Raw genomic sequence first — 57,458 nt, forward strand, 5'->3', positions numbered from 1 at the left:
AGGGAACCGCGTGGTAGCAATGCGCCCGCCCAAAACGCTGAGGTAAGGCTGGCGTAAATACGGCCGTAATGATCGCGGTAATCTGTCTTAATTTTGTGCTAAACCGCGCTTTTAATGGTTGTGCAGTCTGTATCCGCTATAGGGCGTCTGGTATGATGAGTCCCCATTACGATCCAGAAAGCAATGAGAACACACAGTTATGGTTATTAAGGCGCAGAGTCCAGCCGGATTTGCTGAAGAGTATATAATTGAAAGCATCTGGAACAGCCGTTTTCCGCCTGGATCCATTCTTCCTGCTGAACGTGAGCTTTCTGAACTGATTGGTGTAACACGTACAACATTGCGCGAAGTGCTGCAGCGTCTGGCGCGTGACGGCTGGCTGACGATTCAGCACGGCAAACCTACTCGCGTGAATAATTTTTGGGAAACCTCGGGTCTCAATATTCTTGAAACCCTGGCGCGTCTCGATCATGACAGCGTACCCGCCCTGATCGATAACCTGTTATCTGTCCGAACCAATATTTCTTCGATCTTTATCAGTCGCGCCTTACGCCATTATCCAGAGAAGGCACGCGAGGTGCTGGAAGCCGTAAACAGTGCTGAAGACCAGGTAGACAGCTATACCGAACTGGATTACCGGGTGTTTCGCGGGCTGGCGTTCGCATCAGGCAACCCAATTTATGGCCTGATCCTGAATGGGCTTAAAGGGCTTTACACCCGCGTTGGACGCCACTACTTTTCCAACCCGGAAGCGCGTAAGGTGGCACGCGATTTTTATCAAACGCTGCTCAACCTGTGTGACAAAGAGCCTACCCAGGACGAAATCGTTGAATGTGTCCGTCGCTATGGTCGTCAGAGTGGCGATATCTGGCATTCGATGCAAAAAACGTTGCCGGACGATTTAGGCAGCAAACGTTAATAAAAAACCGGACATGGCGTCCGGTTTTTTTTATTCCGCTTAAAGCGGGGCGTTACGCGGTGGATTACGGTCCAGTAGCTCAACGCTCCCGTCTTCGTTTTGCTGTTCCAGAATAACGTCAAATCCCCATAGTCGTTGCACGTGTTTAAGCACTTCCCGGCGGCTTTTGTCCAGCGGCGCACGGCTCTGCGGGACATAGCGCAGCGTCAGGGAACGATCGCCACGCAGGTCAACGTTGTAAACCTGAATGTTGGGCTCCAGGTTACTCAGGTTGTACTGAGCGGAGAGCTGCTGACGAATCGCACGGTAGCCCGCCTCATCGTGGATAGCAGCGATCTCCAGAAAGTTATTACGATCGTCATCCAGTACGGTAAACAGGCGGAAATCGCGCATAACCTTTGGCGACAGGAACTGACTGATAAAACTTTCATCCTTGAATTCCCGCATCGCGAAATGCAGGGTTTTTAGCCAGTCAGAACCGGCAATATCCGGGAACCAGTAACGATCTTCTTCGGTTGGCGACTGGCAAATGCGCTTGATGTCCTGGAACATCGCAAAACCTAATGCATAGGGGTTAATCCCGCTATACCACTGGCTGTTATACGGTGGCTGATAGATGACGTTGGTATGGCTGTGGAGAAACTCCATCATGAAGCGCTCGGACACTTTGCCTTCATCGTAAAGGTGGTTCAGGATGGTATAGTGCCAGAAGGTGGCCCAGCCTTCATTCATGACCTGGGTTTGTTTCTGGGGATAGAAATACTGGCTCACCTTACGCACTATGCGCAGAATCTCCCGCTGCCAGGATTCGAGCAGGGGCGCGTTCTTTTCCATAAAGTAGAGCAGGTTTTCCTGCGGCTCTGAAGGGTAACGCGCGGCCTCAACCAGCGTGGCTTCTTTCTCTTTGCGCGGCAGCGTACGCCAGAGCGTGTTCACCTGACTCTGCAGATACTCTTCACGGCTTTTTTGCCGCGCTTTCTCTTCCTGCAACGAAATTTTCTGGGGACGCTTGTAGCGATCAACACCGTAGTTCATCAACGCGTGGCAGGAATCAAGCAGGCGTTCCACTTCTTCAACCCCGTAACGCTCCTCGCAGTCAGAAATATAATTCTTTGCAAACAACAGATAATCCACGATGGAGCTGGCATCGGTCCAGCTACGAAACAGGTAGTTATTCTTGAAGAAGGAGTTGTGCCCGTAGCAGGCGTGCGCCATCACCAGCGCCTGCATGGTCATCGTGTTCTCTTCCATCAGATAAGCGATGCAGGGATTGGAATTGATCACGATTTCGTAAGCCAGGCCCTGCTGGCCGTGCTTGTAGCGCTGCTCGGTCTCAATAAATTTTTTGCCAAAAGACCAGTGCGAGTAGTTGATGGGCATTCCTACGCTTGAGTAGGCGTCCATCATTTGCTCTGAGGTGATCACTTCGATTTGGTGCGGGTAGGTATCCAGACCGTAGTGTTTGGCTACGCGGTCGATTTCAGCGAGATAGACATCAAGCAGGTCGAAGGTCCAGTCGGGTCCATCGCTGATGCGTTTGCTGTCCATGAGTGAATCGTCAAAGATTGTTGTCATAGCGCACCTCTGTTTTGGCGAACGGGCTCACGCGGTGGGGTTGCCCGTTGCGATTTATTTAAGGCTCTTCCTGAGAAAGGGAACCCAAAAAAACTGAGTGAACATATCAATGATAGTTCACTGTCGCTTATCCGAACCGGGAACTCAAACGAATTCTTTGGCAGAAAAATCATTTCAGGTTTAAGGGGTTGGGATTAAATAGCTCTACCGACTACATTGCAGGTATTTATTAGCATAATATACTGGAATTGAGCTAAAAGGCGCGCTTTGAATGATTCTCCTGAAAGTGGTGGAATTAACTATAGACAATGTCATTTATGCCTGCTTTTTTCACTATTGGCGCATAACTCTCTGAATTTAAGTGGGTGAAATGATTTTAGTTACCTGCGGATGAAAAAAGAGGTGAAATAGTTGAATTGTTTAGAGGATGTTTCCACTTTGTGATCACACTGAATGTAAACCATTGCACAGTGGATTATGCTTTTTAATTTCGCGGGGGACTTATGCACGTAGTGATTCTTGGGAGTGGCGTAGTAGGGGTAACGAGCGCATGGTATCTGGCGCGTGCCGGACACCAGGTCACCGTGATCGATCGTCAGCCTCAGCCTGCGATGGAAACCAGTGCCGCTAACGCCGGGCAAATCTCCCCCGGTTATGCTGCACCCTGGGCGGCGCCGGGCGTGCCGCTTAAAGCGATGAAGTGGATGTTTCAGCGCCATGCGCCGCTGGCTATCCGGCTGGACGGCAGTCGCTTCCAGCTCGAATGGATGTGGAACATGCTGCGCAATTGCGATATGCGTCACTACCAGCAAAACAAAAGCCGTATGGTCCGCCTGGCCGAATACAGCCGTGACTGTCTTAAAGCGTTGCGTGCGGAAACCGGCATCGCCTATGAAGGTCGTCAGGGCGGCACGCTGCAGCTGTTTCGAACCCAGCAGCAGTTCGAGAGCGCCAGCAAAGATATTGCGGTGCTACGTGAGGCCGGTGTGCCCTATGAATTGCTGGAGGCGCACCAGCTGGCCAGCGTGGAACCGGCTCTGGCAGCAACACAGCATAAACTCACTGGCGGCTTGCGCCTGCCTAACGATGAAACCGGCGATTGCCAGCTTTTTACGCAGCGTCTGGCCAAAATGGCTGAAGAGGCTGGCGTTGTCTTCCGGTTTAATACGCCGATCGATCAGCTCCTGCGTGATGGTAATCGTATTTATGGGGTGAAGTGCGGTGAGGAAGTGATCAAAGGTGACAGCTATGTGGTCGCGCTGGGATCCTACTCAACCTCGTTGATGAAAAACATCGTCGATATTCCTGTTTACCCGCTCAAAGGCTATTCCCTGACCATACCGGTGACCAATCCCGATGCCGCCCCGGTTTCAACGATCCTCGATGAAACCTATAAAGTGGCGGTGACACGCTTCGATAACCGTATTCGCGTCGGCGGTATGGCGGAGATTGTGGGTTTTAACACCAAACTGCTTGAGGCGCGTCGCGAAACGCTGGAGATGGTGGTCACAGATCTTTATCCTGAGGGAGGAGATGTCAGTCAGGCCAGCTTCTGGACCGGTCTGCGTCCCATGACGCCAGACGGGACGCCGGTAGTCGGTGCCACGCCGCTTTCGAATCTTTTCCTGAATACCGGCCACGGCACGTTGGGATGGACAATGGCGTGCGGCTCCGGTCAGTTACTGGCTGACGTCATATCCGGTACCTCATCCGCGATAGCCGCGGACGATCTTACCGTCTTTCGTTATTTACCCGGTTTTGCGGCGACCCGATCGCCGCTTCATAACGTTAACGCAGTACGTTAAGCCTTCAGGGAGAGGAATATGTCACGTCCAATTGTCGCGACCATCGATCAACAGGCGTTGCGACATAATCTGGCGATTGTGCGCCGGGCGGCCCCGACGTCACGCGTCTGGTCAGTGGTAAAAGCCAACGCTTACGGTCACGGCATCGCCCGCGTATGGGAAAGCCTGTCCGCCACGGATGGTTTCGCGCTACTCAACATGGAAGAGGCCATTTTGCTGCGCGAGCAGGGTTGGAAGAAGCCGATATTGCTGCTTGAAGGCTTTTTTCACCCTGACGATCTGGCATTGATTGATCGCTACCGGCTGACGACCAGCGTGCACAGCAACTGGCAAATTCACGCCCTGGCAAACGCCACGCTCTCTGCGCCCGTTGATCTCTATCTCAAGATCAACAGCGGCATGAACCGGCTGGGGTTTCGTCCTGAACAGGTCAACGGAATCTGGCATAAGCTGCGTGCGCTCGAAAATGTCGGAGACATTACCCTGATGGCGCACTTTGCCGATGCGGAAAATCCAGACGGCATCGTCGAGCCGCTTAAACGCATCGCACAGGCTACGGAAGGGCTGGACAGTCCGGTGTCATTATCCAATTCGGCCTGCACGTTGTGGCATCCTGAAGCGCATTACGACTGGGTACGTCCGGGCATCATCTTGTATGGCGCTTCGCCAAGCGGGAACTGGCAGGATATCGCCAGCAGCGGGCTAAAACCGGTCATGACGCTGAGCAGCGAGATTATCGGCGTACAGCAGCTGCAGGCCGGTGATGGCGTCGGCTATGGCTATCGCTATCATGCAACCCAGCCGCAGCGTATCGGCGTGGTTGCCTGCGGTTATGCGGACGGCTATCCACGTCATGCGCCGACAGGAACACCTGTTGCCGTTGACGGGATAATGACGCAGGTTGTCGGCGCGGTTTCGATGGATATGATAACGGTGGATCTCACTCCGTGCCCGCAGGCTGGCATTGGCTCGTCCGTGGAGTTATGGGGGGAAAATGTCAAAATCGATCAGGTGGCGAAAGCAGCCGGAACGGTGGGCTATGAGCTGATGTGCGCGCTGGCCCCACGCGTTCCGGTTAAAATCAGTTAACGGCGGTAATCCGGCTTTGCATTTTCTTACTGCAGCGCCAGGCCAGGAAGGCCAGCGCTGCGCCCAGCAGCATCATCAGCGTTAATGACAGTTTCTCCGCTACCGGCAGAGCCACCACGATCAGGCTGCCTGCTGCGCCTCCCGCCATCTGGATAAATCCCTGCAGCGCCGAGGCCACGCCTGCCTGCTGCTGATAGGGTTCCAGCGCATAGCTGGTGGCTGGCCCAACGGTGAAAGCCAGCCCGGCTACGGCGACCGCCACCGGGAACATATACAGCGCCCAATGGAACTGCAGGCTGTCAGGCAACAAGGTCATTCCCGCCACGAGCAGAACGGCACCCGTCAACATGGTGATAAAACCGATGGCAAGGCAAAACGGTCGGCCCGCTTTGCGAATCGCTTTATTCACCACCACGCTGACCAGCATGATCCAAAAACCATTTGCACCAAAGGCAAACGAGAAGGCCAGAGGCGAAAGTCCCCCTTCGGTCATTAATACCTGCGGGGCCAGCGAGACATAGGTCAGCACCATCCCCAGCGCGCCGGCATTGGCAAAGGCAAACGCCAAAAAGCGCGGCTGGCGAAGAATCGCGGCGTACTGGTTTACCGGAAGGCCCTTCACGCGCAGCGTATCCGCCGGACGCGTTTCAGGCAGCCAGATGATGACCATTAGCATCACGACTGCCGCATAGGCACACAGGAACCAGAACGGCGCGCGCCAGTCGAAGGCGCTGGCCAGAATGCCACCCAGCAACGGCGCCAGAGCAGGCACAATATTCAGTGCCCCGTTCAGGAAGCCGTAAGCCCGGGCGGCGTCATCACCACTGAGTCGGTCACGCACGCCGCTAAAAGCCACCACCGCGCTGCAGCAGACCGCGCAGCCCTGAACCAGTCGGGCAATTAAAAATAGCGGGAAAGTGGTCGCCGTCGCGGCAATGACGCTGCCGGCGATGTACAGTGCCAGGCCCAGTAAGGCGATGGGCTTACGGCCATAGTTGTCCACCAGCGGGCCACTGACCAACTGTCCCAGCCCCATAATCAGTAAGAAAAGCGGGATCGTGGTTTGTACCAGGGCGACGGGCGTCGATAAGCCTTCAGCAATCTGCGGCAGCGTGGGTAAATAGAGATCAATGCCTAAAGGTGCCAGCAGCACCAGGCTCAAAAGCAATAAGGTATATTTTTGCATAGCAACCAGAGGGTAAACGTTCGATAAAGCGAGGAAAGAGGGTAATGATTAACAGCGAAAAAGGAAAGCAAATTACCGGGAGAAATGGCGATGCCTGCTGAAACAGGCATCGCATGCTAAATCAGTAGGCGCCGTCGCGGCGGAAAACCACACCGGCCGTTTTAAACAGGATGGCGATGTCTGTCCATAACGCCCAGTTTTTAACATACCAGGAGTCGAAATAGACGCGGGTGTCGTAATCGATATCGTTACGTCCGCTGACCTGCCATAGCCCAGTCATACCCGGTTTCGCCATCAGGTAGTAATCCACATCGCCGGCGTAGCGCTCAAGCTCAGCCTCAATTACCGGACGCGGCCCCACCAGGCTCATCTCCCCGCGGATCACGTTCCACAGCTGCGGCAGCTCATCCAGGCTGGTTTTACGCAGGAAGCCGCCGATGCGGGTAATACGCGGATCCTTCTTGAGCTTAAAGTCTTTGTCCCATTCCCGACGCGCTTCTTCACTGGTTGCCAGCAAGCTTTCCAGCACCTCTTTGGAATTGGTCACCATTGAGCGGAACTTCAGACACTTGAACTTTCTGCCATCCTGCCCGATACGTTCGTGACCATAGATGGCATTGCCCCCATCACGCTTGACCATATAGCAGAGCAGGGCAAAGACCGGCGCCAGGAACAGCAGCAGTAACGACGCCACAACAATATCGAAACTGCGCTTCAGGAAACGTGACGAATGCTTTGCCAGGTTATTACTGACGCGCAAAATCATCACTTCATGGCTAAAGATAAACGACATGTCGGTGCCGTAAAGCGGGACGCCACGCAGGGTTGGGATCACCGACACTGACCGGCAGTTCATTTTTGACAGAAACTTCAACCAGCGATCGCGCTCCGGCTGCTGCTCGTACTCCATCGCGACAATAAACTGCACGTTGTCTCGATCGATGGTGCTCCAGTTAATATCGTTGGCAGAAATGACCGGTACGCCATTCACGCTCTGCTGCAGCGGCGCATCTTCTACGGAAATAAATGCCTGAACGTTATATCCCAGGATTTCTTCACTTTGTAAGGCTGCATAGGCTTCGGTAGCGTTACGGCCAGAGCCAATAATGATGGTTTCTTTTTGCCACTGACCGGCTTTATTAATGGCACTTTTAACGCCTGCACGCAGCAGCGGCAGCAGCAGCAGGGCATAGCTCCAGCTGAACACCCACACCATGCGGGAGAAGTCCCATTTAGAAAACGCGATTAATGCCAGATCGAGCAGGGAGAAAACAACCAGTGTTTTCACAATTTCTTTCAGTTCGAACCAAAAGGGTTTGCGGTAGGTGTAGTGACGCAGGCGCATCCAAAACCAGCCGGTACATAATACCGACATAATAAACTGCGCAATAAAACGGTTTTCAATTTGATGCGGCGGAATAAACGCATCCAAATCTCCCCAAATACCCTGCACGGTAGCGGCAGAGAGAAACAGCGCCAGGTTCAGCGCAATAAGGTCTGAAAAACTCAGTGCAAACTTTACCAGAATATTCTTACGAAGACCGCTCCATGAGCGACTCGCATTGTTTATTACCATTGTACTTGCCATAAAACCTGCTCTCTTAATTAAGTAAAAGATGGCCTGACCAGAATCAAGTACGCGTTCAGGGGTTAACGACTGAAAACCCGAAACCGGGATGTTTTCAGTTTGTTACAGTCATTAGAGCCATTGATGCTACAAATAAACCGTTACTAAGCGTGATTTGAGTCACGTAAAATTGCAGCACTGAAAGAGAGTATGCAGGAGATATTTGACGGAGTTAATACGGAAGAATTCTTAAAAAACCAGGTGAAAATTGCGCAGAATTGGCTTAAATGGCTGATTTGGAAAATAATATTTTAAAATTATAACCTATAAGCCGTGCGGCCAGGGCCACTTTTTAGGAATTACCGCCAAATCAACTGACTGGCGGTAATACTCAGGCTCAGGCCGGTTCTTTTAATACCCACCGGTCTTGCTGCTTATCGTAGTGAGCGATATGTAAAATGACCTCTTTATCGTCGATCCATGCCGGAACGCTGGTGTCGTGATCCCAGCCGTCGAGCTGATAGCTCAGTCCGGGGTTGGTGTGGCAGGGAATACTCACTGTCAGCGGTTTTTCGCTGCTGAATTCTGCATCGACAATTTCGTAGCGACCAATTTTAACCACGTGACCCATGGATAACTCCCGTTTTCACTGAATGTTATAAAAGCGTAGTGCAATTCAGCCCATTTAACGCGCCAGCGAAGTAAGATTATTCTTTGTCTTCACTTGGGCGCACACCAATTTTCACAATCTGATTATCTTCTTTTTCCGCCACGGTCCAGGTCAGTTGATTCCATTCAACCTGATCGCCCACGACGGGCGTGCCACCCAGCATGCCAAGCATCAGCTGCCCGAGCGATTGTTGAGCATTGGTCTGTTCGTCCAGTTCAAGGCCGTAGATTTGCGCCACGTCGTTCAGGCGCGCGTCGGCATCCAGAATAAAGTCACCAAAGAAACGCTGATCCAGCGCGACGGGCGGCGACTGACTGAACATTTTTCCTAGCGCAGGCAGGTCACGCTCACGTCCAATCACGCAGATAACGTCGTTTTCTTTTAATCGTGTCGCCCCGTTGGGATGCATCAGCACATTATCCCGAAACAGGGCAGCAATGCGGGTTTCACGCGGCATCTGTAAATCACGCAGCGCAGCGCCCACGCACCATTTGTCGGCACTGAGCTGATAAACAAACTGCTCCCAGGGATTTTCCGGGTGGATATCTAACCCAATTCGGCTGACAGGCGATGCCGTGGGCGGTACCACCACTTTGGCTTTTTTTGCCGCATAGCCCAGAGAGGTGCCCTGCAGCATCAGGGAGACCAGCACGACAAAGAAGGCGATGTTGAAATAGAGTGATGCGTTTTCAAGTCCGGCCATCATCGGGAATACCGCCAGGATGATCGGAACCGCGCCCCGCAGCCCGACCCAACTGATAAAAATCCGTTCACGGCCTGTAAAACCGCGGAAGGGCAACAGGCCGATAAACACGGAGAGGGGGCGCGCAACCAAAATCAACCACAGGGAGAGGATCATTGCCGGAACCGCAATATGCCAGAGATCGGAAGGTGTGACCAACAGGCCCAGCACGATAAACATCCCTATCTGACTGAGCCAGGCCATACCGTCAAAGGTTTGCAGAATGCCAAATCGGTTACGGATGGGGCTGTTACCCAGTAAAAAGCCGCACAGATACACGGCCAGAATGCCGCTGCCTTCCAGCACCGTTGTCAGGGCGAACACCAGAATCCCGCCGCTGAGTGCCAACAAGGGATACAGGCCGGGTGCCAGGTTGATGCGGTTTACGAGCTGCTGCAGGGCCCAGCCGCCGCCCAGTCCAAGTACGATGCCCAGGCCGAACTGTTGGATGAGATGCACGAGAAACATCCAGTCAAGACCGGTTTTGCCCTGCTCGATCATTTCAATCAGCGTGATAGTGAGAAACACAGCCATGGGATCGTTGCTGCCTGACTCAATTTCCAGCGTTGAGCTGACGCGTTCGTTCAGGCCTTTATCCCCAAGCAGTGAAAAAACGGCTGCCGCATCGGTAGAGCCAATAATGGCACCGATCAGAAAGCCCTGCATCATATCCAGCCTGAAGAGCCAGGCCGCGACCACGCCGGTCAGGCCAGCCGTAATCATTACGCCTACCGTTGCCAGTGACAGGGCCGGCCCCAGCGCCACCTTGAAGGAGCTGGCTTTGGTACGCATCCCACCGTCCAGCAGGATAATCGCCAGGGCAAGGTTAGAGATAAGGTAAGCGGCGGGATAGTTATCGAAGGCGATGCCGCCAATGCCATCCACGCCGGCCAGCATGCCCAGTGCCAGAAATATCACCAGAATAGGAATGCCAAGACGGGATGAAAAAGAGCTGAGTAAGATACTCGACGCAACCAGCACGGAGCCAATAATAAAAAGACTATAAACAATAGTGTGGTTCAAACGCGGTCTCCTGAGATTCGGCAGTCAATGTCAGCTAATGTGTAGAAACATCCATGCTATCTCTGCAAGATAATGTTTTATCAATGAGTTGTCATGGTCATTTTGCAATTTATATCAATTGCTAATGCCTTGGTTAATCCGGTTAAACGATATTAATAGAGGAGTTGGAGGAGTTGTTGCAGGAAAGGCCATGTTTTAACAGGTTATTACGCAAAAAAAAGCCGACAGAGCGTCGGCTTGATGTGTTAGGCTTCCATCGCCTGCTTGTGAAACAGTTCACGGAAGACCGGATAGATATCCTCCGGCTCGCGAATGTGCTGGATCGCAAAGTTATCAAATACAGACTGCAGATGTTCATATTCGCGCCACAGTGTCTGATGCGCGCGACGCGTGATTTCAATGTAGGTGTAGTAACGGACGACCGGTAAAATGTTCTTTGCCAGAATCTCATGGCACAGGGGGGAATCGTCGGCCCAGTTGTCACCATCGGAGGCCTGCGCGGCATAGATATTCCACTGTGCCGGATCGTAACGCTCTTTCACCACGTCATCCATGAGCTTAAGGGCACTCGACACGATAGTGCCGCCGGTTTCCTGTGAGTAGAAAAACTCCTGCTCATCAACTTCTTTCGCCTGAGTATGGTGGCGAATGTAGACCACCTCGACATTTTTATAGGTTCGACTCAGGAACAGATAGAGCAAAATATAAAAACGTTTTGCCATGTCCTTGGTGGCCTGGTCCATTGAACCCGAAACGTCCATCAGACAGAACATCACGGCCTGGCTTGACGGCTCAGGGCGTTTTTCAAAATTTTTATAGCGTAAATCAAACGTATCAATGAAGGGCACCCGATCGATACGTGCTCGCAGCTCGGCAATTTCTTTGCGTAAGCGCTCCTCTTCGAGCAACTGAGCCGGTTCAGATTTTTCAACCGTCGTCAGCGCATCCTCAAGCTCATGCAGCTGGCGGCGCTTACCTGCGGTCATCGCCGTACGGCGCGCCAGCGAGTTCTGTAGCGAGCGTACCACGCTGATGTTGGCCGGTACGCCATTAGACGTAAAACCGGCGCGGTGGGTTTTATACTCATTCAGCTGGCGATGCTGGTTTTTACGCAGGTTGGGCAGGGCCAGGTCTTCAAACAGCAGGTCCAGATATTCGTCTTTAGAAATCTGAAAAACAAACTCATCCTGACCTTCACCGTCCTGACCGGCGTTGCCCTGGCCTGAACCGCTGCCACCGCCGCCCTGCGGCCGCTCCACGCGGTCATTTTGCACAAAGTGATCGTTGCCGGGATGGACGCGATGGCGCTGCCCGCCGCGTCCCTGATGGAAAATCGGTTCGTTGATGTCATCAATCGGAATAGAAACGGATTCGCCACTGCTGACGTCGGTGACCGAGCGTTTGTTAATGGCCTCGGAGATCGACTGCTTAATCTGAGACTTGTAACGACGCAAGAAGCGCTGGCGGTTGACCGCACTCTTGTTTTTACCGTTTAGTCGGCGATCGATAAAATAGGCCATGATGTTCCCCCAAACTACATTGCAAGCAGGCCGGGTTGTCCCGACCTTAAGAGACCGGTGCTATCCCGCACCGGTTTGCTTACAGACTCTGATCAGGACGATTTACGCACGCGCAGATACCATTCACACAGCAGGCGAACCTGTTTGCGGGTATAGCCTTTTTCCATCATGCGATCGACAAAATCATCGTGTTTCTTCTGCTCATCCGTAGAGGTTTTCGTGTTAAACGAAATAACCGGCAACAGCTCCTCGGTATTCGAGAACATTTTTTTCTCAATCACCGTACGCAGTTTCTCATAACTGGTCCAGTTTGGATTGCGACCGTTATTGTGCGCACGCGCACGCAGCACAAAATTGACAATTTCATTACGGAAGTCTTTAGGATTACTAATCCCGGCAGGCTTCTCGATTTTCTCCAGTTCCGCATTGAGCGACTCACGGTCAAAAAGCTGTCCGGTGTCAGGGTCGCGATATTCCTGATCCTGGATCCAGAAGTCGGCATAGGTAACATAGCGATCGAAAATATTCTGACCATATTCGGAATAGGATTCCAGATAAGCCGTCTGAATCTCTTTGCCAATAAACTCAGCGTATTTCGGAATTAAATAACCTTTTAGGTGTTCAAGGTATTTTTCCGCCTGCTCCTGTGGGAACTGCTCGCGTTCAATTTGCTGCTCCAGCACATAAAACAGGTGAACAGGGTTGGCTGCCACTTCAGTGTGATCGAAGTTGAAGACGCGGGACAGAATCTTAAAGGCGAAACGCGTTGACAGCCCGTTCATCCCTTCGTCGACGCCGGCGTAATCATGATACTCCTGCCAGGACTTCGCCTTAGGATCGGTATCTTTCAGACTTTCACCGTCATACACACGCATTTTTGAGTAGATACTGGAGTTATCCGGGTCTTTAAGTCGCGAAAGGATGGAGAATCTCGCCAGCGTTTCCAGGGTGCCGGGTGCGCAAGGCGCGGTAGACAGCTCACTGTGGTTCAGCAGCTTCTCATAAATCTTAATCTCTTCGGACACGCGCAGGCAGTAAGGCACCTTAACAATATACACACGGTCAAGGAACGCCTCGTTGTTTTTGTTGTTGCGGAACGTTACCCACTCAGATTCGTTCGAGTGGGCCAGAATTATACCGTTAAACGGCAGGGCGGAAATGCCTTCTGTACCGTTGTAGTTACCTTCCTGGGTTGCGGTCAACAGAGGATGCAGCACTTTAATCGGTGCTTTAAACATCTCCACAAATTCCATGATGCCCTGGTTAGCCCGGCACAGCGCGCCCGAGTAGCCGTAAGCATCGGGATCGTTCTGCGCATGGTTTTCCAGTTTACGAATGTCCACCTTACCGACCAGCGCGGAGATATCCTGGTTGTTTTCGTCGCCCGGCTCTGTTTTAGCAATAGCTAACTGCTCCAGAATCGACGGCCACACTTTCACCACTTTAAAGCGGGTGATATCCCCGCCGAAATCATGGAGGCGTTTAGCCGCCCATGGCGACATAATGGTGCCAAGGTAGCGGCGCGGCACGCCGTACTCTTTCTCCAGAATATTGGCGTCTTCCTGAGGATTGAACAGGCACAGTGGATGATCGTTAACCGGGCTCCGTTCGCCATCGGCGCTCAACACATAGATAGGAACGCGTTGCATCAGGGATTTGAGACGTTCCGCCAGCGAGGATTTACCGCCCCCGACCGGACCCAGCAGATAGAGAATTTGTTTCTTCTCTTCAAGGCCTTGTGCCGCGTGTTTCAAATAAGAGACGATCTGTTCAATCGCTTCTTCCATACCGTAAAACTCTTCGAACGCCGGGTAACGGCCCATTACCCGGTTAGAAAAGATTCTGGAAAGACGTGGCTCCTGAGCGGTGTCCACCATCACGGGTTCACCGATTGCCATTAACAGTCGCTCTGCGGCGTTGGCGTATGCACTGCGATCCTGTTTACAGATTGTCAGAAATTCCTGCAGTGTGAACTCTTCGTCCTTGGCAGCTTCATAACGCTGACGATAATGATCGAATATATTCATAGCGATGCCCGTCCTTTCGTTTTTAGCACAGGTAAAGGAGCAATAATCAGTGCTCGTACAGCTCCCGGAAGATATTATCTGTTAGTACAGCAACCCTTATGCCAACCTGATCATTGTTATCGGGATGCACAACATTTATGACGACACTCTTGCAACAAAACCTCGGGTATTAAGTTTAACTGTAGAAGGCATTCAGAAAATTTCATCATAGATTTTTGATTAGTGAGCCACATATCAATAACAAAATCATTTTGTTGCGAAACCTTTTTGACAGGGTAATGGCGAATTTGTGATGCCTCCAACCCGGTTATGCCACATTCCGCCATAAATGCGGTAGATGATTTTCATATAAGGTTAATTCAGTCTGTAAAAAGCGTTAGACTGTATGAGTGATTGTTATATTTATGGAATGAATAAATTGTGAACCAATTCAAACTTAACACGCTTATCGCGCTTATCGCGCTTATCCCTTGTTATTTTCTGGGGCATTCAGTACAGGCCGCACCTTTATCGCTTGGCGCATCAGTGATTTATGCCCAGTCGCCTTACCGGGGTGGGCAGGACCGCTATTTGCCGGTGCCCATCATCAATTATGAAGGAGAAAACTTCTGGTTTAACACGCTGCAGGGCGGCTATTACCTGTGGAAAGACCCGCAGGATCAGCTGTCTCTGACCCTGCTCGGCTCGCCCCAGGAGTATGACCCCGGTGATAACGATCTGGGGGATATGAAAGGGCTGGATAAGCGCCGTATGACGCTGATGGGCGGGGCAACCTACCGACATACTGCAGACTGGGGGATTATCCGTACCTCACTGCTGGGCGACCTGCTCAACAACAGCAACGGGATCATCTGGGACCTCACCTATCTCTACCGCTTCAACTTCGGTGACTTTACCCTGACACCGGGCATCGGGGCGATGTGGAATAGCGCGAACCAAAACCGCTACTACTATGGTGTTTCCGGCAATGAGAGCGATCGCACCGGCATCAACCGCTACCATCCTGATGACAGCTGGTCGCCCTATGCTGAGGTGAACGCCAGCTACAGTATTACGCCGCAGTGGAATGCCAACCTGTCCGGCCGCTATACGCGTTTTGCCAGTGAAATCAAAGACAGCCCTATGGTCGATAAAAGTGGGCAGTTCACAATCTGGACCGGTGTCAGTTACAGCTTCTGATTTGCACCCTAAGAGGGCAGGTGTTGCCCTCTGATCGTTTGTCTGCTCTACAACAGTGCAGGAGAGTCAAATGGCACAACGTCTCGATGTTGCGGGTCACCAGGGCATCCCGGCTATTGGCCTCGGAACCTGGTACATGGGCGAGGACAGCGCTCGCCGTCAGCAGGAAGTCACAGCGCTTCAGGCGGGTCTGGATGCAGGCCTGAAAATTATCGATACGGCAGAAATGTATGCCGATGGCAGAGCGGAAGAGGTGGTCGGCGAGGCATTAAAAGGGCGCCGCGATAGCGCGCTGCTGGTATCGAAAGTCTACCCATGGAATGCCGGTGAAGATGATGCGATAGCGGCCTGCGAAGCCAGCCTGCGCCGTTTGCAAACCGACCGTATTGATCTCTATCTGCTGCACTGGCGCGGCAGCGTCCCGTTGGAAGAGACGATTCGCGCCATGCAAAGGCTTCAACAGCAGGGGAAGATTGTTCACTGGGGCGTTTCAAATTTTGACAGCGATGATATGGACGAGCTCTGGGCCGAACCCGGGGGCGAAGCATGTGCGACGAATCAGGTCCTTTACCATCTCGCCTCTCGCGGTATTGAGTACGACCTGTTACCGCAGTGTCAGCAGCGTGCTGTGCCGATCATGGCATACTGTCCGTTGGCACAGGCAGGGCGGCTGCGCAGCCATTTGTTTTCTGAGCCCACGCTGGTCGCTTTGGCTCAGCAGAAAGGCGTGACGGTTGCACAGCTGCTTCTGGCGTGGGTAATCCGCGCTCCCGGCGTGATGGCTATTCCTAAAGCCAGTTCCCTTGAGCACGTCCGGGAAAATGCCGCGGCACTGGATATCACCCTGAGTGATGAGGCGTGTTTCCTGATCGACAAGGCTTTCCCGCCACCGCGGCATAAAATGCCCCTGGACGTGGTGTGAATTAAGCGTTAATTCACTTTCCCTTTCAGACGGATCGTGGTGGCCAGCCGGGCCGGTTTTTCGCCCGCGCTGCGTAACGGTTTGCTGATTCGCGCCGTTTCCACGCACACCATGGTTTTATACCCTTCGTTGGGCATGTCCGTCATACTGCAGGAGAGTTCGACGCCGGGGTTCCACGTGACAACGTCACTATGATGGTGGTGATAGACTTCAATCTGGCGCTTTCCAGCCTGATCGTTAATCACCGAACAGTCATTGGCCGAGGTGAAAATACGGTCAACCCGGGTGGTAAAGCGCTGTTTGCCGTCGCCCGTGCCTGGCTGATTGTCGTTAACCTTGTCGATATAGTGCTCACCCAGACCCGACACCTCTACGCCGTTGATATCCGCCACGTTAAAATAGCTGTGCAGGGCGGCGGTGGACGTGTAGTCGCCATAGGCTTCCAGTTCGATCTCACAGTGCTGCCCCAGGCGGAAACGGGCGATTAGCGTGAATTCATGTGGCCACAGCTTTAAGGTTTGCGAGTTACTTTCCAGCACCAGCGTCAAGATAACGCCATCTTCGTTTTCGTCATGGGCGGACAGCGTCCACGACTGGTTACGGGCAAAACCGTGTGCGGGTTCACCTGCGGGGCCAAACCAGGGCCAGCAAATGGGAATGCCGCCTCGAATCGCTTTGCCTGGTGAGAAGGGGCTTTTGTCACTTAGCCACAGGACAGGTTTCTCCCCGCTGGGCTGCCAGGCGATGAGATGCGCGCCCTGTAACGTGATAGCTGCGCGCACGCGGGGATGACTGACGACGATAGTCGGAAGTTCGCCCACCTGACGCTGTGACAGGTAAGGCGTAATCTGTTTAATGACGGGAAGAGAAAAAAGTTTGTCTTGCATGCCCGACTCCTTACGAAAGGGATCAAAAAAAGGGTGACCGAAGTCACCCTTATTCTCTAGTGTCTGGCTGCCTTATTTAGCAGAAACCAGCGCAATCAGGTCGAGAACTTTGTTTGAATAACCGGTTTCGTTATCGTACCAGGAAACCAGTTTAACGAAGTTGTCATTCAGCGCGATACCCGCTTTCGCATCAAATACTGAAGTCAGCACTTCGCCGTTGAAGTCGGTAGAAACCACGTCGTCTTCAACGTAGCCCAGCACGTCTTTCATTTCGCCTTCTGCTGCTGCTTTGATCGCTGCACAGATTTCTTTGTAAGATGCGGCTTTTTCCAGACGAACGGTCAGGTCAACAACAGAAACGTTTGGCGTCGGAACGCGGAACGCCATACCTGTCAGCTTGCCATTCAGTTCTGGCAGCACTTTACCTACGGCTTTGGCCGCACCGGTAGAGGAAGGGATGATGTTCTGAGACGCGCCACGACCGCCACGCCAGTCTTTGTGAGACGGGCCATCAACGGTTTTCTGCGTTGCAGTCGTTGCGTGAACGGTGGTCATCAGACCTTCCACGATACCGAACTTGTCATTGATCACTTTAGCCAGTGGTGCCAGGCAGTTAGTGGTACAAGAGGCGTTAGACACGATGTCCTGGCCCTGGTACTTGTCGAAGTTTGCACCACGAACAAACATTGGGGTGTCATCTTTAGACGGACCGGTCAGAACGACTTTCTTAGCACCCGCAGTGATGTGCTTACGTGCCGTTTCGTCGGTCAGGAAGATACCGGTTGCTTCAGCAACAACGTCAACGCCGACTTCATCCCACTTCAGGTTAGCCGGATCTCTCTCAGCGGTAACGCGGATTTTCTTACCGTTAACAACCAGAGCGCCGTCCTGTACTTCAACGGTGCCGTCGAAGCGGCCGTGAGTAGAGTCGTACTTCAGCATGTACGCCATGTAATCAGCGTCCAGCAGGTCGTTGATAGCAACGATTTCGATGTCAGAGCGCTGTTGAGCAGCACGGAAAACGATGCGACCGATACGGCCAAAACCGTTGATACCTACTTTGATAGTCATATATTCCACCAGCTAGTTGTTAGTGAATAAAAGGTTGGCTGTAAAATTACAAAAACCTTACCAGGCGTCAAGCGGAATCGTGTCAATTGTTGCGACAGGTCAATCCACCAGACAGGAATTATTGGGGCCGCAACCGCTTGCGCTCAGCGGTAAACCGCGTGCTCTGTTGAATCCTTCGCCGAATATATAGGGATATGCCAGAGAAAAGGTGATCGAGTTCACAAATCCACCTAGTGAGATACTGACTGAAGGGTTGAGCACAAAATAAGACCCGATTAATGTTGATCGTTTGTTAGAATACTAGTCGATTTTTACAGAATGACATCCCGGAATTGCTCAAATGCCTAAAGAAACCGCACCCGAAGCAAAAATTGCCCAACTGACTGAGATGCAACGCTATGTGACTCAACAGCGAGGAACGGAGCCGCCTTACAGCGGTGCCCTGCTGCATAACAAGCAGGAAGGGATTTATCACTGCCTGGTCTGCAATGCGCCGTTGTTTTTGTCTGATACCAAGTACGATTCAGGTTGTGGCTGGCCGAGTTTTTATCAGCCGGTAAGCGATGAGGCCATTCGCTATCTGGAAGATAATTCCCATGGTATGCAGCGCATCGAAATCCGCTGTGGCAGCTGTGATGCGCACCTGGGGCATGTTTTCCCGGATGGCCCCCAGCCGACAGGCGAGCGTTACTGCGTCAATTCTGCCTCGCTGAACTTTACAGATCAGCAAGGTGAGGAGACCCAAGGATAATCATGAAACAGCAACTTGAAGCCATGCTTGAAGCCCTGACGCCTGAAATTTATGAGCGTCTGGTTGTGGCCGTTGAAACCGGAAAATGGCCGGACGGTGTAGCGCTTACCCAGCAGCAGCGTGATAACAGCCTGCAACTGGTGATGATGTGGCAGGCACGTCATAACGATGCACCTCAGCATATGACCATCGGAAAAGACGGTGAGATGGTCACCAAATCGAAAAGGCAGCTGAAAGAAGAGTTTGGTATCGAACCAGACGTCACGCGTATCAACCTGCATTAAGTCTGATAAGGTGCTTCTGTCAGGGTGCTGACAGAAGCGTTTAGCGTGGATGACGGGCTGGCACGCTGCCAGCCCGGAGCACATCAGACAATGACCGCACCCTGGGCGGCCATCTGGGCCAGTGCGATGTCGCTGTCTTCAGGATTCAAATTCACCCCGCGGCAGCCTTCGGCGACCACGTCCACCTGATAGCCCAGTTCCAGTGCATCCAGAACGCTGTATTTCACACAGTAATCGGTTGCCAGCCCCAGCATAACCAGATGGCTGATGCCGCGTTCACGTAACCAGCTGTCCAGCTCCGTTTTACGGCGATGGCCGTTATCAAAAAAAGCGCTGTAGCTGTCGACATCCTGATCCTGGCCCTTGTGAAAAACAGCATCGAACAGGCTGCGATCGAGACCAGGATGAAAATCAGCGCCCGCCGAATGCTGAACACCATGATCGGGCCACCAGATTTGAGGCAAACCGTTGAGCTCACCCAGGGTATAAACCGGCTCGCCCGAGACAGAAGCAAAGCTGCCATGATTGGCCGGGTGCCAGTCCTGCAAGGCCACTACGCATTCGCCTCTCTCATGAAAGGCACGGGCATAGCGATTTGCTACCGCGACGGTGTGATCGCCTTCTCTCACGGCCATTGGGCCGCCGGGGCAGAAGTCGTTCTGAATATCGATAATGATCAGTGCCCGTTTCATTCCCGTTTGCTCCGTTTTAGTCTTCTGTCAGTTCGCCACGCAGGTTTTTCTGCATTTTGGCACGGATTTGCTCGCTTGAAAGATCCTGACTTAACAGATAGTGAAGTTTGGTCAGGGCCGCTTCTACCGTCAGATCAAAACCGCTGATCACGCCTGCATGCTCCAGCGCATTGCCCGTCGCGTAGCCACCCATGTTAACTTTGCCGGAAATACACTGCGTCAGGTTAACGACCACAATGCCGCGCTCGCTGGCCTGCTGCAGTTCAGAGAGAAACTCAGCGTTCTGCGGCGCATTACCCACGCCATAAGAGCGCAGAATAAGGGCTTTAACCGGCTGGCGCAGGAAGTTGCGCACCACATCGGCGGAAATGCCGGGGTAAATGGTAACCACGCCAATAGGCTGTGGCGTAATGGTATGAACGATGAGTTCACCTTTCCCCTGTGGCGCGGGTGGCGTGTTCAAACGACGAATGTGGATGCCGGCTTCCAGCAGCGCAGAAAGGTTGGGTGAGGCAAAGGCATTAAACCCGTCAGCATGCGCTTTTGTGGTGCGGTTACCGCGATAGAGCGTGTTATTGAAAAACAGCGTCACTTCATTAACCGGATAGTTAGCGGCGACATAGAGTGAATTCAGCAGGTTTTGCTGACCGTCCGAGCGCAGTTCCGCCAGGGGGATTTGCGAGCCGGTTACGATGACAGGCTTGGCCAGGTTCTCCAGCATAAACGACAGGGCGGAGGCGGTAAAAGCCATGGTATCTGTACCATGCAGAATCACAAAACCATCGTAGCGATCGTAATTACGCCGGATATCTTCGGCAATTGACTGCCAGTCCTGAGGCGTCATATCGGACGAGTCGATCAGGGGCTGATATTCGTGAATCGTAAAGTCAGGCATTTCCGGGCGATGGAATTCCGGCATTTTTGCCAGCTCTTGCTGGAGGTGACCTGAAACCGGAATATAACCTTGAGCGGAACGTTGCATACCGATAGTACCGCCCGTATAGGCAACGTAAATGTTTTTCTTTTGCATAGGTGTACTCAGACTTGCCGTAAAACGCGCAGTATAAGGGCAATGGCAGGGAAAAGCAGCCCGACCAGCGGTCGGGCTGAGAGGTTTATCGCACTTCGCCGCAGGTCAGGCAGAAGGCGTAGCGGTTTTGTGGATCGTTAAGATGGTCGAACAGGCCAGGCTGACGTCGCATCGCACTCATTACGTCGAACATCGGCGCAGGCAGCCAGGCTTTGATCGGGTCAGGCAGAACAGCCTGCACGGAGGCATTCATTTGATTTAGCATCAAATCAATAAAGCCGGGATCTTCCTGGTACCAGTCAAGCTGCGGCTGGGAAACCTTCGCCAGTTCAGCGGCTTTTTTCACTGCGTCATCAAAATCCCCCAGCGCATCGACCAGGCCATTAGCTTTCGCATCACTGCCGGTCCACACATGTCCCTGGGCGATGGCGTCAATTTGCTCCGGCGTTTTGTGACGCGAGGCGGCAACCAGACCAACAAAGTTGTGATAGCCGTTTTCGATGGTCAACTGCATGAGCTGTTGAACCTCGGGGGGCAGCGCCTTAGTGCTGGCGACGTCCGCCAGTGGCGATGTCGCCACGCCGTCCGTGTGCACACCAATGCTGGCCAGACTGTTCTCCAGGGTATTAATTACGCCGAAGATGCCAATAGAGCCGGTCAGGGTACTCGGGCTGGCGATGATGTAGCTGGCTGGCGTTGAAATCCAGTATCCACCGGATGCCGCCATGCCGCCCATTGACACCACTATCGGTTTCCCGGCCGCTTTCGCCGCAGCCAGTTCGGCACGGATGGCCTCCGAAGCCGTCACGCTACCGCCCGGGCTGTTGACCCGAAGAATGATCGCTTTGATTTTCGGATCCAGGCGTGCATCACGAATCTGCGCCGCCGTGGTATCGCCACCGACGTTGCCCGGCGTTTCATCGCCATCCATGATGGCGCCGCTGGCCATGATCACGGCAATATTGCCTTTCTGCTGAGTGGCGTCCGGTTTCACGTTGTAGTCATAAATACTGACGCTGCGATAATCGCTACTCTGCTTATCGAAACCAAAGGTCTTGATTAACATCTGATCGGCATCAGCCCGTGAACCCAGAACGTCGACCAGTTTGTTATCCAGCGCGTATTGACCCGTATCACCTTTAACGGCCTGCAGGCCGGCGATAATGGCCGTTGCACCAGGGAACAGCTGCTCAGGCGTAATCTGACGGTTAGCCGATACGGTGTTCAGGTAATTTTGCCAGAGTTGGCCAACCCAACGGGTATCCGCATCGCGCGCTGCAGGTGACATATCGTCGCGCAGGAAAGGCTCAACGGCAGACTTATAGGTTCCAACACGGAAGACGTGTGAATTGACTTTCAGCTTTTCAAGCAGCGTTTTGTAGTACAACCCGTTGGTGGCGTAACCATGCAGGTCAACCGTACCCTGAGGCGAGAGGTAGATTTTAGTTGCATAGCTTGCAAGGTAGTACTGAGCCTGGCTGTAGCTGTCGCCCAACGCATAAATCGGCTTACCACTTTCCCTGAATTCGCGCAGCGCTTTGCCCACATACTGCAGCGAGGGCTGATCGCCACCGGCAAAGTCACGCAGGTCCAGCACCATGCCTTTGATATTACTGTCATCCTTTGCCTGACGAATCGCATCGACCACGTCAAACAGGGAGTTTTCCTGCAGTCGGTCGCTGCTGGTGCCTAACAGCTGACGGCCAATTTTGCTCAGGCGATTACTGACGGAAGGCTTATCGACCAGCACACCGGTCAGGTCAACTTTTAACGCACCTTGCTGTATGGGAGCAGAATGACTGCCTGAACCACTGACCTGAAGCCAGATCCCGACACACACGACAATTAAAAAAATCAGGAATAAATTAAGAATTAATTCCCTGATAAAGTTCAGCACTCGCCAGATCCCGCGGAACAGGCCAGCAATTATTCGCCACAATGTGCGCATCACACTCTCCATATTGATATAACCGGAAATCGCCGCTTAGCGGTCCAGGTCTCCGTTGACGACCTCATCCTAAAGAGCGGCGAAACAAAAGTCAGCAGGAAATCACCCTGGACTGTTACAAAAAATCCACCTGTGCCAGGATTACGCATGCTTTTACCCCACTGGAGAAAAACATGGATGCACTTGAATTACTGGTTAATCGCCGTTCGGCTTCCCGTCTGGCGGATCCGGCCCCCGGCGGCGAGGCGCTGGATAACATTCTGCGCGCAGCCATGCGCGCGCCCGATCACGGCACATTACAACCGTGGCGCTTTATCATAGTTGAAAACAGTGGACGCGATCGCTTAAGCCAGCTCCTGGAAAAGGCGGCACGTGACAATCAACTGGATGACAAGGCCATCAATAAAGCCAGCCAGGCCCCGTATCGTGCCCCAATGATCATTACGGTTGTGGCCCATTGTGAACTGAACCACAAGGTGCCACGCTGGGAGCAAATTGCATCTGCAAGCTGTGCCGTGATGGCTATGCAAATGGCCGCGGTCGCACAGGGATTTAATGGTATCTGGCGAAGTGGGGCCTGGACTGACGATCCCCAGGTACGCGAGGCCTTTGGCTGCCGTGAGCAGGACGCGATTGTGGGCTTTCTCTATTTAGGCACGCCCCAGCTGAAATCCAACACCACCGTGATACATCCCGACACTGCGCCGTTCGTGCGCTATTTCTGATCGCCCCTGAGCGGGTTTGCGCGGTTATTGTGCGAACAGTTCAGCATTGAACCCGGCGCGCTTATCAGCAGCGCGCCGCCAGGCTACCATAGCGCTGCTTCATCTGGCAGCGCATACTCTCTTCCAGCCTGTGCGCATGATGTAACCGTTCTTTGGACTGAGGCGCAGGCATCATGTTGCCGACTGTTTGTTGACCGGTAGTGCGTTGTCATCATTGTTGTTTGCTGACGTTAAGGATTACCCGATTTAATGCGTTTGTTTATTGCAGAGAAACCCAGCCTTGGACGGGCCATTGCCGATGTACTGCCTAAACCGCACCGGCGTGGTGAGGGCTTTATCGCCTGCGGCAATGACCAGATTGTCACCTGGTGCGTGGGGCATTTACTGGAGCAGGCGCAGCCTGATGTGTACGACAGCCGCTATGCGCGCTGGTCGCTGGTCGATCTGCCGATTATTCCTGAAAAATGGCGTTTGCAGCCGCGTCCTTCGGTGGCAAAACAACTCAAAGTGGTGGAAGGCTTACTGGCCCAGGCCGATGAAGTGGTGCACGCCGGCGACCCGGACAGGGAAGGCCAGCTGCTTGTGGATGAAGTGCTGGATTACCTTCAGCTTCCCGCTGAGAAACGCAGTAAAGTGCAGCGCTGTCTGATTAACGATCTTAACCCACAGGCTGTGGAGCGGGCTATCAACCGGCTGCGTGAGAATCGCGAATTTATTCCCCTCTGCGTGTCCGCGCTGGCGCGAGCACGTGCCGACTGGCTTTACGGTATTAATATGACCCGCGCCTGGACGCTGCTGGGCCGGAATGCGGGCTATGATGGCGTGTTGTCCGTTGGACGCGTACAAACGCCGGTGTTGGGGCTGGTGGTGCGACGGGATGAAGAGATCGCGAATTTCGTCCCGAAGGATTACTTTGAAGTGAAAGCGCACATCGTCACGCCGGATGAGAGCCGGTTTACCGCGAACTGGATCCCCAGTGAAGCCTGTGAACCCTGGCAGGATGAAGAAGGTCGCCTGCTGAAACGCTCCCTGGCGGAACATGTGGTGGCGCGCATCAGCGGTCAGCCCGCTATCGTTACCGCCTACAGTGACAAGCGAGAAAACGACATTGCACCGTTGCCGTTTTCACTCTCCAGCCTGCAAATCGAGGCGGCAAAGCGCTTTGGTTTGAGTGCACAGGCGGTGCTGGACATCTGCCAGCGGCTATATGAAACCCACAAGCTGATCACCTATCCACGTTCTGATAGCCGCTACTTACCCGATGAGCATTTTGCCGGCCGTCATGCGGTGCTCAATGCGATCCAGTCCCATCAATCCGGTCTTATTCCACCAGCAGACTTTGATGCAGATCGAAAAAATCGCTGTTGGGATGACAAAAAAGTGGATGCGCACCACGCCATTATTCCTACCGCGCGCGCCAGCGCAGTGAAGCTTAATGAAAACGAACAGCAGATTTATGGACTGGTTGCGCGTCAGTATTTGATGCAATTTTGTCCGGATGCCGTGTTCCGCAAATGCACTATCGATCTGGATATCGCGGGCGGTAAATTTGTGGCTAAAGCGCGCTTTCTGGCGGAGGCGGGCTGGCGTGCGCTGTTGGGTGGCAAAGAGCGCGATGAAGAAAACGATGGCATGCCGCTGCCTGTTGTAGCGAAAGACGATGAGCTGCTGTGCGAGCGGGGTGAGGTGCTGGCGAAACAGACACAACCGCCACGCCACTTTACCGACGCGACCTTGCTTTCGGCCATGACCGGCATTGCGCGCTTTGTGCAGGATAAAGAATTAAAGAAAGTGCTGCGTGCGACCGATGGTTTAGGAACGGAAGCCACGCGCGCAGGCATTATTGAATTACTGTTCCGTCGTTCGTTTTTGCATAAGAAAGGGCGCTATATTCATTCTACTGATGCAGGCAAAGCGCTGATCCACTCGCTACCGGATCTCGCCGCCAGGCCGGACATGACGGCGCAATGGGAATCAACCCTGACGCGTATCAGTGAAAAGGCCTGTCGCTATGATGAATTTATGCAACCCCTGGTGCAGACGCTGAGCGGGCTTATTCAGCAGGCGCGACAGCAGCCCTCGGGACAGGCGTTTCGTGGTTTACCGTCCACCGGCCAAAAACGTCCACCGCGTAAAGCAGGGCGTAAAACGAAGGAAACTGAATAATGAGTAAATCAGCCTGGCTAATTCTGATTGCAATGGCTGCCTGCAGCCCCGCGCATGCTAACTATCATCAGCAGGGCGCGGCAGGTGGCACCAATACCGATGTGATCGTGGATATGCCACCGGAAGTCTGGACGCAGGGGCAAAACCGTCAGCAAAACTGTCTGCAGTGCTGTATTTTTGAAAACCGAAATTACACAGAAGGCGCAGTGGTGAAATCGGAAGGTGTCCTGCTACAGTGTGCGCGCGATGAGAAGTCGTTGGGAACCAATAATCTGATTTGGAAAATAGTGAAATAAGGACGCGTGGCATTTCACCACGCGTCAGGAGCCTGTCAGAAGCGGAAGGTTGACCAGACCGGCGCATGATCGGACGGTTTTTCCATACCGCGAATCTCGTAATCGATGCCTGTTTCAATACAGTGTGAGGCCAGCCCGGTGCTGGCCAGCAGCAAATCGATACGCAGACCGCGATTGTCATCAAAGCCTTTTGAACGGTAGTCGAACCACGAAAACCGATCGTTAATCTCAGGGTTTTGTGCCCGCCAGGTATCAACAAGGCCCCAGCTGAGCAGGCGATCCATCCATTCACGTTCTTCCGGCAGGAAAGAGCATTTACCGGTACGCAACCAGCGCTTGCGACTGTCTTCTCCAATACCGATATCGAGATCGGTGCTGCTGATATTCATATCACCCATGATCAGCACCGGCTTATCGGCCGCCAGGCTGTCGCTCAGGTAGCTTTGCAAATCGCGATAAAACTTCTCTTTCGCCGGAAATTTTGTCGGATGGTCACGGCTCTCGCCCTGGGGGAAATAGCCGTTAATTACCGTAATATCGCCAATCGGGCTGGGGATCTCCGCCATGATTAACCGACGCTGAGCATCGTCGTCATCGCCCGGGAAGCCGCGTCGCACGGATACCGGCTGGACTTTTGTCAGCAGCGCCACGCCGTAGTGCCCTTTTTGACCATGGTAAAACACGTTGTAGCCTAGCTTAGCCACGTCCTCTAAGGGGAACATATCGTCATGAACTTTGGTCTCCTGCAGTCCGATGACGTCCGGCTGATGTTTTTCTACCAGCGCTTCAAGTTGGTGAGGGCGAGCCCGCAAGCCGTTAATGTTGAATGAAATAAATTTCATGAGATGACCTTCAGCGAATGATAGGCAGGATGGTAGCGATTTTTACAGGAAAAGTCATGGCAGAGCAGGGCAATTTCAGCGAGTGGTGGACAGGCTCAGCCAGAAAGCGGGAAGCGGGTTCAAGAGGATGATTTCACCCTGCGGGCCGCGCTGATGCGCGTTGTCTCGCGATGCTCGACCCGAACCTTAGTCGAAGGTTCTCATCCCTCTCCCCGAAGAAGATGGTAATAAATGTCTTTATTTGGGAGGGCGTGCAATATACGAGATGGTGGTGGGAGAAGGATTCGAACCTTCGAAGTCTGTGACGGCAGATTTACAGTCTGCTCCCTTTGGCCGCTCGGGAATCCCACCAGGGACTGAATTGTTGTGCTCTGAAGCGGGGCGCATCATACCAAATGCGCCATGGCTGTAAAGCGACGACTGGCAAAAGGTGAATCGTTTGCCCACTTTTTGCCCGTAGCGCTGGAATGTCAGCCAATCCAGCGCCGTTTACGCTTAAAGAATAATCGTGCGGTTACCATAAACAAAAACACGCTGGCCCAATACTTTATCCAGCGCGCGGCTCAGCACGTTTTTTTCGACGTCGCGTCCGGCCCGCATCATCTCTTCGGCGGTGTAACTGTGATCGACATTAATCACGTCCTGCATGATGATCGGACCTTCATCAAGGTTATCGTTAACGTAGTGTGCCGTTGCGCCAATGATTTTCACACCACGTTCGTAAGCCTGATGGTAAGGCCGTGCGCCGATAAAGGCCGGCAGGAAAGAGTGGTGAATGTTAATAATCTGATTTGGGTAGCGCTGCACAAAGCCCGGCGTCAGCACGCGCATGTATTTGGCAAGCACCACATAATCGGGCTGATAACGATCAATCTCGTCCGCCATGCGGTTGTCATGCTCTTCGCGCGACAAGCCTTCGTGGCTGACCAGAACAAACGGAATATCGAAACGCTCTACCAGCGAACGCAACGTGTCGTGATTACCGATAACGGCGGCGATTTCCATATCGAGGCCGCCAAACGCACTCTTCATCAGCAGGTCGCCAAGGCAGTGTGCTTCTTTGGTAATGAGAATAACAACACGGCGACGGCCTGCGCTATGCAGTTCACGCACGGAACCTTGCGGAAGGGCACTGTCGAGATCGGCCAGCAGGGTGGTGTCGTTAAAAATCCCCTCCAGCTCTGTGCGCATAAAAAAACGCCCGGTGCGATGGTCAACAAACTCATTGTTTTGCACGATATTCAGTTCGTGCTTGTAACAAATATTGGTGATTTTGGCGATCAGACCTTTTGCATCGGGACAAATGGTTCGTAAAACTTTTCTTTGCATGGTTTGCGCTTGCATCTCAATCAGAGTCCTGTCAAAGCATTAAGGGTAAAACCGTTACGCAGGCAACTGCCTTAGCCGCAACATTTTTTGTATTTTTTATCGGCGCCACAAGGACAGCGATCGTTACGCCCAATGGCGGGCGTCACTCCGTCTACATAGTACCAGCGTTGATCCTCGCGAAGAAAGCGTGAACGTTCGTACATTGCCCGATCGGCGCCGTTTTCACGATAACGGGCGAAAAAAGTCACAAAAGATTCGTCATCATCGCGCCCCGGTTCACGCTGCGTGATGTTCAGGCTCAGCCATTCAGTACCAGCAAAACTTTCAGACAACAGTCCCGCAAGTGCCGGATCGCGCCGGGTAGGATGCCAGGTAGACACGAGGTAGTTGACGTCATGTTTGACATAAGCGCAGTAGCGAGAGCGCATAAGTTGTTCAGCTGATAAGGGAATTTCTGCTCCTTTAACAAAGGGCTGACAACATAGGCTATACTGCTTGCCGCTACAGCAAGGGCAAGATTCGGACACACTTTCTCCTGTTAATCACAGTCGTTGTTGATGATATCGTTTACTTTATCTGACCCATACTTATGACGCTACGTATTGACGCCAGGAACCGAGCAAAATGAGAAAGCAAAAGATTGGATTGGCTCTGGGTTCCGGTGCCGCCAAAGGATGGGCGCATATCGGCGTCATCGAAGCGTTGGAAAGCGCAGGCATTGAAATTGATGTAGTCGCCGGGTGTTCAATCGGTGCCCTGGTCGGTGCGGCTTATGTCAATCACCGCTTGCCCCATATGAAAAAATGGGTCAGCGCTTTTAGCTACTGGGATGTGATCCGCCTGATGGATCTCTCCTGGCAGCGCGGCGGACTCCTGCGCGGTGAACGCGTATTTAACCATGTCCGCCAGTTGATCACGAATGATGCGCTTGAGTCATGCGATAAGCCCTTTGGCGTAGTGGCGACCAACCTGAGCACCGGGCGTGAATTATGGCTCACTGAGGGAGAATTGCATCAGGCGGTTCGCGCTTCCTGCAGTATGCCAGGTTTATTACCACCGGTCGGCTACAATGGATATTGGCTGGTAGACGGTGCCGTGGTGAATCCGGTGCCGGTTTCGCTAACGCGCGCACTGGGCGCTGATGTGGTTATTGCCGTCGATCTTCAACACGATGCGCACCTGATGCAGCCTGATTCAATGGTGCTGACGCCGCAGAGTTCTGAAGAGCATGCCGCGGCTGTCGCACTGAATCTTGACTGGCGCGGAAAGCTGCGCCAGAGGCTGGTCAGTTTTACCCAGCGACGGGCATCACAAGTGCCGGGCGCGATGGAGATCATGGCAACATCCATTCAGGTCCTGGAAAATCGCCTGAAGCGAAACAGGATGGCAGGCGATCCGCCCGATGTGCTCATCCAGCCGTTTTGTCCACAAATATCCACGTTGGATTTTCATCGTGCAGAAGAAGCTATTGCGGCTGGGAAGGTTGCCGTTGAGAAACAAATGGATGAATTATTACCGCTGGTCCGTAGAAGATAATCTGGTTGTTCACGCACAGATGTTACTTCGGTCTATTCTGAAAGGCGCAACTGCGTTTTATGAACCACTATTGAATTATCGGGTACGCAGGGGGATGGAATGGAAAAACCACTGATCGGCAAAAAGATACTCATTGTCGAAGATGAGGCCGTTTTCCGTTCGCTTTTAAACCAATTTCTGTCATCGATGGGGGCTGTCACAGTTGAGGCAGAAGATGGTCTTGAGGCTATTGAGCAACTGAAGCAGCATGCCGTGGAGCTGGTGATTTGTGATCTTGAGATGCCGCGCATGAGCGGTATCGAATTCGTTGAACACGTGCGCAGCCGCGGTAACAGCGTCCCGATTTTGATTATTTCCGCCACAGAAAATATGTCCGATATCGCTCAGGTTTTGCGTCTTGGCGTACAGGATGTGCTGCTTAAGCCGCTAAAAAACTTTGAACGTTTCCGTGAAGCGGTTTACGAATGCCTCTATCCCTCCATGTTTACCTCAAAGGTGGAGGAAGACGAGCAGCTGTTTCAGGACTGGGACGCTCTGGTTCGCGATCCCTCTGCGGCGGCAAAACTCCTTAAAGAACTTCAGCCACCCGTACAACAACGCATTGCTAACTGTCGGATCAACTATCGGCAACTGACGATGGCCGAGCAGCCAGGTCTGGTGCTGGATATCGCGGCGCTTTCAGACAAAGATCTCGCCTTTTATTGTCTTGACGTTACGCGCGCTGGCGACAACGGCGTACTGGCCGCCTTGCTTTTGCGCGCCTTATTTAACGGACTCCTTCAGGAACAGTTATCTGGCCAAAAACAACGCTTACCTGAGCTGAGCAGTCTGCTCAGACAGGTTAATTTGCTGCTGCGCCAGGCAAATCTGACCGGTCAGTTCCCGTTGCTGGTGGGCTACTATCACCGCGGATTAAAAAATCTGGTACTGGTTTCAGCCGGATTAAATGCAACGCTGCACGTTCAGGCCCATCAAATACAACTCAGTAACGGTGTGCCACTTGGCACTATGGGCAGTACACATACTAACCAAATAAGCCAGCGCGCTGATGACTGGCAATGCCATATTTGGGGGGCCGGAGGCCGCATACGACTGATGTTATCGTCTGAACAGTAAACCCGAATGGATAGTTTATTATCTGATGGGAGACAGGGCCAGAAGTTAGCTTTACACTTGGGTAATAGTCTTAAATTCTACGGATAGCGGTCTTCCAGGATAAATCCGTTCACGACTAACTGATATACTCATTTCCGAATTTAAACCGACATATCAAGCATTAAAACTTGAACGGCCTATAAGAGAGGTATTTTGATGTCTGCCTATAAGACCAAAGTAAAAAAAGCGGTAATTCCAGTAGCGGGTTTGGGTACACGTATGTTGCCTGCTACCAAAGCGATTCCAAAAGAAATGTTGCCGCTGGTTGATAAGCCGTTAATTCAGTATGTCGTTAACGAGTGTATTGCTGCGGGTATTAATGAGATTGTGCTGGTTACTCACTCCTCTAAAAACGCCATTGAGAACCATTTTGATACCAGTTTTGAACTGGAGTCTATGCTGGAAAAACGCGTCAAGCGCCAGCTGCTGGACGAAATTCAGTCCATCTGTCCTCCTCACGTGACCATCATGCAGGTCCGTCAGGGCATCGCGAAAGGTCTGGGCCATGCGGTCATGTGTGCACATCCTCTGGTCGGCGATGAACCTGTTGCGGTCATCCTGCCTGACGTGATCATCGACGAATACGAATCTAACCCAACCAAAGATAACCTGGCAGAAATGCTGAGCCGTTACGAAGAGTCTGGCCGTAGTCAGATCATGGTTGAGCCCGTCAGCGATGTGACGGCATACGGTGTTGTCGATTGTCAGGGTGCAGAACTGAATCCTGGTGACAGCGCGCCGATGGTCGGGGTTGTTGAGAAACCTAAAGCGTCTGAAGCGCCATCCAACCTTGCGGTTGTCGGTCGTTACGTTCTGTCTGCGGATATCTGGCCACTGCTGGCGAAAACGCCTCCAGGTGCCGGTGGCGAAGTTCAGCTCACCGACTCCATTGCCATGCTGATGGATAAAGAAACCGTCGAAGCCTATCACCTGAAAGGGGTAAGCCACGACTGTGGTAACAAACTGGGTTATATGCAGGCTTTCGTTGAATATGGTGTCCGCCATCCGGTATTGGGTAAAGAGTTCACTGAATGGCTCAACAATACTGTTAGCGATAAAAAGTAATTTTAAACACAGGATAGCTCAATGAAAGTCACTGTATTTGGTATCGGCTATGTCGGTCTGGTTCAGGCTGCGGTGTTGGCCGAAGTCGGACATGACGTTCTCTGCATTGATGTGGATGAAAACAAGGTCGAGAACCTTAAAAAAGGCAAGATCCCAATTTTTGAGCCGGGTCTGACGCCGCTGGTTATGTCGAATTACGAATCGGGTCGCCTGAAGTTCAGCACTGATGCTGCTCAGGGCGTGAACCACGGTGTAATGCAGTTTATCGCCGTCGGCACGCCGCCTGATGAGGACGGCTCGGCCGATCTGAAATATGTTACTGCCGTAGCGCGTACCATTGCTCAGCACATGACCGATCACAAAGTCGTGATTGATAAGTCAACGGTACCGGTCGGAACGGCTGACAGAGTCCGTGCTGTCATGACAGAAACGCTGCAGGCGCGCGATGCCAACATCAGCTTTGATGTGGTATCCAACCCAGAGTTCCTGAAAGAAGGCGCGGCCGTTAATGACTGTATGCGCCCTGAGCGTATCGTTGTCGGCACCGACAATGATGACGTGGTGGAACTGTTGCGTGAGCTGTATGAGCCATTCAACCGTAACCACGATCGTATGATTTTGATGGATATTCGCAGTGCAGAACTGACGAAGTACGCCGCTAACTGCATGCTGGCGACGAAAATCAGCTTTATGAACGAAATTTCCAATCTCGCAGAACGTTTAGGTGCGGATATCGAAAAAGTGCGCCAGGGGATTGGTTCTGACTCACGTATCGGCTATCACTTTATCTACCCAGGCTGCGGCTATGGCGGTTCCTGCTTCCCGAAAGACGTTCAGGCGCTGATCCGCACAGCAGAGTCTATTGGTTATACACCGCGCCTGTTGAAGGCGGTGGAAGACGTCAACGACAGCCAAAAGACAAAGCTGCCCACCTTCATTAAACGCCACTTCGGTGACGATCTGAAAGGTAAAACGTTTGCGCTGTGGGGCCTGTCATTCAAGCCCAACACAGATGATATGCGCGAAGCATCCAGTCGCGTGTTGATGGAAACGTTATGGGAAGCGGGTGCCTCTGTTCAGGCGTTCGATCCGGAAGCCATGGACGAAGCGCAGCGCATCTATGGTCATCGCGACGATCTGAAGCTGATGGGAACCAAAGAAGCGGCGCTGCACGGTGCAGACGGCCTGGTGATTTGTACGGAATGGCAAAATTTCCGTGCACCTGACTTTGACGTGATTAAGAGCGCACTGAAAGAACCCGTGATTTTTGATGGACGTAACCTGTATGATCCAGAGCGTATCAGCAAACGCGGCTTCGTTTATTATGCAATCGGCCGCGGAGCATCTATCCAGGCTGTGTGATTAACGAGGGATTTATGAATTTTCTGGTAACCGGCGCAGCAGGCTTTATTGGCTTTCATGTCAGTCAACGCCTGCTGGCCGCCGGTCACCAGGTTGTCGGCCTTGACAACCTGAATGACTACTATGATGTAAACCTTAAACAAGCTCGCCTTGATATCATCGGTGACAATCCATCCTTTACCTTTATTAAAGCCAATTTGGCCGATCGTCAGGCTATTGCCACACTTTTTGAACAGCACAATTTTCAGCGCGTTATTCATCTGGCCGCTCAGGCAGGGGTGCGTTACTCACTCGAAAACCCCCATGCGTATGCCGATGCAAACGTCATTGGGCACCTGAATATTCTTGAAGGCTGCCGCCACCATAAAATCGAGCATCTGCTTTATGCTTCATCCAGTTCGGTTTATGGCCTGAATAACAAGATGCCATTTTCAACAGAAGACAGCGTCGATCATCCCGTGTCATTGTATGCCGCGACGAAAAAAGCCAATGAGCTGATGTCGCATACCTATTCACATCTCTATCAATTGCCTACCACTGGCTTACGTTTTTTCACGGTCTATGGCCCGTGGGGACGTCCGGACATGGCGTTGTTTAAATTCACCCGCGCAATGCTTGCAGGCGAGGCGATAGATGTTTATAACCAGGGGCAAATGAAGCGCGACTTTACTTATATCGATGATGTTGCAGAGGCGGTTATTCGCTTGCAGGATGTTATCCCGCAGGCGGACGCAGACTGGACCGTGGAAACGGGTTCTGCCGCGTCAAGCTCTGCCCCTTATCGTATATATAACCTTGGCAATAGCCAGCCGGTGAGCCTGATTCACTATATTGAAGCGATTGAGAAAGCGCTGGGTGTGAAGGCAAATAAAAATCTGATGCCCATGCAACCGGGGGACGTGCTGGCAACCAGCGCGGACACAACCGCATTATTTAATACCATTGGATTTAAACCCCAAACCGGTGTTGATGAAGGCGTAAGGCGCTTTGTAGACTGGTATCGAAATTTCTATTCAATCTGAAAATAAAAAAAGGAAGCGATCGCTTCCTTTTTTTTCTGGTGCGGATAATCGTAAAGCTAAAGTAAAGCCAACAATAAGCGAAACAGGCTATGCATTACAGCAGGAAGTCGTCTAACTGCTTACCTTGTTCTTCCATGGCTTTCTTGATTGCTGCTGGCGTACGGCCCTGACCCGTCCAGGTTTTGGTCTCGCCATTTTCATCTACAAACTGATATTTAGCCGGGCGGGCAGCACGTTTGGCTTTGCCAGCCGTTTTTGATTCTGACAGGGTATTGAATAATTCGTTGGGATCGATACCATCCGCTAACAGCATCTCGCGATATTGCTCAAGTTTACGCGCACGCTCTTCGTTTTCAGCTTTAGAGTTTGACTCTTCGTCGCGACGTTCATTTACCACGACGTCCAGTTTTTCCAGCATTTCTTCCAGCGTTTCCAAAGAACACTCTCTGGCCTGGGCACGCAGCGTGCGGATATTATTAAGATTTTTAAGTGCTTCGCTCATTGTCCTGATCTCTGAATAATTAATAGGAGAGTTGTTCTGCCCGCTAATAGTAGTGGTGGAGAAAAATAAGTTCAACATTAAATTAATTTTTAGCTTAAAAAGAGTAAGCGAGGAATTTATTAAATTATTAATTCACCCCGATGACGTGTGATGTCAGGTGGGTTGAATCAATGAAAAGATTAAGATCTTAGCTGAAAATGCGCTGATACATTATCGGTATAAAAATAATGTTTAATCACACATGTGCTTTAATATTTATCCTGACCTAAAGACCCAATGCCGCATCATATTAACCGCTGCATCATCAATGAGTGATGCTAATCTGAACAGCATAAGGTGAAAATCCCCCCAGCAGCAACCTGTAGATATGATAAAATCGGCCCTGTTTTTTCATCGTATCCGAGAATCGGCGCAAATGGCTCAACTCTATTTCTACTATTCGGCAATGAACGCCGGTAAATCAACCGCATTATTGCAGTCATCCTACAATTATCAGGAACGCGGGATGCGCACGCTCGTCTATACCGCTGAGATCGACAATCGCTTCGGCGCAGGCAAGGTGAGCTCGCGTATTGGATTATCTTCTCCTGCGGTGCTTTATAATGCAGCCAGCCAGCTTGATGTGGAAATTGCCCAGGAACATGCGCGACAACCCGTTCACTGTGTACTGGTGGACGAAAGCCAGTTCCTGACGCGTGAGCAGGTTAAGGCCTTGTCTGACGTGGTAGATAATCTGGATATTCCCGTACTCTGCTACGGGCTGCGTACCGATTTTCTTGGTGAACTCTTCACCGGTAGCCAGTATCTTCTGGCATGGGCCGATAAGCTGGTAGAGCTGAAAACGGTCTGTCATTGTGGACGTAAAGCGGGCATGGTGCTGCGTCTGGACAGTGACGGTAAACCTTTCAGAGAGGGGGAGCAGGTCGTCATCGGCGGCAACGAACGCTATATCTCCGTATGCCGTAAGCATTATAAAAAGGCGATAGAGCAGGGTTGTTTGCAGGCCATCCATGGGGCGCAAACCCCCGTGGGGGACTAAATAGCTCTCAATGAGCGCCAGGCTGCTTTTCCATGGCGCTCGTTAAGGGCGCAAGGCGATGCGATCACGGACTTTATTCCTTTTCCCGTCCGGCTCAGGTCGATATTCTCTTGACTACGCTGATTCACCAGGCAGCAGTGTTTATCGAAGCGATAAACCCGCCATAAAAAACCCCTTGAGGCACGGGCCAGACAAGGGGTTTCGGCAGCCCGTTCATCGGGCACGGAGCGGATTAGGCTTTTTTAGCTTTCTTCGCCGCTTTGCTGTCACTGACAGGCTGAGCCTGGGCAGCCTCGGCGGCACTGGCGAACGGCTCGACAAATTTGCGTCCGTAGTAGCTGTCCAGCATCAGCTGTTTGAGTTCGGCAATCAGCGGATAACGTGGATTCGCGCCAGTACACTGGTCATCAAAGGCATCATCCGCCAGTTTATCGACTTTCGCCAGGAAGTCTGCCTCCTGCACACCGGCTTCACGAATTGAGGCCGGAATACCCAGTTCCGTTTTGATTTCATCCAGCCATACCAGCAGCTTCTCAATTTTCTGGGCAGTGCGGTCGCCCGGCGCGGTGAGACCAAGATGATCCGCAATTTCAGCATAACGACGACGCGCCTGGGGACGATCGTACTGGCTGAATGCGGTTTGCTTTGTAGGGTTGTCATTGGCGTTATAGCGAATAACGTTGGAAATCAGCAGCGAGTTAGCCAGTCCATGAGGAATATGGAACTCAGAGCCAAGCTTATGCGCCATTGAGTGACAAACCCCGAGGAAGGCGTTAGCAAAGGCGATACCGGCGATGGTGGCGGCATTATGTACACGTTCACGGGCAACCGGATTTTTTGCACCTTCTGCATAGCTCGCCGGTAAGTTCTCTTTAAGCAGCTTAAGCGCCTGCAGGGCCTGACCATCGGAGTATTCATTGGCCAGGACGGACACATAGGCTTCCAGCGCGTGCGTCACCGCATCCAGACCGCCGAAGGCACAGAGTGAACGTGGCATATCCATGACCAGGTTGGCATCAACGATAGCCATATCTGGCGTCAGCGCATAATCGGCCAGCGGGTATTTCTGTCCGGTCGCGTCATCCGTTACCACGGCAAAAGGCGTCACTTCTGAACCTGTGCCTGAGGTTGTCGTAATGGCCACCATGCGCGCTTTCACGCCCATTTTAGGGAACTTATAGATACGTTTGCGAATATCCATAAACCGCAGTGCCAGCTCTTCAAAATGGGTTTCTGGATGCTCATACATGACCCACATGATTTTGGCTGCATCCATCGGCGAACCGCCGCCCAGGGCGATGATCACGTCTGGCTTAAAGCTGTTCATCTGTTCTGCACCTTTACGCACGATGCTTAAGGTGGGATCCGCTTCAACCTCAAAGAAAACTTCGGTTTCGATGCCGTGAGATTTTAAAACGCGGGTGACCTGATCGGCATAACCGTTGTTAAACAGGAAGCGGTCAGTCACCACAAACGCGCGTTTGGCACCGTCGGTGGCGATCTCTTCAAGCGCAATGGGTAAAGAGCCGCGACGGAAGTAAATGGACTTCGGAAGTTTATGCCACAACATATTTTCAGCTCGCTTAGCGACGGTTTTCTTGTTGATGAGATGTTTGGGCCCCACGTTTTCAGAAATGGAGTTACCGCCCCAGGAACCACAACCCAGTGTCAGAGAAGGGGCGAGTTTGAAGTTATATAAATCACCAATACCGCCCTGAGAAGCTGGCGTGTTGATCAGAATGCGGGCTGTTTTCATCTTGTCGCCAAAATAGTGCACGCGCGCTGTCTGATTGTCCTGGTCGGTATACAGGCATGACGTATGACCAATACCGCCCATCGCCACCAGTTTCTCCGCTTTGCTGACGGCATCCTGATAATCTTTAGCACGGTACATCGCCAGTGTCGGCGACAGTTTTTCATGAGCGAAAGGCTCTGATTCATCGACCCGTTCAACTTCGCCAATCAGGATTTTGGTTTCACCAGGTACGCTGATGCCGGCCATCTCCGCAATCTTCACCGCAGGCTGGCCCACAATGGCGGCGTTAAGCCCACCGTTTTTTAGAATGATATTTTGTACCGCACTCAGTTCCTGTCCCTGAAGTAAATAGCCACCATGGCTGGCGAAGCGCTCGCGCACGGCGTCGTAGACGGCATCCACCACGATAACCGACTGTTCAGAGGCACAGATCACACCGTTATCAAACGTTTTTGACATCAGGATGGAGGCAACGGCGCGTTTAACATCAGCTGTTTCATCGATGACAACGGGCGTGTTACCAGCCCCCACGCCAATCGCCGGCTTACCTGAGCTGTAGGCCGCTTTAACCATGCCGGGGCCACCCGTCGCCAGAATCAGGTTAATATCAGGGTGGTGCATCAACTGATTGGACAGTTCCACTGAAGGTGCATCAATCCAGCCTATAATGTCTTTGGGCGCGCCAGCGGCAATCGCTGCCTGCAGGACAATATCTGCCGCTTTGTTCGTCGCATCTTTGGCTCGAGGATGGGGGGAGAAGATAATCCCGTTGCGGGTTTTAAGGCTGATAAGTGCCTTGAAAATCGCGGTCGAGGTAGGGTTAGTGGTGGGGACGATACCGCAAATCAGGCCGATGGGTTCAGCGATGGTGATGGTGCCAAACGTATCATCGGTGTCCAGTACGCCGCAGGTTTTCTCATCCTTATAGGCGTTGTAGATGTATTCAGAAGCGAAGTGATTTTTAATGACTTTGTCTTCAACAATGCCCATGCCCGATTCTGCTACCGCCATTTTAGCGAGTGGAATTCGGGCATCCGCGGCGGCCAGTGCGGCTGCGCGGAAGATGGCATCGACCTGTTGTTGAGAAAAATTGGCGAATTCTTGCTGGGCTTTTTTTACACGTTCAACCAGTGCATTGAGTTCAGCGACATTAGTAACGGCCATTGTGCTCTCCTGAGGAAGTTAAACTTTTTTTAGTAAACAAGCCTGAATCCCTGAGTATAGCCATGGTGCAAACGGCACGGTTTACGGGAATAAAGCAGCGGTTTTTCAATTGTTTACTAAAAGAGCTTCTCTCTGTTTCGAAATAATGAGACCTGCGTTACTGACAGAGAAAGAGTATCGGGTTTGGGAGAGAACAATGATGATTTAGATCAATTTAAACCCAAGCTGACTCCTTTCAGCTCTGCATTCAGGGGGGCCGGGCTGGGGGATAATAAACGGGGCGTAAAAGAAACATCTTCCACAAGATAGTTAATGCGTGGTTAAAGCCACTAAATTGTAAGTAAAATAACAGCATAAATAACTGCTTAGGCATCTGGCGCCCACGGCTTTTTTCACTTACATTAGGCGCGTTTTTCATCTGGGATGGGGAGTTAACCGTGAATCCTGCGTTATTAGATCTGTCTGGCTATATCAAGTTTTTCGTAGGCCTGTTTGCACTGGTTAATCCCATCGGCATCATTCCGGTATTTATTAGCATGACCCGCTATCAGGGCGTGGCAGAACGCAATAAAACCAACCTGACGGCCAACCTCGCGGTGGCGATTATTCTCTGGACCTCGCTGTTTCTGGGCGATGCAATCCTGCATGTCTTCGGTATCTCTATCGACTCGTTTCGCATTGCGGGCGGGATTCTGGTGGTGACCATCGCTATGTCGATGATTAGCGGCAAGCTGGGCGAGGATAAGCAAAATAAGCAGGAAAAAACGGAAACGGCAATTCGGGAAAGTATTGGCGTGGTTCCCCTTGCGCTGCCGCTCATGGCGGGTCCAGGCGCCATCAGTTCGACTATCGTCTGGAGCACACGTTATAACAACTGGCTCAACCTTCTGGGTTTTACCGTTGCGATTGCTGTTTTCGCCTTTAGCTGTTGGCTGCTGTTCCGCGCTGCGCCTTTAATGGTCAGGCTGTTAGGGCAGACAGGGATTAACGTGATTACCCGTATCATGGGATTGCTGTTAATGGCGCTAGGTATTGAATTTGTGGTGACCGGCATCAAGGCAATTTTTCCCGGTCTGGTTGGCTAAACCGACTTATTTAATCGCGTTTAAGAAGAAATGAACCAATAAGGTGCAAAAGACGATTTTTTTTGCACCTTATTGATGCAGTTATTTGTCTCTCTTCACATCCTTCTTCAATTATCACTTCCGCTAATAACTTTCGCTGCAGCGCAAGTGCTGGCATCGCGGCATGTCACTATATTCACACTATATTCTGCTTCCGCAGCGGAAGTTGGCATGATTAATGCTGGTCTACGTCGCTTAAACCGTTTTTTAAATGATGTGACGGTGTGTATTCACACTACAACAACGCAACGCCAGGGTATAAATGTTGTTTTTTGGTTAAATTGACATCAATGTGATGAGATTGTTTATTAATCAGTCTGTTAAGCTATTTTTAGGGCAAAAATTAACACTTCCACTGGGAAAAATCTCATGATAAAAGAGAAACAGGTAACATTTTAGCGATTTAGTTTTGGCGCCCCTCTGCAGCATCTGCTAATTTTCGGCGCATTAATAATGTTTTCCCAAACGTCAAAAGCAAAAGATTTATTCCTTATTGATGCTGGGATATCAGAATAAAAATTGGCATTTAACAAGGGTGTGGGAAATGAACGCGCAGCACTACCTGGCTTGTCTGGCACTAACCTTAACCGCATTGCCCACCTGTGCTGCCACCGTGCCATCAGACGTGACGCTCTCCGCCGTCCAGCAAATCGTGATTAATAACGGTTCGGAAGTTGCCTCGCTCGATCCGCATAAAGTCGAAGGTGTACCGGAGTCAAACATCATCCTCAACCTGCTGGATGGGCTGGTTAACACGGACAATAACGGTAATGTGGTGCCGGGTGTAGCTGAGCGCTGGGAAAACCAGCAAGGTAAAATCTGGACATTCACCCTGCGCGGCAATGCCAAATGGAGCAATGGGGAGCCGGTTACCGCACAGGACTTCGTTTACAGCTGGCGTCGTCTTGCCGATCCTAAAACTGCGTCGCCCTATGCCAGCTATCTGCAGGCTGCCCATATTGCGAATGTCGATGCGATTCTTGCCGGTAAAGTTGCCCCCGATCAACTGGGCGTGAAAGCCCTGGACGATCGCCATCTGCAAATTACCCTGACCGAACCGGTGCCTTATTTAGTGGCCATGCTGGCGCACACCGCGATGAAACCCGTTTACGCACCTGCCATCGAAAAGTGGGGTGAGGGCTGGACCCAACCCGGTCACTATATCGGTAACGGCGCCTATACGCTGAATGACTGGGTGGTGAATGAGAAAATTGTTCTGAAGCGTAATCCTCTTTACTGGAACAATGCTCAGACCGTTATTGAGCAGGGAACGTTTCTGGCCATCAGCTCGGAAAACAGTGATATCAATCGCTATCGCAGCGGTGGCATTGATATGACCAACAGCGCGGTTCCGCCCGACTTGTTTGCTAAATTGCGCAAAGATATGGGTGATGAGGTTAAAGTCAGTCCGCTGCTCTGCACCTTCTATTACGAAATTAATAACAAAAAACCGCCGTTCACCGATGCCCGCGTGCGCGCTGCGATCAAAATGACGCTGGATCGCGATATCATCGCTCGTAAGATCATGGGGCAAGGGCAAATTCCGGCCTACAGCTTTACGCCGCCTTACATCGCAGGCGCTGCGTTATCTTCCCCAGACTGGATGGCGTGGACACAGCCGCAGCGAAACGCGGCTGCGAAAAAACTGCTGGCCGAGGCGGGTTACAACGATAAAAATCCGCTGCGCTTTACGCTGCTCTATAACACATCCGATCAAAACAAAACCCAGGCCATCGCCGCCGCGTCCATGTGGCAACGCAATTTGGGCGCGCAGGTTACGTTGCAGAATCAGGAATGGAAAACCCTGCTGGAAACCCGGCATCAGGCACAATATGACGTTGTGCGCGCCACCTGGTGTGCGGATTACAATGAGCCCTCAACATTCCTGAATATGTTCCAGAGCCAGTCGTCGACCAATACCGCGTTTTACCACAGTGCGGAATACGACCGTCTGTTAGCCGCAACATTAACGGCTGAAAATGAAGCGGACCGCGCATCATTGTATCAGCAGGCAGAAACACAACTCGACAAAGACTCAGCAATTGTGCCAGTTTACTATCGCGTCAGCGTGCGGCTGGTTAAACCCTGGGTTGGCGGTTTTACTGGCCACGATCCGCAGGACATGACAGACCTGAAATACTATTTCATTAAAAAACACTGAGTCACGCGCTTAACCGGCGGCACAGTCGGGAAGGGCGTGGCCGTGCAGACCACACAACAGGGTCAATACGCCCCAGGTGGCAAACACCGGGGACCCGAATACGGGGAACGCTGAGGTCGCAAACACCCTCAGTGAAAATAAAAAACTGGAGTTAAGAATGAACAACATCACGAAAAAAACCTTGATTGCTGCCAGCGTCTTTGCAGCGATGAGTGCGCTCGCAGCGAACAGCGTTATGGCAGCCACAGTACCTGCCGGCGTAGAACTGGCCGCGAAGCAGGAGCTGGTTAAAGGAAACGGTAGCGAGGTTCAGTCACTGGATCCGCATAAAATCGAAGGCGTTCCGGAATCTAACGTGAGTCGTGATCTGCTGGAAGGTCTGGTCATCAGCGATACGGATGGTCATCCCATTCCTGGTGTGGCTGAAAGCTGGGATAACAAAGACTTTAAAGTCTGGACTTTCCACTTGCGTAAAAATGCAAAATGGTCAAATGGTGAACCTGTCACTGCTCAGGATTTCGTCTACAGCTGGGAGCGTTTGGCCGATCCGAAAACCGCATCGCCTTATGCCAGCTATCTGCAATACGGCCATCTGGCTAACGTTGATGATATTATCGCTGGCAAGAAGCCCCCAACAGACCTGGGCGTAAAGGCGATTGACGATCATACACTGCAAGTGACCTTAAGCGAGCCGGTGCCTTATTTCTATAAATTACTCATTCACCCCTCAATGTCGCCAGTTAATAAAGCTGCAATCGAAAAATTCGGTGACAAGTGGACTCAGCCAGAAAACTGGGTGGGTAACGGTGCGTTTAAGTTGGAATCACACGTCATCAACGAACGTATCACCGTTGTGCGTAACCCTGAATACTGGGATAACGCGCATACCGTGCTGAACAAAGTCACTTTCCTGCCAATCTCGTCGGAAGTCAGCGATGTAAACCGTTACTTCTCTGATAACGGCAGCGACATGACCTATAACAACCTGCCTATTGAGCTGTTTAAAAAATTGCAGCGTGACAACGGTAAAGAGCTGCATGTTGACCCGTATCTGTGTACCTACTACTACGAAATCAACAACCAGAAAGCGCCATTTAACGATCCGCGCGTTCGCGCTGCGCTTAAGCTCGGCATCGATCGCGACATTATCGTAGACAAAGTCCTGGCGCAGGGCCAGAAACCGGCTTACAGCTACACGCCGCCAGCGACAGATGGTATGGAATTGGCGAAGCCTGAGTGGTTTACCTGGTCACAGGAAAAACGTAATGCCGAAGCGAAAAAGCTGCTGGCTGAAGCCGGTTATACGCCAGAAAAACCGCTGACCTTTAATCTGCTGTACAACACCTCTGACCTGCATAAGAAACTGGCCATTGCCGCGTCGTCTATCTGGACGAAAAACCTGGGTGTGAAAGTCAAGCTGGAGAACCAGGAGTGGAAAACCTTCCTGGATACCCGCCACCAGGGCAACTTTGACGTTGCGCGTGCAGGCTGGTGTGCAGACTACAACGAACCGACATCGTTCCTGAATACCATGCTGTCTGACAGCAGCAACAATACCGCGCACTATAAGAGCCCAGCTTTCGACAAGCTGATGAAAGATGCGTTGGCCACTACAGACGATAAAGCGCGTTCGGCTGATTACGAGAAGGCAGAGCAGCAGCTGGATAAAGACTCTGTGATCGTGCCGCTTTACTACTACGTTAACACGCGCCTGGTGAAACCTTATGTTGGCGGTTATACCGGTAAGGATCCGCTGGATAACGTAGCAGACAGAAACCTGTACATCATCAAGCACTAATAAAACACCAAGAACAGCGGCGGCGCGTTACGCGCCGCCAGTACTTTTTTTAATGCAATGTGAAGCACCAGCCTGGTAGGTACGGCAATGTTAAAATTCATTCTGCGTCGGTTGCTTGAAGCAATTCCGACGCTTTTCGTTCTGATTACCATTTCCTTCTTTATGATGCGACTGGCGCCCGGCAGCCCTTTTACCAGCGAGCGCACCCTGTCGCCAGAGGTCATGGCAAATATCGAGGCGAAATATCACCTCAACGATCCTATCGGTAAGCAATACGTTGATTATCTGATTCAACTGGCGCATGGCGATTTCGGGCCCTCGTTCAAGTACAAAGACTATTCGGTCAATTACCTGGTCGGCCATGCCTTCCCGGTTTCAGCCAAACTCGGCCTTGCTGCCTTTATCCTGGCGGTCGTTCTGGGCGTCACGGCGGGCGTTATTGCTGCGCTGAAGCAGAACAGCCTGTGGGATTACGTTGTGATGGGGGTGGCAATGACCGGCGTGGTGATACCGAGTTTTGTGGTAGCGCCGCTATTGGTTCTGGTGTTCGCAATCACGCTTAAGTGGCTGCCGGGTGGCGGCTGGAATGGCGGTCAATGGAATTACATGCTGCTGCCGATGGTGGCGCTCTCACTGGCCTACATTGCCAGTATTGCGCGCATCACCCGCGGCTCAATGATTGAAGTTATGCACTCCAACTTTATCCGTACCGCGCGAGCGAAAGGGCTGCCGCTGCGTCGTATCGTGTTACGTCATGCACTGAAGCCTGCGCTGCTGCCGGTCATTTCCTATATGGGGCCGGCCTTTGTGGGCATCATTACCGGTTCTATGGTCATCGAGTCGATTTACGGACTGCCGGGTATTGGTCAGCTGTTCGTGAACGGTGCACTTAACCGTGACTATTCACTGGTGCTGAGCCTGACCATCCTGGTGGGGCTGTTGACCATCCTGTTTAATGCGATCGTCGATGTGCTGTATGCCGTTATCGACCCGAAAATCCGCTACTGATTCTGGAGTTCGCCATGATGTTAAGTAAGAAAAATAGCGAAGCTCTTGATGCATTCAGTGAAAAACTGGAAGTCGAAGGGCGAAGCCTGTGGCAGGATGCCCGTCGTCGTTTCATTCATAACCGCGCCGCATTAATCAGCTTGATGGTGCTGATGCTCATCACGCTGTTTGTGATTTTCGCGCCTATGCTGTCGCAATTCTCCTATTTCGATACCGACTGGGGAATGATGTCATCACCGCCCGATACCACGTCGGGACACTGGTTTGGCACCGACTCCTCAGGGCGCGATTTGCTGGTGCGCGTAGCCATTGGCGGGCGCATTTCACTGATGGTCGGGATTGCTGCCGCGCTGATCGCCGTGATCGTGGGGACCTTGTACGGTTCAATCGCGGGTTATCTGGGCGGGAAAACCGATTCCGTGATGATGCGTATTCTGGAAATCATTAACTCCTTCCCGTTTATGTTCTTCGTTATCCTGCTGGTGACCTTCTTTGGCCGCAATATTCTGCTGATCTTTGCCGCTATCGGCATGGTGTCCTGGCTGGACATGGCGCGTATCGTGCGCGGGCAGACATTAAGCCTGAAGCGCAAAGAGTTTATTGAAGCTGCACACGTTGGCGGTGTTTCCACCTGGAAAATTGTGACGCGCCATATCGTCCCCAACGTTCTGGGCGTCGTGGTGGTTTACGCTTCGCTGCTGGTGCCCAGTATGATTCTGTTTGAATCTTTCCTGAGCTTTCTGGGGCTGGGAACGCAGGAGCCACTGAGTAGCTGGGGCGCACTGCTCAGCGATGGTGCGAACTCCATGGAAGTCTCGCCGTGGCTGTTACTGTTTCCGGCGACGTTCCTGGTCGTCACCTTGTTCTGTTTCAACTTTATTGGCGATGGCCTGCGTGATGCCCTCGACCCCAAAGATCGTTAAGGAGTTTCCCGATGACTATTCATGAATTTCAGCCTGCTCAGGCTGCGCGCGCGGGAAGCGAACTGCTGCTTGAAGTAAAAGATTTACGCGTAACCTTTGGCACGCACGATGGTGACGTCACCGCTGTTAACGATCTCAACTTTTCACTGCGGGCAGGTGAAACCTTAGGGATTGTGGGCGAGTCGGGTTCGGGTAAATCCCAGACCGCCTTTGCGTTAATGGGGCTGTTGGCCAGCAACGGGCGCATCGGTGGTTCGGCGTTGTTCAACGGTAAAGAGATCCTGAATTTGCCTGAGAAACAGCTGAACCGACTGCGTGCCGAGCAAATCGCCATGATCTTCCAGGATCCCATGACGTCACTGAACCCCTATATGCGGGTCGGCGAGCAACTGATGGAAGTGCTGAAGCTGCATAAAGGGATGAGCAATGCACAGGCATTTGAAGAGTCAGTAAGAATGCTGGATGCGGTTAAAATGCCGGAAGCGCGTAAACGTATGAAAATGTATCCCCACGAGTTTTCGGGTGGGATGCGTCAACGTGTAATGATTGCGATGGCCCTGATGTGTCGGCCTAAGCTGCTGATTGCCGATGAGCCGACGACCGCACTGGACGTCACGGTTCAGGCGCAGATCATGACCTTGCTGAATGAGCTTAAGCGCGAGTTTAACACCGCGATCATTATGATCACCCACGATTTGGGTGTGGTTGCGGGCATTTGCGATAAAGTTCTGGTGATGTATGCCGGACGCACCATGGAATATGGCCGCGCCCGTGATGTGTTTTATCAGCCCGCACATCCCTATTCTATTGGTTTGCTGAACGCCGTACCCAGACTGGATGCGGAAGGGGAAAGTCTGACGACGATACCGGGTAATCCGCCTAACCTGCTGCGTTTGCCGCAGGGTTGTCCTTTCCAGCCGCGCTGCCCTCACGCTATGGATATCTGCTCCAACGCACCGCCGCTGTTACCTTTTGCAGAAGGGCGTTTGCGCGCCTGCTTTAAGCCGGTGGAGGAACTCGTATGAGCAGCCTGGCAGAAAAGAAAGTGTTACTCGAAATCGCCGATCTGAAAGTCCATTTTGATATCAGGGATGGCAAGCAGTGGTTCTGGCAGCCGCCAAAATCTCTCAAGGCGGTGGACGGTGTCAGCCTGCGCCTGTATGAAGGTGAAACCCTGGGCGTCGTCGGGGAATCCGGCTGCGGCAAGTCTACGCTGGCGCGGGCCATTATTGGCCTGGTAAAAGCCACCGAGGGCCGCGTTTCATGGCTCGGGCGTAACCTGCTGGGGCAGAGTGAAGAAGAGTGGCGTAAGGCGCGAAGCGATATCCAGATGATTTTCCAGGATCCGCTGGCCTCGCTGAATCCGCGTATGACCATCGGCGACATCATTGCAGAGCCGTTACGCACTTATCATCCGGAGCTGTCGCGTCAGGATGTCAAAGATCGCGTCAAGACCATGATGATGAAGGTAGGGCTCCTGCCTAACCTGATCAACCGCTATCCACACGAGTTCTCGGGTGGACAGTGCCAGCGTATCGGTATTGCGCGCGCATTGATACTTGAGCCTAAGCTGATTATCTGCGACGAGCCGGTGTCGGCCCTGGACGTGTCCATTCAGGCTCAGGTCGTGAACTTGCTGCAGCAACTGCAACGTGAAATGGGCCTGTCGCTGATTTTTATCGCCCATGACCTCGCGGTGGTTAAACACATTTCCGACCGCGTGCTGGTGATGTATCTGGGGCACGCCGTGGAGCTGGGCACCTACGACGAGGTGTATACCAATCCGCAGCATCCCTATACCAAAGCGCTGATGTCGGCGGTGCCGATTCCCGATCCGGACCTGGAGAAGAATAAGCAAATCCAGCTCCTGGAAGGGGAATTACCCTCACCGATTAATCCGCCCTCCGGCTGTGTGTTCCGGACGCGCTGTCCGATTGCCGGCCCTGAGTGTGCGAAAACCCGACCGCTGCTTGAAGGCAGTTTCCGCCATGCGGTGTCCTGCCTGAAGGTGGATCCGCTGTAAAACAAAAAGCCGGGCAATCGCCCGGCTTTATATTCATGGTGTTACGCTATTCACGCCACAAAATATGGCACAGCTTGTGATCTTTTTCGCGACACAACAGCACGCGCGCAAAAACATCAGTAATAGGTTCGCCATCCGCTTCGCCCAGACCGATAACCACTTCTGAGAAAAAATCTGGATTCAAATCGAAATCCACATGATCCTGCCAGTCATCGGAAGGGTCAAACAGCTCTGCGCCACCACGCTCTTCAAACTGCAGGTTGAAAAGAATGATATCGGCCGGATCAAGATTATCGCCAGCCAGTTCAAGAAAAATGTCATAGGCCTGTTCCAGCGTTTCGTCTTCTGTCAGGCGGTTATTCAGATCCATGCTCAGTCCCGTTTATCTAAGGGCAGTTCGTAATTTCGCTCGTTTTACAGTAAAGGGCTGAAGAAGTAAAACAGTCGTTCGACAATCCGCTGCCACCAGGCACGTTTTGCCCAGCGTTTGGGATCGAGCAGACGCGAACGGGCAATATAGTCATCCTGCACGCAGGCCAAATCGCTGCCGAATCCGGCATCATCGACAGCCAGGGTAATTTCGAAATTCAGCCACAGGCTACGCATGTCCAGGTTAACGGTTCCCACCAGGCTCAGTTGACCGTCCACCAGCACGCTTTTGGTATGCAGCAGGCCATCTTCAAACTGGTAGATTTTTACTCCTGCCTCAAGCAGCTCGCCAAAGAAGGAGCGGCTGGCCCAGCCGACCAGCAAAGAGTCATTGTGAAGGGGAACCACAAGACTCACGTTAACGCCCCGCATGGCCGCCGTGCAAATGGCATGAAGCAGATCGTCACTCGGCACCAGATAGGGAGTGGTCATGATAAGCTGCTCACGCGCTGAATACACCGCCGTGAGCAGGGCCTGATGAATCAAATCCTCCGGAAAACCGGGACCGGAGGCGATAACCTGCACCGTGTGCCCACTTTCCTGTTCAAAGGGCATGATATTGCGGTCTGGCGGCGGCGGCAAAATACGCTTACCGGTCTCAATTTCCCAGTCACAGCTGTAGACAATTCCCATAGCGGTGGAAACCGGACCTTCCATGCGCGCCATCAGGTCAACCCACTGGCCTACGCCGGCCTCTTGTTTAAAAAAGCGCGGATCAACCAGGTTCATGCTGCCGGTGTAGGCAATATAGTTGTCGATCAGCACCATTTTACGATGTTGACGCAGGTCCATACGGCGCAGGAATACGCGCAGCAGGCTCACCTGGAGCGCCTCAACGACGTCAATGCCTGCATTGCGCATCATGCCCACCCAGGGGCTTCTGAAAAACGCCACGCTGCCCGCTGAATCCAGCATGAGGCGGCAGTGAACGCCGCGGCGTGACGCGGCCATTAACGACTCGGCGACCTCATCCGCCAGACCGCCCGGATTCCAGATATAGAACACCATCTCGACGTTGTGGCGAGCCAGCTGGATATCGCGAATCAAGGCTTTCATGACGTCATCAGAGCTGGTCAGAAGCTGCAACTGATTGCCTTTTACGCCCGCAATGCCCTGGCGGTTGTTGCACAGTTGAAACAGCGATCGTGCGACGTCGCTGTAATCTGTCGCGAAAATTTCGCTGCGTTTCTTTAAATCATTTAGCCAGCGAGCGGTGGAAGGCCACATGGTACGTGCGCGTTCAGCGCGGCGCTTACCCAAATGTAATTCGCCAAAGGACAAATACGCGATGATGCCAACCAGCGGCAGAATAAAGATAATCAGCAGCCATGCCATCGCTGAGGTAACGGCCCGTCGCTTCATCAGGATGCGCAGCGTGATCCCGGCAATCAGTAACCAGTAACCAAACAACAGCAACCAACTGATAAGCGTGTAAAACGTGGTCATTAAGTGGACATCCTGTTCGCGCTTGAGTCAGAGAAGTTTACGTGGAGATGAGGGGGAGCGAAACCCTTAATAATAGCGGCGTTTCAATGAGAGATCCGATTTGGCATTCGCTCAGAGATCTTTATAATGCGTGCGCGTGAGTTTGATGCCAGAGAGGAAGTGATGAGACGAAGCAGAAACGAAGTGGCCCGCTGGAGAATGTTACGTCAGGTACAGCGCAGACGTTCACGCTGGCTTGAGGGGCAGTCACGTCGCTATAAACGGATTCACGGAATTCGCCATCAACTGGCGCAGCAGCAGCGTCGTTCGATTCTGTTTATCACACAAAATCTGTAATCGATCAGCCGCCCGGCGCGGCTGAGACATTAATGCCCGGTCATCAATAACTTGACGTTAACCAGCTGTACCGCAGCGGCCAGGACGATCAGCATGACGATCAGGTGCTTTTTATTCCGCCAGCCGTGTTTTCGCCACAGATAAAGCGCCGCACCTACTAACAGCATAATCACCAGCAACAGGGTGATAATAATCGATTGCATAAAATATCATCTCGAAAAAAAAGCTTCTGAGCGGCTGCCCGGAAGCTCTTTTTTGGCTGCGGAGTTAAATCAGAAGACGCGCTTAAACGGCTTAACGCTAACCTGCTTGTAAACACCGGCGGCGATGTAGGGATCGTCTGCAGCCCAGGCCTGCGCCGTTTCCAGCGACGGGAATTCGGCGACGACGGTGGAACCGGTAAAGCCCGCAACGCCCGGATCGTTACTGTCGACCGCAGGCATAGGACCGGCGACGATTAACCGACCTTCTTCATGTAACAGCTTCAGACGTGCCAGGTGAGCGGGGCGCACGGCGTTGCGTTTTTCCAGAGAATCGGCGTTATCTTCAGCATAAATGACGTAAAGCAATTGGGCGCTCCCATTAACTCTTAAATTTGGCAACACGGTAAGGGATAGTTAAGTAGAGTGCAAACGAAACCTTGCGTCAATGGCCTCTGCAGCATATTGGGCTAAACAGGCTTTTTTAGCCGCAAAACAAGGAGGTTATTGAAACTGATTGCTATTTGCATTTAAAATCGTGACTTGATTTCACTACTGCGATTGCTATGACCACGCTGACTATGCCCTTACCGAAACGCACGCCTGTCGCCATGATCTTGTCTGTTGCACTGCACGGTGCAGTCATTGCGGGTGTTCTTTATGCGTCTTTTCATCAGACCATTGAGTTACCTAAAGCATCACAGCCGATTAGCGTGACGATGGTTGCACCGGCCGTTCAGCCAGAACCTGCAATCGCCCAACCCGCGCCGCAACCGACGCCTCAGCCAGAACCGGAACCCGTACCGGAGCCTCAACCTGCGCCAGAGCCGCCAAAAGCCGAACCGGTGCCGATCCCCAAACCTGAACCTAAGCCTAAGCCAAAGCCAAAGCCCCGTCACGAGCCTAAGCGTGAACAACCCAAGCGCGAGGTGAAACCGCGTCAGGACGTGAAACCGCAGGCAAATCCGTTCAGCCATGATACGGCCGCCACCCAAAGCAAGCCTGCCACCGCGCCAAAAAGTACGCCGTCGGCAGCACCCACGCAAAGTGTTTCCTCCGGGCCCAAAGCGCTTAATATCAGCAAGCCGTCTTATCCGCCACGGGCGGCGGCCTTGCGCGTTGAAGGACGCGTCAGGGTAAAATTTGACGTAGACAGCGACGGCCGGGTCGATAATATCGAAATCCTTTCTGCCGAACCGCGCAATATGTTCGAACGTACCGTTAAGCAGGCCATGCGAACGTGGCGTTATCAGAGTGGAAAACCAGGCAGCGGCCTGACGATGAATATCGTATTCAAAATTAACGGCGGGGCCAGCATCGAATAGCCGGAGAAAGGCTGTCTGAAGGGCGCTTGTGGCGCCGTGAGCGATCGCAACCTGCGCGTCGCTTACGGCAACAGGGAATTATCTGCAGGGCAGATTCAGCACCGAAAACCTGTTATCAGGCAGGGTAGGACTGGTTATCCCGTCCTGCTGGCAGTTGGCGAGGATGCCCCTCGTTGTCCACCGCGACGTAAATAAACACGGCTTCGGTAGCACAATATGTCTGCCCGATAGGTTCAGATGACACCTTCTTGATCCATACCTGAACGTTAATCGTCATCGAGCTGTTGCCGGTGCGGATACAGTGCGCATAGCAACTGACGACATCGCCCACTGCGACGGGTTTTAAGAAGGTCATACCATCAACGCGTACGGTGACGACGCGGCCTTCAGCAATCTCTTTAGCCTGGATCGCGCCACCCATATCCATTTGTGACATTAACCAGCCACCGAAGATATCGCCGTTAGCATTTGTATCCGCTGGCATCGCCAGGGTGCGCATCACCATTTCGCCCTTGGGCAATTTATGTTTATCGTCCATTGCTCTGGTTTCTTAAGTCTGAGAGAGACGTTGCCCGCCTGAGCGGACAACAGGTTTATTTTTGTTCTTGTTGCGGCATCTTACGCCAGATATAGACGCCGCTCAGCAGCGTAAACAGCAGCGTAAGGCCGGTCAGTCCAAACACTTTGAAGTTAACCCAGACTGACTGAGGTAACCAAAACGCAACATATATGTTTGCCAGGCCACAAATCAAGAAAAACAGCGCCCAGGCGATGTTGAGATTTCGCCAGACGTGGTCAGGCAGTTCCAGCTCTTTACCCAGCATGGTCTGTATTAACGGCTGTTTCATGAACCACTGGCTGAACAGTAACGCCAGCGCAAACAGGGTATAGATGACGGTGACTTTCCACTTAATAAATTCATCATTATGGAAAACCAGCGTCAGCGTGCCGAAGACGGCCACCAGAACGAAAGTGAAAATCGTCATTTTCTCAAGCTTGCGATACAGCACCCAGCTCGCAACCAGCGCCAGTCCGGTCGCGACAACCAGCGCGCCCGACGCCACAAAAATGTCGTACAACTTATAAAAAATAAAGAAAACAACAAGGGGGAGAAAGTCGAGTAGCTGCTTCATAGTCATTCCAGTTAAGGCTGCATGGCCTGCCAGTGCGCCGGAAGGCGCACGGACAATCAACGTAACAGCATATAAAGCCGGTACAAATAAATCACCAACAGGGTCGAAACCAGGTTACCGATGGCGGTGAAAATCACCGTTGAAACATTCATGGGCAACAGGGTTAATGAGGTAAAGAAAAACATCACGGCGAGCTTAGCCAGTAACCATACGATAATGGCAGGGGCAATCAGCTTCACGTTTTTCCAGGCCATTCGCATGCTGGCGCGCATTGCGGCGATAACGCCGAGTTTTTCACTCGCCAGAATGATTGGCGACAGCGACAGCACAATGGTCAGCAATACGCCCGGAACCACCAGTACCATAAAGCCCAGCTGCGCCACCAGGGTAACGAGAAACGTCAGCAGCAGTAGCTTTGGTAGCAAGGGTGCAGAGGCGCCAATCGCTCGCAGCGCACTTACGCGTTGGCCTGACGAAACCAACGGAATCAGGCACAGCATACCGCCCAACAGCAGCGTATTCCCCACCAGCCCCGCAAACGTTCCCGCTGCAGAAGCGCGCAGCAGCACCTGTTGCTGTTCGGGTGACATGCTCTGCACCATATCGAACAGCGAGGTACTGCTAATTTCGCCTTGCTGCAATATCGCCATTTGATCGTCACCGGGCGTCAGAACGTGTAACAGCATGACCGTGACAAACGCGGTCAGCAGCGACATCAGCACCAGGGTGAACAATTGATGACGAAAAAAATTTCCAGTGTCACGGTATAACGAGCTTGCCGTGATAGACATGTACTCTCCTTGAAAGAACCGGGTTAATTAACCCGGCGATTGTACATGTTCTGACGGCTCGCTGGCACCCGCAACCCGATAACTTTCTGTCATATCAGGTAAAGATGGGTGAAAAAGTGCGGGAAGGCCAAAGCGCGCTCTGGCCCGGTCGCAGCCTTCGTTCCAAACCCCCTGTTCTCCAGACATCTCAAACTCACGGCAGGGCGAAGGCCGGTTTTCATAGATACTGCACGAAACACAGCCGCCAATATCGCCCTTGAGCGCGACACAGCGCGGTGTGCGATCGTTCGTGCCGCGCATATTCCGCATTAACAGACTCAGGGGCTCCGTTAATTCCGTTGGCACCAGCCCCCCGGCGTCATCGGCTTCTGCCCAGTAAAAAGAGACGCGAAAGTGGGCACAACAGGCACCACAGCTAATACAAGGGTTGAGAGTATCGCTCATTTGATCGCCCGCCACCTCTGAGGCATCGAAGCAAAACAGTCTGGGGAGATCAGCAAAGTAATGCGGCGTTACGGTTTCGGCAAGGGATATTTAGCGACCACCAGAGCACGCAAAATTGATTTGAATCAATTCATTGTTTTTTAAATCATTTTTCCGGGTTGATTTAGATGCAATTGACAATGAATCGCGCTAAATCTGTGCGGACAAAAAAATGATTCAGTGCAGGCATTCAATTTCTCACAGGAGTGAATATGAAACTGGCTAAATGCGCCATGCTGCTGGCGCTTGCATTACCGCAATTTGCGTTGGCTCACCAGGCGGGCGATTTCTTTGTCCGTGCAGGAAGTGCCACAGTCCGACCCACCGAAGGCTCAGACAATGTGCTGGGAATGGGGCCGTTTAGCGCAAGCAACGACACTCAGCTGGGCTTAACCTTTACCTATATGGCCACTGATAATATCGGGGTTGAGCTTCTGGCCGCCACGCCGTTTCGTCATAAAGTCGGGCTGGGCCCAACCGGCACCCTGGCGACGGTACGTCAGCTGCCGCCCACGCTGATGGCACAGTATTACTTTTTTGACAGCCAGAGTCAGGTGCGTCCCTATGTGGGCATCGGCGTTAACTACACCACCTTCTATGATGCCGATTTTAACCAGACCGGACGGGATGCGGGCTTGAGCGATCTCAGCCTGAAGGATTCGTGGGGCGTTGCCGGGCAGGTGGGGCTGGATTACCAGATCAACCGCGACTGGATGCTGAACGCTTCCCTGTGGTACATGGATATTGATACGCAGGTGAAATTCAAAGCGGGCGATCAGCAGCAGAATATCCATATGCGCGTGGATCCCTGGGTGTTCTTCTTTGGCGCAGGTTACCGTTTCTGATAAAAAAAAGGGCCACGTCAACGTGGCCCTACATTTTTTAACCGACGTTATTTAATTTGCATGTTATTAACGACGGATCTTACGCCTGCCACGCTGCGGGTAACCTGGACGGCATGGTTAGCCATCTGCGGCGAGCTGACAAAACCGCTGAGCTGCACTTTACCCTTAAAGGTTTCAACGTTGATTTCAGTCGATTTCAGCGACTCATCTTTTAACAGTTCTGCTTTTACTTTCGTGGTGATGACGGTGTCATCGATATAACCGCCGGTGCCTTCTTTAGTTGGCGTTGGCGCACAGGCGCTCAGTGTTAATGCAACAACAGCCGCGACCATGGCACTTGCCAGCACTTTAAACCATTTCATTGCTTCTCTCCCTGTCACAAATTGGATGCGACGTTACCATAACGGCGCCTGTTAATTGTGGTGCAGAAAATCCGAAATTAGCAAACCGGGAATGAAAAAAAACAGGGAAATCATGCCTTACCGGGCGGTAAGGCATGTGGGGAATTAGCGGGTGGCGGCTTTCATTCTTGAGACAAAGTCTTTTAATTCATTCAGCATCACTTCGGGCTGAGCCAGGTTTTTCTCGATAATTTTTACTACGGCAGAACCTGAAATCGCCCCAGCCACGCCTGCATCAATGACTTCTTTCACCTGAGAAGGTTCGGAGATGCCAAAACCTTGTAAGGATGGCGGCGCATTGTACTCACGCATTTTATCGATCAAATGCTTTAGAGGCAGGTTGGCGCGATTTTCAGCACCGGTAATGCCAGCTCGTGAAAGCACATAAATGTACCCACGACCATGTGAAGATATTTGTCTCAGAAGTTCATCATCTGCATTTGGCGGGCAGAAGAAAATAGGGGCGATGTTGTGGCGCATGGCAGCCTGGCGGAATGGGGCAGACTCTTCTACGGGAACATCACCAATTAATACGGAATCAACCCCTGCTTGTTCACAGCGTGTATAAAACTCTTCGATGCCATTGTTAAAGACTAAATTCGCATACATCAGCAAGCCAATCGGCAGTTCAGGGTATTTCTGGCGTACGCTTGCAATTATCTCAAAGCATTGTGTTGTGGTGGTGCCAGCGGCAAAGGCGCGAAGGCCTGCGCCCTGAATAGTTGGTCCGTCAGCGAGCGGGTCAGAGAAGGGAATACCGAGCTCAAGAGCATCAGCGCCACCTTCAACAAGGGCATCAATAATGCGTAGTGATAGGTCTGGAGAAGGATCTCCCAGAGTAATGTAAGGCACAAACACGCCTTCTTTCTTCTCTGCCAGACGTGAAAACAGTCGATCGTAACGTTCCATCAGATTTCTCCCTGCGCAGTCAGAATATCGTGGACGGTGAAGATATCTTTATCACCGCGACCCGAAAGGTTGACGACAATCAACTGCTCTTTCTCGGGTTCTGCCTTAATCATTCTCAGCGCGTGGGCCAGCGCGTGCGCCGACTCCAGGGCAGGAATGATACCTTCGGCGCGGCACAGCGTTTTAAAGGCAGCAAGCGCTTCATTGTCGGTTACCGAAACATAGTCAGCCCGACCAATACTGTTGAGGTGAGCGTGCTGAGGACCGACGGAAGGAAAGTCGAGTCCGGCTGAAATTGAGTATGACTCTTCAATCTGCCCTTCGTCAGTCTGCATCATCGGGGCTTTCATACCGAAGTAAATGCCGACGCGGCCGTGCTTCAGTGGTGCACCGTGTTCGCCGGTTTCAATCCCGTGTCCGGCCGGTTCAACACCAATCAGCTTCACCTTCTCTTCGTCGATAAAGTCGGCAAACATACCGATGGCATTGGAGCCCCCGCCGACGCAGGCGATCACGGCATCCGGCAGGCGACCTTCCTTTTCCAGAATCTGCTTTTTGGTCTCTTCACCAATCATGCGCTGAAACTCACGCACAATCGTCGGGAACGGGTGCGGACCCGCCGCAGTGCCCAGCATATAGTGAGCGGTTTCATAACTGCCTGACCAGTCGCGCAGCGCTTCGTTGCAGGCATCTTTCAGCGTGGCAGAGCCGCTGTGCACCGGGATGACCTCGGCGCCCATCAGGCGCATACGAAAGACGTTCGGCGACTGCCGCTCTACGTCTTTGGCGCCCATATAGATGCGACATTTCATGCCCAGCAGCGCGCAGGCAAGGGCAGAGGCGACGCCATGCTGGCCTGCACCGGTTTCGGCAATGATTTCGTTTTTGCCCATGCGCTTAGCCAGCAGAGCCTGCCCTAACACCTGGTTGGTCTTGTGCGCGCCGCCGTGCAACAGGTCTTCGCGCTTTAAGTACAGGCGGGTTTTCGACCCTTTGGTCAGATTACTGCACAGGGTTAAGGCTGTGGGGCGGCCAGCATAATTTTTCAGCAGATCGGTAAATTCAGCCTGGAATTCCGGATCTTTTTGCGCGCTGACAAAAGCTTCTTCTAGCTGTTTCAAGGCCGGCATCAAAATCTGCGGCACATACATGCCGCCGAAGTCGCCAAAATAGGGATTAAGTAAGGTCATGTTTTGCTATCCTTTTTTTTGGCCCGTCAACACACGGGCCAGGTCAATCAGTAGGCGCGAAGCGTCCGGAATACCGAGGCAATTTTG

55 protein-coding genes, 1 tRNA gene and 1 other RNA gene (1 of these 57 only partly in view) are annotated in these 57,458 nt (G+C 52.3%); 26 read left to right on the plus strand and 31 right to left on the minus strand.

Features of this window, described 5'->3' with window-relative positions; genetic code table 11:
* Positions 1-199 precede the first annotated feature (199 nt).
* Positions 200-919 carry a fatty acid metabolism transcriptional regulator FadR gene (gene fadR / locus AAIE03_RS06910; protein ID WP_013026000.1) on the plus strand — a complete coding sequence of 240 codons (720 nt, stop codon included), beginning with the start codon at positions 200-202 and terminating at the stop codon, positions 917-919.
* Between the two features lie 39 nt (positions 920-958).
* On the opposite strand, the gene AAIE03_RS06915 is transcribed toward fadR, so the two are convergent.
* Positions 959-2,494, minus strand: a complete 1,536-nt coding sequence (locus AAIE03_RS06915) for a SpoVR family protein (protein ID WP_013025999.1) — start codon at positions 2,492-2,494, stop codon at positions 959-961.
* Between the two features lie 503 nt (positions 2,495-2,997).
* Between AAIE03_RS06915 and AAIE03_RS06920 the strand changes: the two genes are divergently transcribed.
* A complete protein-coding gene (locus tag AAIE03_RS06920) occupies positions 2,998-4,299 on the plus strand; it encodes a D-amino acid dehydrogenase (protein WP_498562899.1) in 1,302 nt (433 codons plus the stop codon).
* Between the two features lie 18 nt (positions 4,300-4,317).
* Positions 4,318-5,388, plus strand: a complete 1,071-nt coding sequence (gene dadX / locus AAIE03_RS06925; RefSeq protein WP_014593840.1) for a catabolic alanine racemase DadX — start codon at positions 4,318-4,320, stop codon at positions 5,386-5,388.
* On the opposite strand, the gene AAIE03_RS06930 is transcribed toward dadX, so the two are convergent.
* The 6 genes from AAIE03_RS06930 to yeaG form a co-directional block, all read right to left on the minus strand.
* The gene (locus AAIE03_RS06930; protein WP_105076958.1) at positions 5,381-6,574 is read right to left on the minus strand and encodes a multidrug effflux MFS transporter; all 1,194 of its coding nucleotides are present in this window, start codon (positions 6,572-6,574) and stop codon (positions 5,381-5,383) included. The two genes, dadX and AAIE03_RS06930, sit on opposite strands and share 8 nt — an antisense overlap.
* 121 nt (positions 6,575-6,695) lie before the next feature.
* Positions 6,696-8,162, minus strand: a complete 1,467-nt coding sequence (gene wbaP, locus AAIE03_RS06935; RefSeq protein ID WP_014605710.1) for an undecaprenyl-phosphate galactose phosphotransferase WbaP — start codon at positions 8,160-8,162, stop codon at positions 6,696-6,698.
* A gap of 376 nt (positions 8,163-8,538) precedes the next feature.
* Positions 8,539-8,772, minus strand: coding sequence for a DUF1480 family protein (locus tag AAIE03_RS06940; RefSeq protein ID WP_013025994.1), 234 nt, complete (start codon positions 8,770-8,772; stop codon positions 8,539-8,541).
* Positions 8,773-8,848: 76 nt separating this feature from the next.
* Complete coding sequence (locus tag AAIE03_RS06945; protein WP_072136827.1) at positions 8,849-10,576, minus strand: potassium/proton antiporter; 1,728 nt, start codon at positions 10,574-10,576, stop codon at positions 8,849-8,851.
* A 245-nt stretch (positions 10,577-10,821) separates the two neighbouring features.
* The gene (locus AAIE03_RS06950; protein WP_013025992.1) at positions 10,822-12,096 is read right to left on the minus strand and encodes a YeaH/YhbH family protein; all 1,275 of its coding nucleotides are present in this window, start codon (positions 12,094-12,096) and stop codon (positions 10,822-10,824) included.
* Positions 12,097-12,188: 92 nt separating this feature from the next.
* Positions 12,189-14,123, minus strand: a complete 1,935-nt coding sequence (yeaG, locus tag AAIE03_RS06955) for a protein kinase YeaG (protein WP_014593835.1) — start codon at positions 14,121-14,123, stop codon at positions 12,189-12,191.
* Between the two features lie 420 nt (positions 14,124-14,543).
* On the opposite strand from yeaG, the gene AAIE03_RS06960 reads away from it, so the two are divergent.
* Entirely contained in the window at positions 14,544-15,302 is a 759-nt protein-coding gene (locus AAIE03_RS06960; RefSeq protein ID WP_498562900.1) for a MipA/OmpV family protein, read from the plus strand.
* A 70-nt stretch (positions 15,303-15,372) separates the two neighbouring features.
* Positions 15,373-16,224, plus strand: a complete 852-nt coding sequence (locus tag AAIE03_RS06965; protein WP_014593834.1) for an aldo/keto reductase — start codon at positions 15,373-15,375, stop codon at positions 16,222-16,224.
* Between the two features lie 8 nt (positions 16,225-16,232).
* Here the strand turns inward: AAIE03_RS06965 and AAIE03_RS06970 are convergent, their stop codons facing one another.
* Together AAIE03_RS06970 and gapA are read right to left on the minus strand one after the other, a co-directional pair.
* Entirely contained in the window at positions 16,233-17,111 is an 879-nt protein-coding gene (locus tag AAIE03_RS06970; RefSeq protein ID WP_442851423.1) for a D-hexose-6-phosphate mutarotase, read from the minus strand.
* A gap of 72 nt (positions 17,112-17,183) precedes the next feature.
* Entirely contained in the window at positions 17,184-18,182 is a 999-nt protein-coding gene (gene gapA / locus AAIE03_RS06975; protein ID WP_014593833.1) for a glyceraldehyde-3-phosphate dehydrogenase, read from the minus strand.
* A 340-nt stretch (positions 18,183-18,522) separates the two neighbouring features.
* Here gapA and msrB point away from each other — a divergent pair, with 340 nt between their 5' ends.
* Both msrB and AAIE03_RS06985 read left to right on the plus strand, forming a co-directional pair.
* Positions 18,523-18,933, plus strand: coding sequence for a peptide-methionine (R)-S-oxide reductase MsrB (gene msrB / locus AAIE03_RS06980; protein WP_013025986.1), 411 nt, complete (start codon positions 18,523-18,525; stop codon positions 18,931-18,933).
* A gap of 2 nt (positions 18,934-18,935) precedes the next feature.
* Positions 18,936-19,217 (plus strand): YeaC family protein, encoded by a 282-nt coding sequence (locus tag AAIE03_RS06985; RefSeq protein ID WP_013025984.1) that lies wholly within the window; start codon positions 18,936-18,938, stop codon positions 19,215-19,217.
* An 83-nt stretch (positions 19,218-19,300) separates the two neighbouring features.
* Here AAIE03_RS06985 and pncA read toward each other — a convergent pair whose 3' ends face one another.
* The 3 genes from pncA to sppA form a co-directional block, all read right to left on the minus strand.
* On the minus strand, positions 19,301-19,909 hold the full coding sequence (pncA, locus tag AAIE03_RS06990) for a bifunctional nicotinamidase/pyrazinamidase (RefSeq protein ID WP_194761390.1): 609 nt from the start codon (positions 19,907-19,909) through the stop codon (positions 19,301-19,303).
* Between the two features lie 16 nt (positions 19,910-19,925).
* A complete protein-coding gene (gene ansA, locus AAIE03_RS06995) occupies positions 19,926-20,939 on the minus strand; it encodes an asparaginase (protein ID WP_498562901.1) in 1,014 nt (337 codons plus the stop codon).
* A gap of 85 nt (positions 20,940-21,024) precedes the next feature.
* The gene (gene sppA / locus AAIE03_RS07000) at positions 21,025-22,887 is read right to left on the minus strand and encodes a signal peptide peptidase SppA (protein ID WP_194761391.1); all 1,863 of its coding nucleotides are present in this window, start codon (positions 22,885-22,887) and stop codon (positions 21,025-21,027) included.
* A gap of 173 nt (positions 22,888-23,060) precedes the next feature.
* Here sppA and AAIE03_RS07005 point away from each other — a divergent pair, with 173 nt between their 5' ends.
* From AAIE03_RS07005 to AAIE03_RS07015, 3 genes are all read left to right on the plus strand, one after another.
* Positions 23,061-23,612 carry an NAD(P)H nitroreductase gene (locus tag AAIE03_RS07005; RefSeq protein ID WP_013025980.1) on the plus strand — a complete coding sequence of 184 codons (552 nt, stop codon included), beginning with the start codon at positions 23,061-23,063 and terminating at the stop codon, positions 23,610-23,612.
* 249 nt (positions 23,613-23,861) lie between these two features.
* Positions 23,862-25,778 (plus strand): DNA topoisomerase III, encoded by a 1,917-nt coding sequence (locus tag AAIE03_RS07010; protein ID WP_013025979.1) that lies wholly within the window; start codon positions 23,862-23,864, stop codon positions 25,776-25,778.
* On the plus strand, positions 25,778-26,074 hold the full coding sequence (locus AAIE03_RS07015) for a YnjH family protein (RefSeq protein WP_024472486.1): 297 nt from the start codon (positions 25,778-25,780) through the stop codon (positions 26,072-26,074). The genes AAIE03_RS07010 and AAIE03_RS07015 overlap by 1 nt, the downstream gene beginning before the upstream one ends.
* A 35-nt stretch (positions 26,075-26,109) precedes the next feature.
* On the opposite strand, the gene xthA is transcribed toward AAIE03_RS07015, so the two are convergent.
* From xthA to AAIE03_RS07040, 5 genes are all read right to left on the minus strand, one after another.
* Complete coding sequence (xthA, locus tag AAIE03_RS07020) at positions 26,110-26,916, minus strand: exodeoxyribonuclease III (RefSeq protein ID WP_022623226.1); 807 nt, start codon at positions 26,914-26,916, stop codon at positions 26,110-26,112.
* Positions 26,917-27,028: 112 nt separating this feature from the next.
* A non-coding RNA gene (locus AAIE03_RS07025) (RtT sRNA) lies at positions 27,029-27,141 on the minus strand.
* Between the two features lie 41 nt (positions 27,142-27,182).
* Positions 27,183-27,267, minus strand: a tRNA-Tyr gene (locus AAIE03_RS07030).
* A 144-nt stretch (positions 27,268-27,411) separates the two neighbouring features.
* Positions 27,412-28,260: a formyltetrahydrofolate deformylase gene (gene purU / locus AAIE03_RS07035; RefSeq protein WP_013025975.1), complete on the minus strand. Its 849-nt coding sequence runs from the start codon at positions 28,258-28,260 to the stop codon at positions 27,412-27,414.
* A gap of 56 nt (positions 28,261-28,316) precedes the next feature.
* Positions 28,317-28,772 (minus strand): YchJ family protein, encoded by a 456-nt coding sequence (locus tag AAIE03_RS07040; protein ID WP_014593829.1) that lies wholly within the window; start codon positions 28,770-28,772, stop codon positions 28,317-28,319.
* Positions 28,773-28,869: 97 nt separating this feature from the next.
* Between AAIE03_RS07040 and rssA the strand changes: the two genes are divergently transcribed.
* The 5 genes from rssA to AAIE03_RS07065 all read left to right on the plus strand — a co-directional run bounded on the left by rssA (position 28,870) and on the right by AAIE03_RS07065 (position 34,385).
* Positions 28,870-29,781, plus strand: coding sequence for a patatin-like phospholipase RssA (rssA, locus tag AAIE03_RS07045; protein WP_024471782.1), 912 nt, complete (start codon positions 28,870-28,872; stop codon positions 29,779-29,781).
* Positions 29,782-29,880: 99 nt separating this feature from the next.
* Positions 29,881-30,897, plus strand: a complete 1,017-nt coding sequence (gene rssB / locus AAIE03_RS07050; protein ID WP_498562902.1) for a two-component system response regulator RssB — start codon at positions 29,881-29,883, stop codon at positions 30,895-30,897.
* Positions 30,898-31,092: 195 nt separating this feature from the next.
* Positions 31,093-32,001, plus strand: coding sequence for a UTP--glucose-1-phosphate uridylyltransferase GalU (galU, locus tag AAIE03_RS07055; RefSeq protein WP_014593827.1), 909 nt, complete (start codon positions 31,093-31,095; stop codon positions 31,999-32,001).
* 21 nt (positions 32,002-32,022) lie between these two features.
* A complete protein-coding gene (locus tag AAIE03_RS07060) occupies positions 32,023-33,363 on the plus strand; it encodes a UDP-glucose dehydrogenase family protein (protein WP_013025970.1) in 1,341 nt (446 codons plus the stop codon).
* 14 nt (positions 33,364-33,377) lie between these two features.
* Positions 33,378-34,385, plus strand: a complete 1,008-nt coding sequence (locus AAIE03_RS07065; protein ID WP_014593826.1) for an NAD-dependent epimerase — start codon at positions 33,378-33,380, stop codon at positions 34,383-34,385.
* 94 nt (positions 34,386-34,479) lie between these two features.
* Here AAIE03_RS07065 and hns read toward each other — a convergent pair whose 3' ends face one another.
* Positions 34,480-34,887 (minus strand): histone-like nucleoid-structuring protein H-NS, encoded by a 408-nt coding sequence (gene hns, locus AAIE03_RS07070; RefSeq protein WP_014605719.1) that lies wholly within the window; start codon positions 34,885-34,887, stop codon positions 34,480-34,482.
* Positions 34,888-35,302: 415 nt separating this feature from the next.
* Here hns and tdk point away from each other — a divergent pair, with 415 nt between their 5' ends.
* Positions 35,303-35,926 carry a thymidine kinase gene (gene tdk, locus AAIE03_RS07075; RefSeq protein ID WP_028715226.1) on the plus strand — a complete coding sequence of 208 codons (624 nt, stop codon included), beginning with the start codon at positions 35,303-35,305 and terminating at the stop codon, positions 35,924-35,926.
* A gap of 232 nt (positions 35,927-36,158) precedes the next feature.
* On the opposite strand, the gene adhE is transcribed toward tdk, so the two are convergent.
* Positions 36,159-38,846, minus strand: a complete 2,688-nt coding sequence (gene adhE, locus AAIE03_RS07080; protein ID WP_015700205.1) for a bifunctional acetaldehyde-CoA/alcohol dehydrogenase — start codon at positions 38,844-38,846, stop codon at positions 36,159-36,161.
* Positions 38,847-39,283: 437 nt separating this feature from the next.
* Here adhE and AAIE03_RS07085 point away from each other — a divergent pair, with 437 nt between their 5' ends.
* The 7 genes from AAIE03_RS07085 (at position 39,284) to oppF (ending at position 47,883) form a co-directional block, all read left to right on the plus strand.
* Positions 39,284-39,931, plus strand: coding sequence for a YchE family NAAT transporter (locus AAIE03_RS07085; protein ID WP_013025965.1), 648 nt, complete (start codon positions 39,284-39,286; stop codon positions 39,929-39,931).
* Between the two features lie 583 nt (positions 39,932-40,514).
* Positions 40,515-42,131: an ABC transporter substrate-binding protein gene (locus AAIE03_RS07090; protein WP_015700206.1), complete on the plus strand. Its 1,617-nt coding sequence runs from the start codon at positions 40,515-40,517 to the stop codon at positions 42,129-42,131.
* 157 nt (positions 42,132-42,288) lie between these two features.
* Positions 42,289-43,929: an oligopeptide ABC transporter substrate-binding protein OppA gene (gene oppA / locus AAIE03_RS07095; RefSeq protein ID WP_029570076.1), complete on the plus strand. Its 1,641-nt coding sequence runs from the start codon at positions 42,289-42,291 to the stop codon at positions 43,927-43,929.
* A gap of 87 nt (positions 43,930-44,016) precedes the next feature.
* Positions 44,017-44,937, plus strand: coding sequence for an oligopeptide ABC transporter permease OppB (oppB, locus tag AAIE03_RS07100; RefSeq protein WP_013025963.1), 921 nt, complete (start codon positions 44,017-44,019; stop codon positions 44,935-44,937).
* Between the two features lie 14 nt (positions 44,938-44,951).
* A complete protein-coding gene (gene oppC, locus AAIE03_RS07105; RefSeq protein WP_498562903.1) occupies positions 44,952-45,860 on the plus strand; it encodes an oligopeptide ABC transporter permease OppC in 909 nt (302 codons plus the stop codon).
* A gap of 11 nt (positions 45,861-45,871) precedes the next feature.
* Positions 45,872-46,885 carry an ABC transporter ATP-binding protein gene (locus AAIE03_RS07110; RefSeq protein WP_013025961.1) on the plus strand — a complete coding sequence of 338 codons (1,014 nt, stop codon included), beginning with the start codon at positions 45,872-45,874 and terminating at the stop codon, positions 46,883-46,885.
* On the plus strand, positions 46,882-47,883 hold the full coding sequence (oppF, locus tag AAIE03_RS07115) for a murein tripeptide/oligopeptide ABC transporter ATP binding protein OppF (protein WP_013025960.1): 1,002 nt from the start codon (positions 46,882-46,884) through the stop codon (positions 47,881-47,883). The genes AAIE03_RS07110 and oppF overlap by 4 nt, the downstream gene beginning before the upstream one ends.
* A 46-nt stretch (positions 47,884-47,929) precedes the next feature.
* On the opposite strand, the gene AAIE03_RS07120 is transcribed toward oppF, so the two are convergent.
* Entirely contained in the window at positions 47,930-48,259 is a 330-nt protein-coding gene (locus tag AAIE03_RS07120) for an HI1450 family dsDNA-mimic protein (protein ID WP_196492568.1), read from the minus strand.
* 38 nt (positions 48,260-48,297) lie between these two features.
* Positions 48,298-49,758 (minus strand): cardiolipin synthase, encoded by a 1,461-nt coding sequence (gene cls / locus AAIE03_RS07125; RefSeq protein ID WP_013025958.1) that lies wholly within the window; start codon positions 49,756-49,758, stop codon positions 48,298-48,300.
* A 162-nt stretch (positions 49,759-49,920) separates the two neighbouring features.
* Between cls and AAIE03_RS07130 the strand changes: the two genes are divergently transcribed.
* Positions 49,921-50,094: a YciY family protein gene (locus AAIE03_RS07130; RefSeq protein WP_006119368.1), complete on the plus strand. Its 174-nt coding sequence runs from the start codon at positions 49,921-49,923 to the stop codon at positions 50,092-50,094.
* A 29-nt stretch (positions 50,095-50,123) separates the two neighbouring features.
* On the opposite strand, the gene AAIE03_RS07135 is transcribed toward AAIE03_RS07130, so the two are convergent.
* Both AAIE03_RS07135 and AAIE03_RS07140 read right to left on the minus strand, forming a co-directional pair.
* On the minus strand, positions 50,124-50,297 hold the full coding sequence (locus tag AAIE03_RS07135; RefSeq protein WP_013025956.1) for a hypothetical protein: 174 nt from the start codon (positions 50,295-50,297) through the stop codon (positions 50,124-50,126).
* 69 nt (positions 50,298-50,366) lie between these two features.
* Positions 50,367-50,663 (minus strand): YciI family protein, encoded by a 297-nt coding sequence (locus AAIE03_RS07140; RefSeq protein WP_014605725.1) that lies wholly within the window; start codon positions 50,661-50,663, stop codon positions 50,367-50,369.
* A gap of 197 nt (positions 50,664-50,860) precedes the next feature.
* On the opposite strand from AAIE03_RS07140, the gene tonB reads away from it, so the two are divergent.
* On the plus strand, positions 50,861-51,619 hold the full coding sequence (gene tonB, locus AAIE03_RS07145; RefSeq protein WP_013025954.1) for a TonB system transport protein TonB: 759 nt from the start codon (positions 50,861-50,863) through the stop codon (positions 51,617-51,619).
* Between the two features lie 115 nt (positions 51,620-51,734).
* Here the strand turns inward: tonB and yciA are convergent, their stop codons facing one another.
* The 4 genes from yciA to AAIE03_RS07165 are packed head-to-tail and all read right to left on the minus strand — an operon-like array spanning position 51,735 to position 53,987.
* Positions 51,735-52,157, minus strand: a complete 423-nt coding sequence (gene yciA / locus AAIE03_RS07150) for an acyl-CoA thioester hydrolase YciA (protein ID WP_013025953.1) — start codon at positions 52,155-52,157, stop codon at positions 51,735-51,737.
* Between the two features lie 55 nt (positions 52,158-52,212).
* The gene (locus AAIE03_RS07155; protein WP_014605727.1) at positions 52,213-52,752 is read right to left on the minus strand and encodes a septation protein A; all 540 of its coding nucleotides are present in this window, start codon (positions 52,750-52,752) and stop codon (positions 52,213-52,215) included.
* A gap of 56 nt (positions 52,753-52,808) precedes the next feature.
* Complete coding sequence (locus AAIE03_RS07160) at positions 52,809-53,543, minus strand: YciC family protein (protein ID WP_013025951.1); 735 nt, start codon at positions 53,541-53,543, stop codon at positions 52,809-52,811.
* Between the two features lie 27 nt (positions 53,544-53,570).
* The gene (locus AAIE03_RS07165) at positions 53,571-53,987 is read right to left on the minus strand and encodes a YkgJ family cysteine cluster protein (protein ID WP_015700210.1); all 417 of its coding nucleotides are present in this window, start codon (positions 53,985-53,987) and stop codon (positions 53,571-53,573) included.
* A 251-nt stretch (positions 53,988-54,238) separates the two neighbouring features.
* On the opposite strand from AAIE03_RS07165, the gene ompW reads away from it, so the two are divergent.
* On the plus strand, positions 54,239-54,871 hold the full coding sequence (ompW, locus tag AAIE03_RS07170) for an outer membrane protein OmpW (RefSeq protein ID WP_014593818.1): 633 nt from the start codon (positions 54,239-54,241) through the stop codon (positions 54,869-54,871).
* 47 nt (positions 54,872-54,918) lie between these two features.
* Here ompW and AAIE03_RS07175 read toward each other — a convergent pair whose 3' ends face one another.
* The 4 genes from AAIE03_RS07175 to trpCF form a co-directional block, all read right to left on the minus strand.
* Entirely contained in the window at positions 54,919-55,233 is a 315-nt protein-coding gene (locus AAIE03_RS07175; RefSeq protein WP_014605729.1) for a BON domain-containing protein, read from the minus strand.
* A 144-nt stretch (positions 55,234-55,377) separates the two neighbouring features.
* The gene (gene trpA / locus AAIE03_RS07180; protein ID WP_014605730.1) at positions 55,378-56,181 is read right to left on the minus strand and encodes a tryptophan synthase subunit alpha; all 804 of its coding nucleotides are present in this window, start codon (positions 56,179-56,181) and stop codon (positions 55,378-55,380) included.
* Entirely contained in the window at positions 56,181-57,371 is a 1,191-nt protein-coding gene (gene trpB / locus AAIE03_RS07185) for a tryptophan synthase subunit beta (protein WP_013025946.1), read from the minus strand. Before trpB ends, trpA begins: the two co-directional genes overlap by 1 nt.
* Before the next feature lie 47 nt (positions 57,372-57,418).
* On the minus strand, positions 57,419-57,458 hold the end of the coding sequence (trpCF, locus tag AAIE03_RS07190; protein ID WP_014593816.1) for a bifunctional indole-3-glycerol-phosphate synthase TrpC/phosphoribosylanthranilate isomerase TrpF. The gene runs 1,322 nt beyond the window's last position; only the last 40 of its 1,362 coding nucleotides appear in the window; its start codon lies off the right edge, out of view; it ends in the stop codon at positions 57,419-57,421.

Source organism: Pantoea sp. Ae19-2, from assembly GCF_059801205.1.

Coding starts and splice junctions, on each gene's coding strand:
- adhE (WP_015700205.1), bottom strand. CDS start 38,846: ATGGCCGTTACTAATGTCGCTGAACTCAATGCACTGGTTGAACGTGTA.
- AAIE03_RS07005 (WP_013025980.1), top strand. CDS start 23,061: ATGGATGCACTTGAATTACTGGTTAATCGCCGTTCGGCTTCCCGTCTG.
- msrB (WP_013025986.1), top strand. CDS start 18,523: ATGCCTAAAGAAACCGCACCCGAAGCAAAAATTGCCCAACTGACTGAG.
- AAIE03_RS06965 (WP_014593834.1), top strand. CDS start 15,373: ATGGCACAACGTCTCGATGTTGCGGGTCACCAGGGCATCCCGGCTATT.
- oppA (WP_029570076.1), top strand. CDS start 42,289: ATGAACAACATCACGAAAAAAACCTTGATTGCTGCCAGCGTCTTTGCA.
- AAIE03_RS06985 (WP_013025984.1), top strand. CDS start 18,936: ATGAAACAGCAACTTGAAGCCATGCTTGAAGCCCTGACGCCTGAAATT.
- oppF (WP_013025960.1), top strand. CDS start 46,882: ATGAGCAGCCTGGCAGAAAAGAAAGTGTTACTCGAAATCGCCGATCTG.
- AAIE03_RS06950 (WP_013025992.1), bottom strand. CDS start 12,096: ATGGCCTATTTTATCGATCGCCGACTAAACGGTAAAAACAAGAGTGCG.
- rssB (WP_498562902.1), top strand. CDS start 29,881: ATGGAAAAACCACTGATCGGCAAAAAGATACTCATTGTCGAAGATGAG.
- AAIE03_RS07015 (WP_024472486.1), top strand. CDS start 25,778: ATGAGTAAATCAGCCTGGCTAATTCTGATTGCAATGGCTGCCTGCAGC.
- AAIE03_RS07060 (WP_013025970.1), top strand. CDS start 32,023: ATGAAAGTCACTGTATTTGGTATCGGCTATGTCGGTCTGGTTCAGGCT.
- oppB (WP_013025963.1), top strand. CDS start 44,017: ATGTTAAAATTCATTCTGCGTCGGTTGCTTGAAGCAATTCCGACGCTT.
- AAIE03_RS07110 (WP_013025961.1), top strand. CDS start 45,872: ATGACTATTCATGAATTTCAGCCTGCTCAGGCTGCGCGCGCGGGAAGC.
- ompW (WP_014593818.1), top strand. CDS start 54,239: ATGAAACTGGCTAAATGCGCCATGCTGCTGGCGCTTGCATTACCGCAA.
- sppA (WP_194761391.1), bottom strand. CDS start 22,887: ATGCGCACATTGTGGCGAATAATTGCTGGCCTGTTCCGCGGGATCTGG.
- tonB (WP_013025954.1), top strand. CDS start 50,861: ATGACCACGCTGACTATGCCCTTACCGAAACGCACGCCTGTCGCCATG.
- ansA (WP_498562901.1), bottom strand. CDS start 20,939: ATGCAAAAGAAAAACATTTACGTTGCCTATACGGGCGGTACTATCGGT.
- AAIE03_RS07160 (WP_013025951.1), bottom strand. CDS start 53,543: ATGTCTATCACGGCAAGCTCGTTATACCGTGACACTGGAAATTTTTTT.
- trpB (WP_013025946.1), bottom strand. CDS start 57,371: ATGACCTTACTTAATCCCTATTTTGGCGACTTCGGCGGCATGTATGTG.
- rssA (WP_024471782.1), top strand. CDS start 28,870: ATGAGAAAGCAAAAGATTGGATTGGCTCTGGGTTCCGGTGCCGCCAAA.
- cls (WP_013025958.1), bottom strand. CDS start 49,758: ATGACCACGTTTTACACGCTTATCAGTTGGTTGCTGTTGTTTGGTTAC.
- oppC (WP_498562903.1), top strand. CDS start 44,952: ATGATGTTAAGTAAGAAAAATAGCGAAGCTCTTGATGCATTCAGTGAA.
- galU (WP_014593827.1), top strand. CDS start 31,093: ATGTCTGCCTATAAGACCAAAGTAAAAAAAGCGGTAATTCCAGTAGCG.
- wbaP (WP_014605710.1), bottom strand. CDS start 8,162: ATGGCAAGTACAATGGTAATAAACAATGCGAGTCGCTCATGGAGCGGT.
- AAIE03_RS07155 (WP_014605727.1), bottom strand. CDS start 52,752: ATGAAGCAGCTACTCGACTTTCTCCCCCTTGTTGTTTTCTTTATTTTT.
- purU (WP_013025975.1), bottom strand. CDS start 28,260: ATGCAAGCGCAAACCATGCAAAGAAAAGTTTTACGAACCATTTGTCCC.
- pncA (WP_194761390.1), bottom strand. CDS start 19,909: ATGAAACGGGCACTGATCATTATCGATATTCAGAACGACTTCTGCCCC.
- AAIE03_RS06930 (WP_105076958.1), bottom strand. CDS start 6,574: ATGCAAAAATATACCTTATTGCTTTTGAGCCTGGTGCTGCTGGCACCT.
- hns (WP_014605719.1), bottom strand. CDS start 34,887: ATGAGCGAAGCACTTAAAAATCTTAATAATATCCGCACGCTGCGTGCC.
- AAIE03_RS07135 (WP_013025956.1), bottom strand. CDS start 50,297: ATGCAATCGATTATTATCACCCTGTTGCTGGTGATTATGCTGTTAGTA.
- AAIE03_RS07090 (WP_015700206.1), top strand. CDS start 40,515: ATGAACGCGCAGCACTACCTGGCTTGTCTGGCACTAACCTTAACCGCA.
- AAIE03_RS06940 (WP_013025994.1), bottom strand. CDS start 8,772: ATGGGTCACGTGGTTAAAATTGGTCGCTACGAAATTGTCGATGCAGAA.
- AAIE03_RS06915 (WP_013025999.1), bottom strand. CDS start 2,494: ATGACAACAATCTTTGACGATTCACTCATGGACAGCAAACGCATCAGC.
- fadR (WP_013026000.1), top strand. CDS start 200: ATGGTTATTAAGGCGCAGAGTCCAGCCGGATTTGCTGAAGAGTATATA.
- trpA (WP_014605730.1), bottom strand. CDS start 56,181: ATGGAACGTTACGATCGACTGTTTTCACGTCTGGCAGAGAAGAAAGAA.
- AAIE03_RS06970 (WP_442851423.1), bottom strand. CDS start 17,111: ATGCAAGACAAACTTTTTTCTCTTCCCGTCATTAAACAGATTACGCCT.
- dadX (WP_014593840.1), top strand. CDS start 4,318: ATGTCACGTCCAATTGTCGCGACCATCGATCAACAGGCGTTGCGACAT.
- AAIE03_RS07130 (WP_006119368.1), top strand. CDS start 49,921: ATGAGACGAAGCAGAAACGAAGTGGCCCGCTGGAGAATGTTACGTCAG.
- gapA (WP_014593833.1), bottom strand. CDS start 18,182: ATGACTATCAAAGTAGGTATCAACGGTTTTGGCCGTATCGGTCGCATC.
- yeaG (WP_014593835.1), bottom strand. CDS start 14,123: ATGAATATATTCGATCATTATCGTCAGCGTTATGAAGCTGCCAAGGAC.
- AAIE03_RS07065 (WP_014593826.1), top strand. CDS start 33,378: ATGAATTTTCTGGTAACCGGCGCAGCAGGCTTTATTGGCTTTCATGTC.
- yciA (WP_013025953.1), bottom strand. CDS start 52,157: ATGGACGATAAACATAAATTGCCCAAGGGCGAAATGGTGATGCGCACC.
- AAIE03_RS06920 (WP_498562899.1), top strand. CDS start 2,998: ATGCACGTAGTGATTCTTGGGAGTGGCGTAGTAGGGGTAACGAGCGCA.
- AAIE03_RS07165 (WP_015700210.1), bottom strand. CDS start 53,987: ATGAGCGATACTCTCAACCCTTGTATTAGCTGTGGTGCCTGTTGTGCC.
- AAIE03_RS07010 (WP_013025979.1), top strand. CDS start 23,862: ATGCGTTTGTTTATTGCAGAGAAACCCAGCCTTGGACGGGCCATTGCC.
- tdk (WP_028715226.1), top strand. CDS start 35,303: ATGGCTCAACTCTATTTCTACTATTCGGCAATGAACGCCGGTAAATCA.
- xthA (WP_022623226.1), bottom strand. CDS start 26,916: ATGAAATTTATTTCATTCAACATTAACGGCTTGCGGGCTCGCCCTCAC.
- AAIE03_RS07175 (WP_014605729.1), bottom strand. CDS start 55,233: ATGAAATGGTTTAAAGTGCTGGCAAGTGCCATGGTCGCGGCTGTTGTT.